The organism is Sporosarcina sp. E16_8, from assembly GCF_017347095.1.
Classification (GTDB): Bacteria; Bacillota; Bacilli; order Bacillales_A; family Planococcaceae; genus Sporosarcina.
In genome coordinates this window covers 1-42,562 of the sequence record NZ_JADPRZ010000029.1, presented here as the reverse complement: position 1 = coordinate 42,562, position 42,562 = coordinate 1, and the positions used below count along the sequence as shown (strand labels likewise).

Sequence of the window (42,562 nt, the reverse complement as noted above, 5' to 3'; positions counted from 1 at the left end):
TCCACGTCGCCATGGACACCCTTGCGTTAAGCTAACTGTTACTTCTACCTTCACAGTTCGGGACTTCCACCCTATAGATTACGCCCATGCTGGGCGCACAAAAAATACCAAGTGCCAATAATGGCACTTGGTATTTTTTAATCTCAATCGTTTGGAATTCTGTTGACAGACATTTTGTTTGTAGACAATTTTTTCTCCAACACAATTCTATGAATCCCCTCGTCATCCGTGAATGTTTCCATAACGTTGAATCCCTTTTTAATATTAAGTATAAGCATACTTCGCCACTTATTTCTCGTCTTTGTTTGAACAATTTGATAACCCGATTTAACTAAATAGCAATGTTGTTGATCCAGTAGCCTCGATGCTACTCCTTTTCCTCTGTACTCCTCATGAACTGCCCCGTACCAACTATAGTACTTATCCGAGTTAAGCTCGTAACCAATTTTATAACCGACCACCGTTGACTGATCTAAAGCTACATTTATTAAAACTTTAGGCTTTGACTTTATTTTCTCTACTAACATATTGGAACCTTTGAAAACACTTTCATGTAGTTGCAAAATCCCATCAACAATTTCATCTTCAGGAATCTTCAAAAACTGTTTATATCTCAGCATAACGAACCTTCCTCACCAACAATATGCAGTTCGTGCATTGGCCTTGTCATCGCTACGTATAGTAACTTTCGGTCAATTGGATGATTTCGGAATGGCTCGTCGAAAGCAGCAATAATGACCGCGTCGAATTCTAATCCTTTTGCTAAGTGACTTGGAACAATCAGCAGACAATTGTCGTTGATTCCAGATTGCTCTCCGACCAGGTGGACCGACATTCCAAACTCCTTCAGTAAAATAAAAATCGCTCTAGCCTCTTTCCTATTTTTGCAGATAAGTGCAACGGATTGATGGCCACGTTTGATAATTCCTTCATAAATACGTTGAATCTCGACAGCAACCAACTCATGCATCTCATAATACTCCGGTTCCCTTCCATGACGAACAACCGGTTCCACAAGTGGTAGATTTTCATCCATCTGGGCAAGTACTTGATTCGCCAAATTCATTATTTCAATTGTCGTTCGATAGCTTTTTTGAAGTGTCGTATACGTAGCCCTTGGAAACAGTGCCTTTATCGGTTCCCATGATGTTAATGATCTGTAACTATGAATTCCTTGGGCCAGATCCCCAACCATTGTAAACATATCCGTCTCTAGACCGTCTTGCATTGAAGCGAGCTGAAATTCGCTATAATCCTGAACTTCATCGATGAAAACAACCCTCATTTTCCATTCATCTGCAATGCCTCTCAGCTTTGTGTGCAAATAATAAAGAGCGGCTAAATCCTCAATTTCCCAAAACTCTTTTTTATGTGCCTCAAAAAAAACATTCCTTTCACTGTTAGACCACTCGTATGCAAATTCTGCTTGTAGTTCGCTACTTGTTAGCCAATCCCGATACAATTTCTTGACGTTGAACTTTTTGAATCTACGCATATAGGCTTGGGCAACCGTTTTCCCTACCTTTTCAATTGCAGGAAGTCTTTCGTCGCGCTCTTCCAAAATTCTTGTTAACTTCAGTTTCCGTCTTTCATCATCCCGTATGCCATATAACGCCTTATCAAGTGCAGCGTCATATTTTGTCGTCAGCATATCCATAAGTTGTTTCCGTTTTCGCTTAACGTCACTTTGAACAATAATTTTAATTCTATCCAGTCTATTCTCGACTGGCATATACGAAAACTCTTTCAAAAATAGCTGTTTCAACCGAGTAGCTTTTATGATCCGATATTTTTCAATAAAGATATCTTCAAATAGTTCAGCCATATCCAGTTCCAGCTTATGCACATAGCGTCGCATGATTTCCCGGTATTGAAGGCTTCCCTTCACGCGTGTTACAAAAAGCAAACTTGCATCTAGCGTGTCAGTTTCAGTCAGCTGTTCTAACTTGGCGTCTGAGTCTGTCAATTTTAATTTCAATCCCGTAGCACTTATGACGTATTCGCTATATGTCGTCTGACAGATACGTCCGACACCGAGTTCGGGAAGCACATCCGCAATATAATCCATAAACAATTTACTTGGTGCCAAAATCATCAATTTATCAGAAGGGAAATCTTCACCCATTGTATAGAGGAAATAGGAAATCCGGTGAAGGGCAATTGTTGTTTTTCCGCTTCCAGCCGCTCCTTGTACAATAATCGGTTGTTTCAAATTCGCACGGATGATCGCATTTTGTTCGGCCTGAATCGTCGACACAATTTCGGTCAGTCGTGTGTCTGCCTTGCCAGCAAGGGCTTCCTGGAGGAGTTCATCGTTCGTTGTAAGATCGACATCACGGATATCAAGAAGTTCACCTTCCTCAATTCGATACTGCCGTTTGGAATAGAGATGTCCTTCGAACTCCTCATCTCGCACTTTATAGGAAAGAGCACCAAGTCTTCCATCGTAATAAACATTTGCAACCGGCGAGCGCCAGTCGACGATAATCGGTTCCTGTGTTTCCCGGTGGAATAAAGATGTCTTGCCGATATAGAGTAGCTCATCCGCCTCCTCTTCCTTTCGAAAATGAATCCGGGCAAAATAGGGCTTCTGTTGAATGGCCTCTAGTCCCTCTTTTTGAGAACGGGCAATTTCAAAAAATCTGGCATTTGTCAAAATGTTGATATAACTTAAACTGGAATCCAAATAATCCAAGTCAGCCATCGACTGGCGAATCTGTTCTTGAGAGGATTTCACGTCGCGTCGTGATTCCTCCAACAGTTGTTGCATGTACTGTTTGGTGTAGTCAAGGCGCTGTAATTCAAAATCAAAGTCAGGATGTTTCCGAGACATACAGATCCTCCATTTGTCGTATTTTGCGTCCCGTGTGGCTGTATGGGAGATGTTGGGGATTTATAAACAGAATTGAATTTTACCACTTGCTAGAGACGGAATCAATATCATTTCGCATAATGGTATAAACATTCTGATAAATTTAAGCATTAATCAGGGATAGATACAAAGAACAAAAGCGCAGCGAATATTCAGCGGGATTTAAAGAAGATGACACCGGCACAATCCCGAGGTCATCTCCTAGCAAGTTGAACTATATCTGTTGAGCGTAGTCTCCAACGGATGCGCTTACTTGGGAAATCGAAGCGACAAGCGCTAAAAGTGTGACCCCTTCGTTCAACTAATATAATGGTTCTTTTTTATGTATCCGTATTACAGGGTACAGTTCATATCTGTAAAGTAAGGTGTTTTCCTATCAAGATCACTTCTCAAAACGAACAACCCATTGGTTATCCACTTGTTCAATGCCCGTCCCCATCCAACCGTCATACAGGTACTGTTGTTGTTGTTCAGTATCCGCCATCAAGACAAAGCAACTGTCCAAAGTATCCTGTTCTTTTAAAGGGCCTGTTAAATCTTTCATCAAAATATACCTGAGCAAATCACCATATTTCACTTTTAACGCCACAATTTGCATACCATGTGTAAACTTGTCTTTTAGACTGGCAATATTAAATGGTGCAACAGTTGTATAAATGTAGCGAAACTGCTGTTGATCGACTTCCTTCATTAGTACTTTCCCCAATAACACTTGCAAGCCATTGCCTTGGAAGTCCGGATCAACATTTGAGATTTCGGAATATAACACAAGCGGCCACTCATCTCTAGGCAGTCCCGCATCCTTCCCTAGATGCTCTTCATCAAGTTCCGGTTCAAGCATGGCCCGAAATGCAATCAGTTGTTCATTATAATAGGCACCAATCATGAGCCCTTTGCCGTTTAAAATAGTACTAAACTCTTCTTTAGTCAACGGCTGTAAAAAGGAACCCGTAGATAACGATTCAATCACTTTCCATTGAAGTGTAAGGATTTCATCCAGCTGAGCTGCTGTTAAGCGGACAATAGTAATTTCACACCCATTTTTCAGAAGATGCTGTTGCTTCATCCGATTACCTTCTCTGAGAACACAGTCAGTTCCAGCAACACTTGCTCATCAATGTCGATTCCTAATCCTGGCTTGTCACTCAAACGAATAAATGGAACGTCGTAATGTAAATTTCCAACGTCTTTGCTGAATTTAAGCGGACCTGTTAATTCCACACTTGTAATAATCTTTTTCGAAAAAGCTACATGGAATCCTGCTGCTGATCCGATAGATGACTCTACCATCGAACCTATCTGACACTCAATTCCCGCCATTTCCGCCATATGAGCAAGCTTGGTTGCCGGATAAATACCTCCGCACTTCATCAACTTGATGTTCACTTTATCAGCAGCACGCTTCGCAATGATTTCCTTCATATCACGCACGCCACGACAGCCCTCGTCAATCATCATTGGAGTGGAAGACTTAGATTTCACTTCGACCATACCGTCTATATCATCAGCACGTACAGGCTGCTCCAACCAATCGAGCGAACAATCCTGCAATTTTTGAAGACCTTGTAGTGTATTGGCGCTATTTTCCCACCCCTGGTTCACATCGACACGAATTGCGATCTCTTCGCCTACACGATCGCGTACCGCTTGAATGCGTAACACATCATCAGCCACATTGGTACCGACTTTCATTTTCATCGAACGGTATCCAGCGGCTACATGTTCTTCTGCTTCTCTAGCCATTGCTTCCGGAGCTGCAATGCTCAATACATGCGTAATCGGAAACTCTTCGTGGTACCTGCCTCCAAGAAGATTATAAACAGGTATTCCAAGTGCTTTTCCTGCGACATCATAGCACGCTATGTCAATTGCGGCTTTCGCCGTTGGAACGCCATAAATTTCAGCATCCATCAGTTCATGAATTCGCTCCATATTCATAGGATTTTCGCCTATTAACTTCGGTGCAAGGGTATTTTTCAAAATCTCGAAAGTGCCTTTCCAACTCTCGCCCGTTACATGTTCATCCGCAACACCTTCTCCATAGCCGACTATACCAGCATCCGTTGTGATTTTCACGATGATGGATGGCATGTAATCATAAGTCGCATAACTGATAACAAAGGGTTCATAAAGTGGTAAGTGAATCGCGAAAATTTCAATTTCAGCTATTTTCATATGTCAAAATCCTCTCTATTGGCAAACTCTACTTTTTATTGTATCATTGTCGTTAAATAGTCGCTAATCATTGGGGGTTCATCGTGAAAATTAAAATCGCAGTTATCGGATCAACTGATTTTTGCCATCGCACAGAACAACTTGTCGGCAATCGCAAAGATATTGAACTTAACTGGTATCGCTACGCCGAACCCAGTGAAGCACCTCGTCTACTGCAAAAGCTTAAACCGTGTGATGCCCTGTTGTTTTCAGGCTCACTCCCTTACTTTTATTCCCGGGAGGTACTTGATGCCTTACCGATTCCAGCCGTTTTCATGCAACAAGACGAAACAGCTGTAGCCATTACATTGCTTCAGTTAACTGCACAAAATCAGCAGGATTTGAGCCGCGTATCCATCGATGTACGTGAGCAAAGCTATATTGAACATGTGCTCAATGATTTGGGTCGATGTGTGGAACTACCTTTTGTTCACTTGATAAAAGATGATGAAAAAATCACTACCATAACGTCCTACCATCAGACTCTTTCTTTACAAGGTAAAACAGATATGGCGATTACAAGTGTCCATGCTGTTTTCGAACAGCTACAGCAGCACGACATTCCTGCGTGTAAGATGATCGACCCTGAAAGTACAATTCTTCGAAGTATTGAACAAGCAAAACAGCTAGCATTGTTACAAAAAAGTAATTCCGCCCAGATTGCAGTCGGAATTGTGAAAGTAATTTCTCCGGGACAAGACGTTGAAACGTCCATTGTTAAAATAGCGTCTATCATGCAGGCACGTTGGAGTGCCCAAGACGGGGATTTCACTCTGTACACTTCAATGGGAAATATCGAATCTGCTATAAAAAACAAGGAATTCCTATCTGTGTTTCAATCACTTGCTACTAAAGCCAAAATGGCATTTGGCTGTGGTGAATCAATCATTGACGCAACCGAAAACGCGAATTTCGCACTCAATCTTATACAGCAAAGTGATGGTCATTCTTTTTACATGCTAGATTCAAACAAAAGATTGCATGGTCCATACCCACAATCGGACGTAGCCGTTGAAATGAAAACCACTGAACCTGCCCTCGTGGAGATGGCAGAAAAAACGAAACTCAGCCCTGTAAATATTTCTAAATTGATGCAATACAGCCGGGTACGTCAAACGAAACAATTTACTGCAAATGACTTGGCATTATATTTAGACGTCTCACGAAGGACCGCTGAACGTACATTAAAAAAACTTGTCGACTATAAGTATGCAACAATCATTGGCGAAGAAATGACATATCGGCAAGGAAGACCCCGTGCTTTATATGAATTTAACTTTCGCCCTTATTTTTAAAAAGAATGGAAAGTTCACTTAATAGAAGTGGACTTTCCATTCTTTCATCGTCTAGACCCATGGGCCCACAAGCCGTGGGTCATACAGTGAGGGGGGATTGTTCTTCATCCCTCCTACTTGTCGAGGCTGAACAGGCACTTGCGTTTTTGTTATTAAGCCAAATTGACCTCTTTGTTCATTTTCTCTTCTGATAATTCATCTACTGCAAGTTTTTCCTTTTCTTGTTCAGTCAACTTTACAATCGTAAAGCCTGTTAAGGCATAAATAATGGATATCAATGGAACAGCCAAATTCAGTATGGCATATGGGCCGTATTGGACAACACTAACGCCCAATGTTCCAAAAATGAATACACCGCACGTATTCCATGGGATGAAAACAGAAGTCAACGTTCCACCGTCTTCTAGTGCACGCGATAAATTTTTCGAATGCAAACCCATATTCTGATACGCTTTACTAAACATCCGTGATGGCACAACAATTGAGATATATTGCTCTGAACAAGATGCATTTGTTAAGAAACAAGCCCCGATTGTCGAGATAATTAACGACGCGGAAGATTTAACAACTTTAAGTAGTTGGTTCATCAATGCCTGAAGCATCCCTGAAAACTCCAATATCCCACCGAATGTCATAGCAACAATCGTCATGGAGACTGTATACATCATCGAATCTAATCCGCCCCTGTTAAATAATTCATCCACCATTACATTTCCCGTGGCAATTGTAAACCCGCTTTGCAACGCCTCAATCCCTCCTATAAGAGAACCACCTTGTATAAATATTTGTGAAAGGAACCCTAGTACAATACCTACAACCAGTGCTGGAATTGCAGGTACTTTTAAGGCTACTAAAACAATGACTGCAAGTGGCACAACTAAAAGCCAAGGTGAAATAAGAAAGTTTTCTTGTAGTACTTTTGCCGTTTGTGCAATTTCAGCTACTTCAATATTGTTTTCAGCAAAACGCTTCCCTAAATATGCATAGGCGCCAAGGGCGATCGCTAGTCCAGGAATCGTCGTGTAAAACATGTGCTTGATATGATCAAACAAATCCGTCCCCGTTAACCCCGCTGCTAAATTCGTAGTATCTGAAAGCGGTGACATTTTATCCCCAAAGTAGGCTCCAGATATAATTGCTCCTGCAATCATGCCTGCTGGAATCCCCATACTTAAACCGATTCCCATTCCGGCTACGCCGATCGTTCCCATCGTCGACCATGAGCTACCGATTGCCAAAGATACAATTGAACAAATAAGACAAATTGTAACGAGAAACCAAGCGGGCGTAATGATTTGCAAACCATAGTAAATCATCGTGGCGACAATTCCTCCGCCCATCCATGCGCCAATTGTAAGCCCTACCAAAATAATGATAACGACAGCCGGAAGTGCCAAACGAATACCTTTATACATCATTTCCTCAATTTCTTTCCAAGTAAATCCTGCTCTCCACGCTACAATAGCAGCAGTCGACGTTCCAATTATCAATGGAATATGAGGGCCTTGTTCTAATTTAACAACCGTAAAGATCATGACAATAATCATGACGACTAAAGGCAGTAGTGCCATCCAAAAACCAATTTTTCTCTCTTTTTGTTGTTCCATCTATATTCCCCCAGAATGAAATATTTTCAAAATTATTAACTGTCGCTTAATAGTCGTTAATAAATATCTTAAGGGCTCTTTGAAACAATGTCAACAGTATTTCCACATTTATTGTAAGCGGTTTCAACCTTCCAGTAGTCTTATTCTAACTATTACTTTTTCAGGCCTGTATAGGTTGATAAAAAGTATCCTATTGAATTGGCTTAGGCTCCACCTTGTTAGGCATCTTCTCTCAGTTAATATAGGTATTCATTTGTTCAACTTATATAGTTGTTTATTCCCAAAAAAAGTATAGTGAAAAGGTAGCTGTTCTGATAATATGTAAGCAACTAAACACTATCAAGCTGACATGCATAAACTCTATCCGCTGTTGCACTCTCGTCTTTTAGCTCAGATAGTAACAGTCGAATGGATAATACTATTCCCCATTGAGAAATTTCAATGGGAAAGGTTTACTCTAGTTGGTTAATCAACAATCCTGCTATAAGGATTCATATTCTATAGGATGGGAGCCTGCATATGCATTCAAAGAAAAAGTATAAACGACATATCTCCCCTCCAGTGGTGATTGCCGGGAATTTCCTGCTGCTAATCCTTATCGGTACGCTACTTTTGAAATTGCCAATCGCGACTGAACATCCAATCTCTTGGATAGATGCGCTATTTACGGTAACGTCTGCAACGACGGTGACGGGGCTCATTGTATTCGACCCGAGCTCTACACTCACCTTATTCGGTGAAATTGTCCTAATGTCCCTAATTCAAGTTGGAGGAATCGGCTTGATGGTATTTGCTGTAGCGATACTTTTATTGCTTGGTCGCAAAGTTGGAATGCAGAACAGAATTTATCTACAAGAATCATTTAGTTTTCAAACGCTCGGAGGAATGGTCAAATTTGTTCGTCAGATTTTTCAGTTCGTTCTGATCGTTGAAGGGGTCGCCATTATTATCCTGTCGTTCTATTGGGTACCAACTTTCGGGTTGCAAGATGGAACTTATTACAGTACTTTCCATGTCATCTCAGCATTTAATAACGCTGGTTTTTCATTATTCCCTGATAACCTCTCTCAATTTGTTAGCGATCCGCTTGTTAATCTTGTTCTTTCCTCATTACTGATCATTGGAGGACTAGGGTTTGTAGTCGTGCTAGATCTTATTAAAAATAAGTCGTTCGTGCATTGGTCACTTCATACGAAGATGATGATTACCGGAACGATTGCATTAAATTGTGTGGCCACAGTGACAATCTTTGTTCTTGAGTTTAACAATGTGCATACAATTGCTGACTTTTCATTGGCCGATAAAGCACTGGCATCTTATTTCCAGGCGGTTTCACCTCGTACCGCCGGCTTTAACACAATCCCGACTGGAGACATGGAAGATGCTTCTTTGTTATTCACAATGTTCCTCATGTTCATTGGCGGAGGTAGTGCCTCAACTGCGTCGGGTATTAAATTGACCACATTTATGATTATTATCTTAGCAACCATTTCCTATTTTAGATCCATACGGGAACCTCATCTTTTTGGGAGGACAATCAGATTTGAAATCATCTTTCGATCGTTAGCAATTGCAGCGGTTAGTACTATGATCGTTTTTGGTTTTATATTTTTATTAACAATTACAGAAACCATCCCAGTATTTCCTCTGGCATTCGAAGTCTTTTCAGCATTCGGGACTGTTGGATTATCAATGGGGGTAACCGAGGACTTTAGTGCTATTGGAAGAGTGTTATTATGTGCGGTGATGTTTTTAGGTCGCATTGGTCCACTGACATTATTCTTTTTATTGTTGAAACCGAAAAAAGAGTCTTTCCGTTATCCTTATGATCAAGTCCAGTCTGGATGAGAAATACATGATTCAAAGTACAAAAATTTAGCCGTATAATCCTCCCTCTTTGACAAATACTATTTGCGAGGACATAAACACAAAAAAATCCTCTGCCAAATTAGCAAGGCAAGGAGGAATAATACGTGAAGTATTGGGGATTAAAAATAGGAATTGTTAGTGTTTTGTTTTTCTCAATCGCTTATGTTTCTTTTGCAACGGAGAAAGATAGGCCTTATTACGAAGATAAAGGCTATGTACTTTGGGATATCAACACTGAAGAGAAAATCATTGCGCTTACTTTTGACGATGGTCCGCACGCTATATATACACCACAAATTTTAGATGTACTTAATAAATATGATGCGAAGGCTACATTTTTTGTCATTGGCGAGCGCGCAAAGAAATTTCCTGCTATTATCCTCAGAGAACAAGATGAGGGCCATGAAATAGCCAATCATACGTATACCCACCCCTATACAAAAACTGCAGAAGTGCTAAAATCTGAATTAATAAAGACAAATGAGGTCATTTATGACATTACCGGTACTTATCCATCTTTGTATCGGCCCGTAGGTGGAAGTTATAATGATCGTATTATTAATATTGCCCTTGAGAATGGGTTTAGAGTAGTTATGTGGTCATGGCATCAAGATACAAAAGATTGGAAAAGACCAGGGGTATATAACATTGTAACAACGGTATTGTCAGGCGCTAAACCAGGTGATGTCGTTTTATTTCACGATGCGGGCGGTGATCGCTCCCAAACCGTGCAAGCACTCGAGGAAATTCTACCTGCACTTAAGAAGCAGGGATATGAATTCGTCACGATATCAGAACTTTGGAAAAGGAATGGTAGTCAAGTATCAAATCAAAAAGATAATTTAATGAAGTAAAGTTCCATAAAATCCATCCACGAAGAGCTTAGTGACGAATTCAATTATCCGTGTGTAAGTCTAAAAGAGCTGTAAATCACTGATGGTATGGAAACAGTCGAAATTTAGCTGAAATAATTTTTGGGGTAACTAATTGCGAGTGTTACCACATTTTTTACCTAAGTTACTCCTAAACGTTTCTTATAATCGCCATAGACACTAATTCACGCTGTATTTGTTATACTTCTCTATGTAGAAACTTTCATAGAGGGAGTGTTAGGTATGCAAATCATAAAAGGTAAAAACGCTATAATTACTGGTGCAGGCAGAGGTATCGGCCGCGCGACAGCCATTGCTTTTGCTCAAGAAGGCATCAATGTAGGGCTAATTGGAAAAACGGCTGCAAATCTTGAGAAGGTTGCAGAAGAACTTCGTGAATATGGAGTTGACGTAACAATGGCAACTGCCGATGTATCGGATAATGAATCGGTCATTGCCGCAGTCGAACATATCAAATCAGAGCTTGGCCCAATCGATATTCTCATTAACAATGCAGGCATCGGTAAATTCGGCAAATTCCTTGAACTTTCACCAGAAGAATTCAAAAATATAATCGATGTTAACTTGATGGGCGTCTATTACGTCACACGAGCTGTTCTACCTGAAATGATCGAAAGAGAATCAGGAGACATCATTAATATTTCCTCAACTGCTGGACAAAAAGGCGCGCCTGTGACTAGCGCATACAGTGCATCAAAATTCGGCGTTCTCGGACTTACAGAATCACTTATGCTTGAAGTGAGAAAGCATAATATCCGCGTCAGCGCATTGACACCAAGCACAGTCGCTACAGATTTGGCTTTCAGTGAAAACTTAACAGACGGCAATCCTGAAAAAGTAATGCAACCGGAAGATCTTGCAGAAGTAATGGTCGCCCAGTTGAAACTACACCCACGTATTCTTGTTAAGTCTGCTGGTTTATGGTCGACGAACCCTTAATAGGACTTCAACTGAAATTTCTTCACAACAAAAGGACCCTGAAAAGGTCCTTTTGTTGTGGAAATATGTGCTCTATTATATATGAATCCGGTAAAATCATCCCCTTTAAACTAAGGAATACCGTTTTCCTTAGTTTTTTAAACAGCTATTAGTTCCCTATGACTTGAGCAACCTTTTTTACTACATGGCTACTTCCACCTTTATCTTCTATACTTTCAATCATCATCGCCAGAATATAAGATGATTCTTCCGTTTGATAACCGACGAAGAATCCGTTTTCCTTGCCGCCTTTTTCCTGTGATGACTTTAACTCTGTAGTGCCTGTCTTCCCAGAAATTTTAGCAGAAGGGATATTTGCATCTTTGGCAGAGCCATTGACAACGACTTCACGTAAGTCTGTTCGAAGTATAGCAGCGTTCTCAGTTGAAATTAGTCCTTCTTTCCATATTTCACTTTTTGGTTCATCTTCGAATAATACCAACTTGAACATCTTTCCATCATTAATGATTGGGGCATAACTTGAAGCTAAGTGAGCGATGTTTATTAACATTTGACCTTGTCCATAGGAGGTATCAACAAGTTGTGCTTCTGTTCCAATCGTTCCATCATTCGATATTTGTGAAGTTCGGATTGGATAACTAAAGGGGATATCTTCTCCAAAACCGAATCTTTTTAGGCCTTCAGTTAAGGTGCCTTTTCCCATTTTTAGTGCTTCCATGGCAAAATAGATATTATCCGAGTAAGCCAGTGCTTTTTTCAAGTCAATTGGATTCGGTGGCGTATAAACCCTTGTGACCCCAAAATTACCCCATGACTCATCTTTCTTCCATCTCTTTCCTTCAATTGTACGGCCTATATTAGGATCAATTGTTCCCGCTTCTAATCCAATAGCTGCTGTAATCGGTTTTATCGCCGAGCCTGGCGCATATGTGGCTGCAAATCGGTTTAATAGTGGTTGTAAAGGATCTTCAGTCAATTCTTTATAACGCAATGGACTGACACCAATCATAAGTTCATTTGGATCGAAAGCAGGCGAACTTGTCAAAACAAGTGTTTCTCCAGTTTTGGGATCAACTGCTGCCGCTGTACCCGCTTCACCATTCATTGCATTAAATGTCTTCTGTTGAAGTTCAGCATCAATTGTTAACGTGACTGAATTACCATCTGCCGCAGTTTTCTCAGCTATCGTAATTCTCTCTGCTTTTTGCTTCGTTTTCTCAATATATATTCGTACCCCGTCCTGACCACGGAGCTGTTCTTCAAGAAGCTGTTCCAGCCCACGTTTACCGATAGAATCAGTTTCCCTATAGCCCTGAGTTTTAACTTTCTCTAATTCGTCAGCATTAATACGACTGATGTAGCCCGTAAGATGTGAAAGCGACTCGCCATATGGATATTCCCGCATTTCTACTTGTGTATAGGTAACGCCTGGAACTTCAATCATTTTTTCAACAATCAGCACTTGGCTGGATGCCACTTGTTTAATAGGAACAAATTGATCTGCCTTGACCCAACTTTGATTTAGTTGTTTGTTAATAAATTCTCGTGTTGTACTAAGTACTGTTGCGAGTTTTTCTACATCTTTTTCTTCATTGAATTTTTCTGGGACGATTCCTGCTTCGTACCCTTTTCCGTTTATAGCCAAAGGCAATCCATTGCGATCAAAGATTTCACCACGCTTTGAAGAAATAGTGGAAATGCCCACTTTATCTGCCATCGTTAAATCTGGCAGAATGAAAGATGGATCCCATTCAACAAACCAATTTTCATCTTCACCAGATTCACCATATGTCATCATCACTTTTTTCTCGAACTCCACTGGACCTGCAAGTGTTTCCATTGTAATGTGAACAGGAAACTCAGGTTGATCCTCAGATTCATACTTCTTATCTCCATCTGGCTTAGTAAAAACGACTTTTACATCCGTGATAGTCAAATCTTTATACAGTTTCGCCGTTCGGTCAATGTATTCAATTGAACCAAAAGCATCTTTTGAAGCTTCACTCACATATTCATCATACATTTTTGTAAACTCGGCATCGTTCCATAATTTGACGTAAGTTGAAAGCCTATCTTCGGGCGTCTCCTTCTTTGAACATGCCGCGAGTACAGTAATAACGATAATAAAGATACCGATGCTTCTCCATTTTTTCATAGGTATGACCCCTTTCACTTGTACTTTTCACTAAAAACCCCATTATTAAATGATTTAATTTAAGTACTTGTCCTTGGTTTCAAGGTGTTACTTTTCTTACTAATAACTGCCGATTATGTTATGACCGCCATTGAGCTCGTAGTAATCGCCATGGCTGCATTTATGACCGGCACGAAGCTTGTTATGACCGCCGCACGGTACTCACAAAAAAACCTACTCTTTTTCAAAGGTATCCTTTACCTAAAATAGAATTCTCTACTATCAGTACGTTTATTAATGCAGAAGGTTCCATTAATTCAAAATAAACATTCTAAATAACGTTTTCACGATATAGTATTCAATTTCACTGACTTATTTTCCAAACAAAAAAACACCACCAAAAGGCAGTGCTAATTCATGTACTACTATGATGTTAATTTAAGTATGTTTGTGGCCATACATCTATACTAACTCCAACAATTCACTCAATAATAAGGCGAAATCAGTATATAAACCAACACACCAGTGAAACTAACATACAGCCAAATCGGCATTGTCCAACGAGCAATTTTCTTATGACGCTCATTCTCCATATTCCATGCGCGTGCCACACTCGTCAATGCAAGCGGGACTATAGCTGCTGCAAGGATAATATGTGTGATTAAAATGAAGTAATAGAACCCAGCCATAAAGCCCTCTCCACCGTAGGGCGTGGATGGAGCCAGATAATGGTAAGCTACGTACGTAATTAGGAAGAGAAACGTTGTTACAAACGCTGCGTAAATAAAACGGCGATGAACAGTGATATTTCGTTTAAGAATAGCGATAAGAGCACATACCAGGAATACAAACGTAAAACTATTCAAAATTGCATTCGTCAAAGGCAAAATTGTTAGATCGAACGCATCAAAATCCTTAACTCCTCGCATTCCAGACAAGACGCCAATTGCGCCGATAAGTATAACAGAAAGTGCAATAATCCATGGTTTATAATTACGTTTTTTAAACGTTTTTGTAGACTGTTCATTTTTCATCATAAATGTCATTCACTCCATTACTAATTGAATAAAACGCTATCCTATAATTGTATAGCAAGAAGTAAATCAGTGCCTTATCAAAGAGTACTTTTTTGTGAACGAATACTGTATATGTTGAACACGTCTGTTGATTAGCCATTTATTTGCGTAAAATACTGGTGAAAAGGGCTTGATGACCTTCATTTTCACTGGACTATTTTCGGCCTGCTTACGGCTAACTATTCATGACAGATTTACTGAGGTGGCCTAGTGTGGCTAGAAGTGACTCCCTCACTTCTAGCCACACTTTTTCAATAATCTTGTTTCAAATAGTTGCCTGTCGCGTTCCTCCACTATTCAAGTGGAAAATGCAGTTATTTTGAAAAAAAAGAATAGATGACTTTCTATAGAGAGTGTAAGTGCCCGAAGATACAATTTCGGGCACTCTTGCACATTGTATAATGTGCTTCTTGCTAACTATTAGCAAAGATTATGCATGTAATCTTTTGATACCTTATAGAAAGTGACACTTCTTTAAAATAAAAAAAGAAAAACCATAGAGAAAGCATCAGCCGCCAAAATTGCATCTTTGGCGGCTTTTAACCAGGTAAGAAGCCAGCTATTCTTTCGTCCCAAAAAGTTTTAGCACTTTGTGTACTTATGCTTTCGGAGCAGTGAGGATGAATGACCACCATACGATTACGGAAAAAACTGTGTAGGTATGCGACAAAGTCGTATCCCTACACATCCAGACATCTCGGAAATCTTTAGAAGTCATTCAATCCAAAGCGATCCAAAAATGCAACTATACAAGTAGTGGGCATGGGGTGATCAAGATACTTTTTGGTTACCTTTGGTTAATCAACACATGTGATGTTGAAAAAATATATACACATATAAGCCTTGCGCCGTAGCTAATTCATTGGAATTCTTTATTCCACCCTATATAGTTGAATAGTCCGAATTCTGATATGCTAGTAACAGGTCATACTGTTGGAGCTGAACCCCTAATGAATTTAATCTTAATTATTTTACCGGTATTTATTATCTTCTCTATTGGCTACATTGGACAAAAATTTATAGGCTTTGATATTAAGTCTATTTCAACAGCAGCCCTTTATTTAATGTCGCCCTTCTTAGCGTTCCGGACATTCTATTCAAATGAATTGACGATGGACTATTTCTATATTGTGATATTTAGTCTACTCCTGACAACTATACTGCTACTTGTCGTGTGGATTACGGCCCTTAGTATGAAGGCAACACAGTCACAATTATCTGCAATGATTCTTGGCGGCGTATTTATGAATAGCGGGAACTACGGGGCACCAGTAGTCCTGTTTGCATTCGGAACCGTCGGATTTGACTATGCCGTCATTATGATGGTGTTTCAATCGTTACTCATGAATACTGTCGGTATCTTCTTTGCATCAATCGGTGGAGAAGAAAAATCTACACTACGCCAGTCAGCACAGCGAGTGATCCGCATGCCACTTATTTACGCCGCCTTTTTAGGAATCGTACTACAGCTAGTTTCAGCACCTATTCCAACCGCAATCATGGAAGCCATCAGTCTCGTTGCCGATGCATCCATTCCTACGGTGATGCTCGTACTCGGTATGCAGCTTGCGGCTATTTCGCGAAAAAGGGTTGCTTACCGTTATGTTTCTGCAGTCAGTACCATCAGAATGATAGCCTCTCCTTTGATTGCTGTTGGGATTTTGTATTTCATGCCGGTCAATGACCTTCTAAGAGCGGTCATTATTGTACAGGCATCCATGCCGGCAGCAGCGAATACAACGATGCTTGCCTTACAATTTGGGACGGAACCTGATCTTGTATCGTTTACAACATTTCTCACTACACTAATCAGTATTATCACCATTCCCGTCGTACTGTTCTTCCTAGGTGTTTAATTCTGACACGCAATTGGTATAACAGATTTGTCGTTCCCATCCGTATAACTTCCCCTTACAACGGTTAGATTGACAGTAGTCTACTTTAGATAAGGCCGGAAAGGATGACCGAGTTGACAATAATGCGCATAGTTTTACGAATCGCGATGATTTCTGCCCTACTATTGATTGTTGGTTGTAGCAATAAGAACCTAGTAACAGAATCTGATTCGCCAAAAGAGCCGCTTGGTGATACATACGGCTTCACCGCTTTTGATGTAGCAATTGATACTAAAGAGATTAAAGGAGCAGTCACCGCCAATTATGATGAAAAGCGTGATAAAACAGAGGCAACTTACGAAAACCAAATGGAAGATTTCTATTTGCATGGTGATAAAGCCATGGAAAAACTCAATAAAATATTCGAGGAACTTTCGCTTGAACCCGACATGGATGACGTAGATATCATCAAGCAGGCATCAGAGGCATTTGAAGTTATCGATTATGAAACGTTAAAATTGACAGTAAAGTTTAAAGGGCACGATAAAAAAGTTTTAATGATGACGAAGTAATCCCTGCAAAAAGATAGAAACGCCCCAATCAGCAAGTCGATTGAGGCGTTTTTTGTTGCAATCACTAATACTACTTTTGCACATTCACTCTTCTCTTATAAACAATCGTAATGACAATGGTAACGAGTAAAATCGCCTGGGCAATTATTGTCTCGGTAGTCGGATAAAAGCCAATACCATTTAGGATTGGCAACCCCTTCACCACAGTCATTGACACTACACTCGTCAATTGCAATGTATGCAAACTGACACCTATAATTTTAAAGGCCAATACGTAGATGAGTACTGTCGCGACCAGAAAGAAACGATGAACTGGAATCCGACCACTAATGCGCAGCAACAGAAAGGCAATAATGACTAAAATGATGATTGCGAGTACGATTCCGCTGATAAATTCAGCTGTTGGCATTTTCGGAGCAATACCAGCGTAAAAGACAATGGTTTCGGCTCCTTCTCTAAACACAGAAAGAAAACTGATGAAGGCCATCGCCCATACACTTTGTTTTGAGATTGCATTGCCTATCTGTTTCGAAATGTATTGATTCCACGAGATGACGGACGACTTACTGTGAAGCCAAATCCCAACACCAATCATTAGCACGGCCGCGGAAAGACCTATATATCCTTCCATCATTTCACGGCTTGTGCCGATGGTAAGCGATTGAAACAGTGTCGACATAAAAATCGCCGCAACTACACTGACAGTAATTCCGCCGAGCGCGCCGAGGTAAATCCATTTCTGCATGGCTTCTTGGCCAGATCTTTTTAGAAACGCAATAAGTCCAATTATAATAAGTAAAGCTTCCAGTCCCTCACGCAGCAATATGAGGGCCGAATCCCAGAAACTATACGTCGTATTTCCTTGTAGGAGAGCAATCTGCTGTTTAAAGTTGTCCAACTTAACGTTGATTTCCCTTTCATCGACTGACTGCTTTGACAGATCACTTACCAGAAGCGGAATTTCATTTTCTATTTCCGTATAGAGTTTAGCGTTTTTCGTTCGGATATCGCCTTCAACATTCGGCCAAATTGTGATGAATTCTTTTAGTGATTTAGCTGCTTCATCGAATTTTCGGTTCTTAATAGAACCTTTACTGTCATCCAATAAACCGATTAGCGTAGCCAGCGAGTAACCCTCGTTTTTTACCTTGACCTTTTCGCCGGAGACAAAGTTTTGAATTGCTATCGATAACGCATCAAATTGTTCAGTTAAAATTAGTATATCAGGCTTATCTTCCGCCAGTGAAATACGAATGAACGCTATTTGTGTTTCAATTTTTCCATAAGCGGCAATATCTTGCTCACGTACAGGCCGTTCGCTTTTTTTCCAGTCTTTGATGAATTTCTTTAGACCAGCTTCCATTGCTTCAGTATCACCTGAAAGTATTGCCTCTTGAAGCACTTTCAAGGAAGGTTGGATTGCTTTATCAAAAGCCTCCCTTTGCGCCTTTTCATCGACAGGGTTCTCTGCTTTTTCGAGTGTATGCAATGTTTTCGAGAGATTCGTTAACGCTTCGAGTCTGGTTTTCGAATTCTTCGCTTCAAATGCTAGTTGCAAAGCTTGATCGATTGCTTGAGATTTTACATTATCTGCTTCCGATAACTTTTGCCAATCCTCTTTGAAAGTGTCCAACGCTGCGATTGCGTCCGCATCATTTCCTTGTTTAGAACCCATAATGGCATCGCTGATTGAGATATACAATTCGCCGTATGATTCTGCAGCTTCAGCAGGCGTCGTTATCAGTGTAAAAAGAAGTAGTACTATGAAACTGATTTGACTACAATATGCTAAAAAGTGCTTCACCGATATAACTCCCTTTTTGAATACCAGGGAAGCATGCAAAGAGTCCGCTGCCTCGATGTGTAATGTATTCATTCAATTTATCTGAACGACCGAAGCGATTTTGTATCGTTATAAACTGCAACGGATTTTTTTGGAATGAAATGAAAAGTAATCCTGCATCGTATGCCCCTGTCTTATCAACAACCCCCGAGGCATAGCTGAATGCTCTTCTATGGATACGTTCGCCCGCTTCCCTTGCCAGGCGGGAGTGAGAATCCACCGGAATGACCGGATTGCCTTTTTCGTCTAAGCGATTCACTTCCAGATCATCCATTTCGTTCAATTTCCCAAGAGGTGCGCCACTATCTCGATGTCGTCCGAATACGTTTTCTTGCTCATGTAAGGCAGTGCGATCCCATGTTTCCAGATGCATTTGAATGCGACGAACAATTAAATACGTTCCATCCGTCAACCAATTTGCAGATCCACTAGGCTGGATCCAAACAACATTATTCATATCTTGATTGTTTTTCGAATTTGGATTGACGCTTCCATCTTTAAATGCAAACAAGTTACGTGGTGTCTGCTTCACTCCATTTTTCACTGGGATTGAGTTAAAGCCAGTTTGAGACCATGCTAATGAAACCTTTCCAGAAGCAGCGCGAATCAAATTGCGAACTGCATGAAACGCAACTTGCGGATCATCTGCGCACGCTTGTATACAGATGTCGCCGCCCGTATAAGATGGATTGAGCTGATCTTTCGAAAAATGCGGAAGGTCTTGTAGCTCTTTCGGCTTTTTACTGTTCAATCCCAAGCCTGATTTTTCAAAAAGCGAAGGTCCAACGCCAAAAGTTAATGTTAAATTCGATGCATCAAGACCTCGAGCTTCACCTGTATCTTTCGGTGGAACAAAACCATTTGCATCAGATTGCGAAATGGATTCGCCATTCATAAGACGGACTGCAAGAGGCGTCCACATTTTGAATAGCTCTTGCAATTCATTTTTAGATGTCACCAAGACGTTCAATGAAGCGAAGTAGACATGACTTTGAGTTTCCGTAGCAATTCCAGATTGATGCTTACCGTAAAACAACACTTTATTGGTAGCATTTACGTCATCTTCAGGAGCCGTCATTCCGAAAGTATTCAGAATGCTACCTAACCCCGAAACTCCAATCGCAATACCGACCGCACCAGCGCCTGTATATTTCAGCAGCTGTCTGCGTGATATTTTTTTGTCGAGTAATTTTTCTTGTTGTTGATCTGACATTCTACTCACTCCATAATAATGCCGATTTGACTTAATGGCTCGCCAAGTTGATTGACAGCCTCCGCTAACGCTTTAGTATCCTCTGTCGTTAACTGCTCATAGGATATATAATTACCACTGCCATCTTCATGTTTCGCTAATAGACTGTTCAAATCGGCAAATTTAGCCGTTAATGTTTCTACAAGACTTGTATCTTTTTGCTTGATTTTATCTTTTAGAATTTCAAAGATTTTCTCTGCACCTTCGACATTCGCTTTAAAATCATAGAGGTCAGTGTGGGAATAAATTTCTTCCTCTCCTGTAATTTTTGACGTCGATACCTCATTTAGAAGATCCACTGCACCCGTAATCATCAAATCCGGTGTTACTTCAACTGTTTCTACACGTGCTCTCAGTTCTTTCGCATCTTTTAATAATTGATCCGCTGTTCCTTCGTAACCTACTGTCGTATTTTCAACCCAAAGACCATATTCAATTTTATGATAGCCTGACCAATCTTCTTTGCCTTGCCCTTCTTCCTCCAAATCGGCAAGACGTGCGTCAATACGTGGATCTAAATCGCCAAAACTCTCCGCAATGGGTTCGGATCGTTCAAAATACATGCGGGCTTTCGGATAAATTGCTTTCGCATCATCAATGTCTCCATTTTTTACGGCTAGTACGAATTTTTCTGTTTCAATTAGAAAATAATCCATTTGTTCCATTGCGAATGCTTGATAAGCCTCCATTTCAGTTTGTAAATCAACCGTTTCTGGCTGTGTCTTTTCAGTATTAGCAGGGGCCGTGTCCTTGTCAGCATTACAAGCTGACATGATAACTCCACCTGATAGAAGTAATGCTAAAAGTGCTTTTGATTTCATCTTGAACCTTCTCTCTAGTTAATCGTCATCCTCTTATTAACAATGATAATCATTATCAGCGTATTGTCAATATATAATTCAAGTCTTTTAAGTGATTCAAATAGTGAGCAGGCGCTACATTCGCACTTTAAATTGCACAGTATTCATTATTCAAGTATAATGTAAGATTACCGGTTATATACTTTATTTTAATTCATCTTTAATTTCACAGTTTTCACAACAGAAATCATGGTATCATTGTATTTTGGATAGTTGAAATCATGGCTATTAATAAATCGAAAATCGTTTGTACACTATTAGGAGGTGTTTTATGTTTTCACCTGATTATGTTGAACAATCCAAAGTTAAAGCGCAGTTAGCAAATGCAATTACATTATTGAATTTAGGTTTTGGCGTTGTTGCTATCATTCTTATTATAAAAGGCTTAGGTCATATGAGTTTACTATTCATTTTCCTTGCTGCATTATTCGATCGTTTCGATGGAATGGTGGCAAGACATTATAATGCAGAATCACTCTTCGGCAAAGAGCTCGATTCATTATGCGATCTAGTTTCATTCGGTCTAGCGCCCGCATTATTAATTTACGAAGCAACACTCCATATGACCCCTTGGCTTGGAATCATCGCCACCATTTTTTATGTATTAGCTGGCGCAGTTCGTCTTGCCCGCTACAACTCATCTGAATTTGATGGTGCATTTTATGGTGTTCCGATTACAGCAGCGGGGGTTGTCATGACACTAAGCTTTTTCCTTGTTCCATATGTGGGACCATTATTTTTTGTTATATTAATGTTGATTATGTCAGTATTGATGATTAGCAACATCCGTATTGCAAAAGTGTAAATGAATCGTTCGGAGGATAAGATAAATGAAAAAAGCACTCTTTAAATCTTTTGTCGAGCTAACAGGGAATCCGGTTTCTTCTGCTCTTTTAAAATCATTTACAGGCTCACGATTTAGCCGGCCTTTCATTAAACCTTTCAGCAATGCTTATCGCATTAATAATGACGAAATGGAATACCCAATTTCACATTATAAAAGTCTACAAGCACTCTTTACTCGCCAGCTAAAAGATGGCATACGTCAAGTGGATCCTTCGCCGAACGCCATCACTTCACCAGTGGATGGCGTTGTAAGTGGATTTGGGAAAATAGCTACTGACCAATCTTTCCTGATAAAAGGCCATCAGTATAAGATAAATGAAATTATGGGTACCTCTGAAAAAGCAGCTGCTTATAAAGATGGCACATATTACATCTTTTATCTGTCACCAAGCCATTATCATCACTTCCACTATCCTGTAACGGGAGCATTGGTTTCACGTTACGCGCTTGGCGGTGTCTCTTACCCAGTGAATAGTTTAGGATTACGTCTTGGACAGAGCCCCTTCTCCACGAACCATCGCCTCATTTCAGAGGTAGTGACGGATTTCGGAAAAGTGGCCATTGTAAAAGTCGGTGCGTTAAATGTGAATAGTATTCAGCTCCTTAACTCTTCGAAAGAATGTGTTAAAGGTAATGATTTTGGATACTTCAGTTTCGGTTCTACAGTTATTCTATTTGTAGAAAATAACCCGAACTTCACTCCGACTGTTGAATTGAACAGTGAAGTGCAAGTGGGACAACCAGTCGGTAAGTGGAGTCATTAATAAGTAAAAAGCAATTCTTGATCAGATAAGACTGATCAAGAATTGCTTTTTTAAATGGAAAGATAGTATACGTTTTTTTCAACTTAGAATAGTGTCTAGCTACAGGCGCCAGCCGCTTGAGTCTAAGCAATCCTGCTAGGAAGGATTGAACTGCATCCTTCCCGGGCAAAGGGCGCCACGTCGTGCCTGCAAGGATGCAGGTATGCAGTTGTTGCGACATGAAGTCGCGATCTTAGACTGCCTTCCTTTTAACTTATGCCTGTCGCGGGCCTACAGGATGTAGGTCATGCAGCTTTTGCGACAGGACGTCGCGCACTTAAGCTGCGTTCCTTTTAGGCGCCTTCCGCTTTTCTTAGTGTCTAGCTACAGGCGCCAGCCGCTCGGGTCATAAGCAATCCTGCTATGTGGCAAAGGCCGCCACGTCGCAGGATCGACTTATGCCTGTCGCGTCTAGAAGGCGCCTTCCGCTTTTCAAATGGGCAGTTATTTATTCGCTATATGCACTTTCAATAACTTTCCTTTAACCGTTGTCGTTTTCATTTCATTTAATACGAGTTTGCCTTTACCGTTCAAAATGTCAATATACGTCACAGTGTCCTGTATTTTGATGATTCCAATGTCTTCTGCCGACACGCCTGCAATATTTGTAATTGTACCGACGAAGTCAACAGCACGTAGCTTTTTCTTTTTTCCGCCATTGAAATACAATTTAATAATATCTTTGTTCACTTGAACATTTTTGTTCTTTTTCAATTCAGGTAGACTTTCCAACTTTTCGGTAAATGCCCCCATTGCTACTACAACTGCCTGTTTCGATGGAGCATTGCGTTGTTGAATTTCAAATCCGATGTACGCTTCAATCTCATCAAGCAAGTGATTTTCATTAGGCGTGACGAAAGAAATTGCTTTCCCTCTCTTACCAGCCCGACCAGTTCTCCCTACTCTGTGCACATAGCTTTCAGTTTCCACAGGCAGGTCATAGTTAATTACGTGCGTAATGCTGTCGATATCAATACCACGTGCAGCAACATCTGTCGCAACCAAGTAGCGGAATTCACCTCGCTTGAACTCATCCATAACAGAGAAACGGTCTTCCTGCATCATACCGCCATGTAGCTTATCGCAAGTATAGTGTAGTTTTTCAAGCTGTTCAGTAACACTGTCCACCTGATCTTTAGTCCGGCAAAAAATAATACAGCTATCTGGATTTTCAACAACAGTCACATCGCGTAGCAGGTCAAATTTCTGCGGATCCCTTACGATAATGAGTGAGTGGTCAATTTGATCCGTCAGTGTCACAGTTGAAGCTATCTCAATATTTTTCGGGTTGTTCATGTATTTACTGCTTAGTTTGCCAATCTTTTCAGGAAGTGTTGCTGAGAACAGCATAGTCGTTCTGTTTTTCGGTAATTTATTAATAATCGATTCGACTTGGTCAATAAAGCCCATATTTAGCATTTCATCAGCTTCATCAAGTACGAGATATTTAATTTGGTCAAGCACAAGCGAACCTCGCTCAATATGATCGAATACACGCCCCGGTGTTCCCACAACTACGTGGCATTTTTGCTTCAGTTCTTCTTTCTGATAAGCATATGGGGATTTTCCGTAGACAGCAGCTGCCTTAATACGCTTAAAACGACCAATGTTTGTTATGTCTTCTTTGACCTGGTCTGCCAGTTCGCGTGTCGGTGTTAGGATTAGTGCTTGTGGTTTATTCTCGTCCCAGTTCACCATTTCACAGATAGGGATTCCAAAAGCCGCCGTCTTCCCGCTCCCCGTCTGTGATTTGACAACTAAATCGTTTTTAGTAAGTGCCGCGGGAATTACTTTCTCCTGCACTTCTGTAGGTGATGAATACCCAAGCCCGTCTAGCGCCCGTGTAATCTCCTTGCTTAAGTTATAATCTTGAAATGTCATTGTTAATCAGCCTCTCATTCTAAGTGTATTATCTCACAAACAGGGGCGATTCGTCAGTTAAGGAAGTCTTCTGACACTAATTTTAAGAGTGATATGCAAAAAAAACACGTCTGTTGATTGACCATTTTCTTGTATAAGGTACTGGTAAGATAGGCGCAATATTCTTCATTTGGACTAGTACGTTTCCCTAAAATGAAAAACCATAGAAAAGAAGTGAGCATTGAATATCACCCTCTGTAACTAGGCGGTATATCTCGCCAGTATAACGAACAAATCTTGCGAAGAAGTGACAAAGCGGTGTTAGAAGAACATTCCATTTGTTAAGTTCCGACTATATAGTGTTTGATTAAGTTGTTTTCTGGTTATTTTTAGTTAATCAACATATACAAAAAAAAGAAAGAAATCAGCCATTTTATACATGGCTGATTTCTTTCTAAAGATCCCTTACGCTATTCTTATTTTTTAATCGTAATAATGTTTTCTTCTTGCAATTCAACAGTACCTGACTTATTAATAACGACTGACTCACCCTCAAATAGATTAGTAAAGATAATCGGGGTAATAATTGAAGTCGCATGCTCCTTAATATAATCAATATCGAATTTCAACAAAGGCTGTCCTTTTTGAACACGATCTCCTTGTGCAACTAGAGCTTCGAAACCTTTACCATCTAGTTTAACCGTATCAATTCCAACATGAATTAAAATTTCTCTTCCTGAATCAGCTTGAATCCCTAATGCATGTTTTGTCGGGAAGAAAGTAACGATTGTTCCATCCACTGGTGAAACAACAGTACCTTCAGATGGCATAATCGCAAAACCATCGCCCATCATTTTTTCGGCGAACACTGCATCAGGTACTTCCGAAAGTGGCTTAATCTCACCTTGTATTGGTGATATAAACAGATCTGTCACTTGATTAGAAGTAACTTTACTTTCAGGTTGAATAGGTTGTTCGATCACCTCAGAACGAGGTCGTTTCCCACTGATTACATCTTGCATTTGACCTTTAATAATTTCAGATCGTGGGCCGAATATGGCTTGAATATTATTACCAACTTCAAGTACACCTGCCGCACCTAACTTTTTCAATTCTTTTTTATTTACGGCTTGAACATCAATAACAGATACACGAAGCCTTGTAATACAAGCATCTAACTGGCTGATATTCTTTTGACCGCCCATTGCTTCAAGAATATTGTAAGCAAGATCAGTGTTCCCCTTCGGACTCGTTTTCGCTTCTTCAGTATCATCATCGTCATCTGCTTCACGTCCCGGCGTCATTAGATTAAACTTACTAATCATAAAGCGGAACAAGAAGTAATAAATCACTGCAAAAACAAGGCCGAGTAATACGGCGATCCACCATGATTCTTTGCCCGGTAAAATACCGAAGAGGAAGAAGTCAATGGCTCCACCTGAGAAGGTGTAACCGATATGAACTTCCAAGAATGTCATTAATACAAATGATAATCCATCTAAAACAGCATGGAGTAAGAAAAGTATAGGCGACAGGAATAAGAATGAAAATTCAAGTGGCTCAGTTATCCCTGTTAAGAATGAGGTTAAAGCACCTGATGCTAATAGTCCTGCAACTAACTTTTTCTTTTCAGGTAGCGCTGCATGATACATCGCAAGCGCCGCCGCTGGTAAACCAAACATCATAATCGGGAATTCTCCACCCATGAAGTTACCAGCTGTAAGCTGTACACCATCTTTTAACTGTGCAAAGAAGATTGTCATATCACCGCGAACCACTGAACCAGCGGCCGTCGTATATGTACCAAATTCATACCAGAACGGCGCATGGAAAATATGGTGCAATCCAAACGGGATTAGCAAACGTTTGATAAATCCAAAGAAGAATACAGCGATATATGTACCTTCATCGAGTAACCAAAGTGATGCACTGTTCATTCCAGCTTGAACTGTCGGCCAAATAACGATTAGTAGCAACCCAGCTACGAAAGCCGCGCCAGCCGTAGCGATTGGAACGAACCGTTTCCCTGCAAAGAACCCAAGGAAGGAAGGCATTTCAATGTCATGAAACTTGTTGTAACAAAACGCAGCTATCAAACCTACGATAATCCCGCCGAAAACTCCGGTTTGTAACGTTGGAATTCCGAAAACAAGTGCATAGGCCGGATTATCAGCAAGCATGTCCGGTGTAATCCCGAGCCATGAACTCATCACTTGATTCAATACTAAGTAACCAACAAGTGCGGCAAGTGCTGCAGCACCATCTTTTGCTAACCCAATCGCAACACCAATTGCAAAGATGAGCGGTAAATTACCAAAAATAATTCCACCTGCGTCTTCCATGACAGTTGCTGTCAACTGGATCCAATCTGCAGACAAAAACGGCAGATAATTAAGCATTGTTTCTTGCTGTGCAGCATTACCTATACCAAGCAGCAAACCTGCTGCCGGAAGTAAAGCCACTGGAAGCATTAAAGCTTGGCCAACTTTTTGCAAAACGCCAAAAGTCTTTTTAAACATTTCAAAACCTCCTAAATAATTAATAAGCCATCGGGTTTTTCCAACTATATAGGTTGACATAAAGAATTCCATTGAATTCGCTACGGCACTCGGGGATGCCTCCATCGTTAGGGGGCATTCGCCTAGTTTAGTAGGTACTCGTTTGTTCAACATATATAAATACAAAAAGACATGAGAAAAAAGGAATTGAAATAAGCCCAAGAGTTGCCCCCCAAACTTTCATCAATCATCTTTTTACTCATGCCTGATCGAATCAGTAACACGTACGAAGATAATATTTTTATAAATTATGTCTGACGCCAATTGTATTACCCAATGACTTTATTTAATAATATTATCATAGTTATTAGAACCTTGCAAATAATATTATTTAACTCATAACAGGCCACTATTTTCATTCCATTTTTGCTTGAATCCGTTGGAGATGAAGTGTTAGGTAAACCGCTTCGGCCTCATAGATTTCTTTTTGTAATGTTTGTTGCATTACTTTAATCAGCTTCCAAGCTAAATTATAACAAATTGGATACTCCATTTTTAACAGTCTTGTAATTTTTTTCGGCTCTGCAATCTTTTCTCCACGTACCACCCGCTCAATTGTAAAACGAAGATGGCGGATCAACCGCATATAATCGATACTATTCTTATCAACGGCTACGTCAAGTTGTTCTTCGATCATTTTGACGAGCCGAATAATCAAATCTGAATTCGTCGTTAATTCACGCACATTTTTATTCACAAGAGCACTGTGAATATGTAAGGCAATGAAACCAATTTCCCCTTCAGGTAGCGCAACAGTTAACTGTTTATTAACCATTTCTGTCACTTCAGCAGCAATTTTATATTCATCAGGATAAAGTGCCTTTGTCTCCAGTAAAAAAGGATTCCGAATTACCATTCCCCGCCTCATCCGATTAACCGCAAAGAACAAATGGTCTGTCAGCGCTACGTGAATATGTTCATTCAACTGCATGCCAGCTCGCTCCCGAATAATTTCGACTGCAGAAATGAGTACTTTTAACGTCTTTTCATCAAGAGTGGAAATAAGTTGCTTGTACTGCTCCTGCTCTTCAGGATCATTCAATACAAACAATTTCTCAACTTTTTCTCGAATAATCGACTCTCCAGCTTTGTTATCAAAGCCGATGCCTCGACCAATTAAAACGACCTCATCTCCATTAACATCAGTTGCAATGAGAACATTATTATTCAATGCCTTCTTAATTAGATACGTTTTCATCCATCTATCCCCATTATCTTTTCTTGACTCTATTCTAGCACTAATCTCAATTGAATAGGTGCTTTTGACTCACTTAAAGAAAGATTCAAGTACTGAGCTATATAGTCGGCACTTAACACTCCTAACACCCCTTCTTCGCTTGGTAATGGCCTCATGCAATAAGCCCACCGGAAGGTCATTGATGAGGGATCGAACTGCATCCCTCCTCGATTTCAATGGCCGCGGCGCATGTAGGATACGGAGTGCAGCCTTCGCTAAATTTGCTCGTTATACCACCTAGTTAATTCTAAATAGGTAGTGCGTATATATACTCGCATTTCCACTTAATGGGATAAATTATTCTGATTCATCCTCAAAAACCTGTCGGCCAATTTGCCAAACGTCGTTCACTTTTGCTGCCATTTTTATTACATGCGTATTCGAGAGCCTGGCATAAAAACTTACGAGTGTCGCGTGGATCAATCACATCATCAATGTAATGCTCTGCTGCCGCCTTGTAAGGTGAACTATCAAAAGCCCATTTCTTCAATAGTTCTTCTCTTTCTCTTTTTGGATCATCTGCTCGTTCCAATTGCCGACCATAAACTACATTAATACCCACCTCAGGGCCAGTAAAGTTTATTTCTGCGGTTGGCCAGGCAACGACGAAATCTGCCCCCATCGTTGGGCCACACATATTGCCATAGGCAGCCCCAACACTCTTGCGAATGATGACGGATATTTTTGGTACAGTTGATTGTGCCAGGGCTTGATTCCATACCATGATTTTTGTTGGCATTTTCTCCTTTTCGGCTTGGTTACTGACACGGAAGCCCGGCGTATCATGCAAAAAGATAAGTGGAATATGAAAAGAATCACATAAGCAAATAAAATCAGTCGCTTTTTCACACTCTTCTGGACCAGCAGCCCCTGCATACTTATTTGGCTGATTCGCTATAATGCCGACTACTCTGCCATTTAAATGAGATAAAATCGTTAATAATGCTGGGCCATAGGTAGATTTATATTCGAAATAGTCCCCATCATCTACAAGTTCCTTCACTATTTCTTTCATATTATAAATACGATTAGACTCTTTTGGTAAAATGTCTAGTACATGATCCACCCGGCGTGATGGATCATCGTTCGTTACTCTTATAGGCGGCTCTTCTGAAGCATTGGACGGCATGTATTGGAAGAAATCCTTCATTTGATCGATACATGCTTCTACCGTTTCCCCGAATGCATCTACTTGGCCTGTATCTCGCGCATGAACTTCCCAACCACCCAGTTCCTCTTTTGAAATCTTTTGGCCTGTTGCCATTTCCAGCATGCGTGGGCCAGCAACCGCCATACACGTCCCCTTCAATTGAGTAACGAAATCTGAAGAAACCGCCATCCAAGTCGGTCCCCCAAAACTATCACCAAGAATACTTGTTATAGAAGGTACTTCCCGCCCAACCATGAGCATTTCTTGTGGGAACAACTTCGTACTGATACCGTCGGAACCCATTCCATCGGGCATTCGTAGGCCACCACCTTCACTCAGGTTAAACATTGGCATTCCACGCTTAATTGCGTATGCGAAAAGCCACTTCGACTTCCTTAAATGTACGGTTCCTTCCGTTCCCGCAAACACCGTTTTATCCCCCGCTTGAATAACGGCAGGACGGCCGTTTACTTTTCCAATGCCACCGATTAATCCATCACCCGCACTTTTATCTTCTGATCCAATGACATCGGAATGATTTAACATCCCAAGCTCCATGAAGGTACCTTCATCAACAAGTAATTCGATTCTTTCCCTTGCCGTATAATTACCGCTTTCACGTTGTAGATTTAATCTATCAATTCCGCCATTAAACTGGGCTTTTTGCTTTCTTTCTTCTAAATCTTTCACCGCCATATGAATTGTTTCTACAGCATTTTTCGTCATATATGACTCCTTTCAATCCTTGTTATCTTTTAGCAGTCTTCTTAAGACTTTCCCTGAACTTGTTGTAGGCAGTACGTCTATAAACTCTATTTCTCTTGGATATTTATAAGCAGCCATATTTTCTTTTGCCCATTCAATCATTTTCGATTCCTGTATATTGTTTTTGAAATCTGGTTTTAAGACAACGAAAGCTTTCACGCTTTCTCCTCTTTTTTCGTCAGGTACACCGATCACTACACTTTGTAAGATAGCGGGGTGACGGCTAAGCAATGCTTCTACATCTTCTGGAAAAACACTATACCCCGAACACTTAATCATTTCCTTTACACGTCCGAGATAATACAAATAGCCATCTTCATCTATTTTCCCGATATCCCCCGTGTAAACCCAACCATCCCGCAACGTTTCCGCTGTTGCCTCCGGATGATTTAAGTACCCTTTGAAAACACCCGGGTTCTTCAATATAATTTCTCCTTCATGCCCTATCGATAAGTCATCTCCTGTTAGTGGATCTATAATTCTTAACTCAGTTTCATAAGTTGGTATGCCACAACTGCCGAATTTGATTTTTTCTTGCGGCATGAATGTATCTCCTGTATGTGTTTCGCTCAACCCATAGGAGGCTTCAAACATAAGGCAGCCATCCGTAACTTCTTTCCATCTGGCTGCCAATGATTCAGTTACAGCAATTCCAAAACTAGTCGCCATATTTTTCCTGAGTGATGATATATCACTATTTCCGATAGTCGGTAAGCTTAAAATAGCGGCGTTCATGGCTGCTATACTATACCAAGTTGTCACTCGATATTTTTCGATCGCAGCAATTGTGATTTGCGGATCAAATCTTGTAAGTAATACCGTTTTACAACCGCTATACACGGGAATATTTACTCCCATAAGCATGCCCGCAATATGGCAGAGCGGCGCAACTGTCAACATGATATCAGTCGCTTTTAGTTGATTTGTATCAACATTTGCAGCAGTTTTAAATAATGCATTGCCATGCGTCAGCATTGCGGCTTTTGGTCTCCCAGATGTACCTGAAGTAAACGCCAATAATGCAACATCTTCCCATATATTAATCGATGGATATTCTTTTAATGGTTCCATCGTATTCAAAACTTCGAGAAAATCTATTGTATTTTCATGACGAATTTTCGGTAGGTTATATTCATTCGGAAACAATAGCGAAGGTTTCTCAGGTAGATAGTCAATGTAGTTGGTCGTTATTATAAACTCCAGTGTTGGCGTTTCATTGGCGACTTTTTCAATATGTCCATATAGCTCCTGACCTGCAATTACAGCTTTCACTCCACTTTCACTTATTAAATAAACAAGTTCGGCTTCTTTGTACATAGGATTTAAAGGAACAACAATGGCACCAATTCGCTGAATGGCATAATGACCAATTAAATACTGGGGACAGTTTTGCAAATACAGACCCATTCGATCTCCTTTTACAATTCCTTCTGTCTTAAAAAATTGGGCCAAGCGATCAATAGCTCCATTTAGTTCTTTCCAGGTAAGTTCATTACCGTAAAATTGATAGGCTACTTGATTTGGGGAATCTTCCGCATTACGTTTAACATATTCATGTAATGGAATTTCACCACAGCGATACGTTAACTCTCTAGAAACACCACTTGGCCAGCTCTTTTGTAAAACATCATTCAAATTCTTCACCATCCTATTCCTTTTAATAGACTCCAACTACCTATATATATTGAACATATGAATACATATGAAAAATAAGCGAAGGCGCCTACCAGAGGTAGCCGAAGCCCTAAGACAGATAGCGCAGCGGTTAGGCTTAGGGCGGGAGGCATCCTCTAGCGCCGAAGCGGATTTGAAGGGAATCTTTAACTCAACTACCGAATGATCAAGGCACCAAAACTAGTTTCCCCATCGTTTTTCTCCCCTGCATCAGTCGATGTACATCTGCCGCCTCTTCCAGTCTGTACGTGCCACCAATCGTCAATGTTAAATCACCGCTTTCAATATACCCGAGTAGTTCCTTAAAACTAGCTTGGTACATGTCATAATTATTCATGATTTGTGGCAAGAAAAATCCAATGACAGATTGATTGCGGCGCATTAATTCTCCAGCAAGTAATGGTGAAGATTCACCGCTTGCTGCACCAAAAACAACCACACGACCAAATGGGGCCAGGCATTTCAGCGTCTTTCGGAAAATATCGCCACCGACCATTTCAAGTGCTAGATCCGCCCCTTTACCGCCGGTAAGTTCGCGGACCTTTAATTCCCAACCTTCCTCTGTGTAATTTACAACATGATCGGCACCCATTTCTTTTGCATGCGCCAATTTTTCATCACTGCTTGCAGTAGCAATAATCTTGCCTGCACCGAAGATTTTTGCAAGTTGGACTGTAATTGCACCGACCCCGCCTGCTGCTGCATGAACGAGAACAGTTTCTCCTTTTTCAAGCCGTCCCATTGTCTTTAAAATATGGTAAGCCGTTTGTCCTTGCAAAGGTAGCGCGACAGCATCTACAAAATCAACACCGTCAGGAATAGGTGCGAGTGCCATCTCATGAAGATTGACATACTCCGCATAACCCGCCGATTCGATTAATGACACGACGCGCATACCAGGTTTATAACGTTTAACGTCTTTTCCTACTTCGGTAATAATGCCCGCAACTTCAGCTCCAGGCATGAACGGCAGCGGAGTCGGTACAACGTATTTCCCTTCACGACGTGCAATATCCGCATAATTCACACCAATTGCCTTCACTTCAACTAACACTTCTTGATCACCGACTGTTGGTGTAACGATATCTACTAGCTCCAACACGCCCGGACCTCCATACGCTTCAAATCGAATTGCTTTCATCTTCAAAATCCCCCTTTAAGATATATACTGCCCTGATTCATTAATGGCTTTCGCAATAGCCCTCTTCGTTTGGATCGTTCCTTCACGCGCCAGGTCACTCAATCGATTTGTCACATCAGCAACTGCTGTCTTGCGCTTCTCTCCTGTTGTGATGCCCACTATCAATTTACGAGTAATCATTTCAACTTCGAAAAGCGTATCGTCAATCAAGGCTTCTGTCAGTTGAATTTTAAGGACAGATTTCCCTTCACCCTTTTTCACAATTGATTTCTCAGTTCGCAGTACAGCAGATTCAGCTGCATATAGGGCAATTGCTATGTCTGCCAGTTTCAGTAACGTTTCTTGTTCATCAACAATACGGGATGCAAAAGCTTCATAAGCAAAGCCTATGGACAACAAAAACACATTGCGTATTGCACGGATTGCCTCTTTTTCACGAGCCAGAATGTCACCCGGTAATGTTGTTGATTGCTTCAGTTCCACAATTGCTTGCCCAACTAGCTTTTGGAGTGGGACCATTCCTTTCCCCACTTGTTGCAAAAGAGCCATTGGTATGAGCAATCTGTTGATTTCATTTGTGCCTTCGAAAATGCGGTTAATGCGCGAATCACGATACATTTGCTCTACCTTGTACTCTTTTATAAAGCCATAACCGCCATGAAGTTGAAGTGATTCATCAGCAACGTAATCCAAGGTTTCAGAACCATATACTTTGCAGATAGCGGTTTCTACAGCATACTCCCTCATTCTGTCTGCAATAAGCTTCGTGTCATCTGACTCGTCCAATTCACCTAGTGCACCTTCAAGATAGGAAGCAGTCCGGTATTGAAGGGACTCTGCTGCATAAATTCGGATGGCCATATCAGCGACTTTTTCTTCGGTAGCTGTAAATGAAGCAACCGTCTTGCCAAATTGTTGACGTTCATTCGTATAATCAATAGCTAATTTGAAGCTGAATTTTGCTGCTCCTGTACAGGCAGAACCGAGATTGAAGCGGCCTAGATTCAGTACGTTCAATGCGATATGATGTCCTTTTCCGATTTCACCTAATAAGTTTCCGACAGGCACTTCACAGTTGTCGAAAAACACGGCTGTCGTGGACGACCCTTTGATGCCCATCTTCTGTTCTTCTGGTCCGAGGGTTAAGCCTGGAAAGTCTTTTTCAACGATGAATGCCGTGAACTTTGCTCCATCTACTTTTGCATAGACAATGAATGTATCGGAAAATGAAGCATTTGTAATAAACATCTTCGTGCCATTCAATAAATAATGCGTTCCCTCTTCATTCAGTAGTGCTGTAGTCGATGCAGCTAGAGCATCCGACCCGGCAGAAGGTTCAGTTAGGCAATAAGCTCCAATAAATTCACCAGATGCAAGCTTTGGCAAATACCTTTCTTTTTGCCCCTGCGATCCGAAATAAGTAATCGGTAGCGTTGCGATACATGTGTGATTGGAATGCGCAACGCTATAACCGCCTGCAGCACCTATAATTTCTCCTACAAGCCCTTTCGTGACTTTATCGAGGCCAAGCCCACCGTATTTCTCGGGGATACTATGGGCAAGCAAACCCAATTCTCCTGCTTTTCTAAGAAGTGACCTAACAAGTGTAAAGTCCCCTCCCTCAATTTGTTCATTGTGAGGCCGCACTTCTTTTTCAATGAACTTCTTAGCCGTATCAGCAATCATATGGTGTTCTTCTGTAAAATCTTCTGGGGTAAAAATAGCTTCTGGTTGTGACGCGCTGTGTAAAAATGAAGTACCCCGATAGGTTAGTTGATCAGTAGTCAATCGCTTTATCCCCTTTCACAATCATATTCCCGTTGTCAAATTCAGGTACAACCTCAATCATTCCTCTACTAGCGGAATAAAGTATATCTTCCTCTAAATGCGCTTGCATAAGCATCTGACCTGTTAAAGATGTTTTGAGTATCGAAACGGAATTTTCTTTATTCCCCCTATAAAAATACAAGGCTGCTTTCGCAGAATCCGTCAGATCCCACGACTCATTTTGTTGGAGTAATTCATCAATGAAATAGCCTGCCCCGTAAAAGTCCTCTAGGGAAAACTGCTTCATGGTTCCGGCGCAGATTAAAATGACTGAATCATCCACATGTTCTATTGCTACTTTTTGTGCAACTGCTTGCCCATTTATAAGGGAGGCGGCGAATACCTTTTTGGCGTTCGCGACATGACGAATAGCGACGGTGCCATTCGTCGTCGAAAGGATGATGGTTTTTCCCTTAGCAACTTGTTTAAGTTTAGAGGGTAGCGGATCAACAAAACCTTCAATGGTTAATCCCTCAGATTCTCCGGCAATAATCACCGTCGTTTTTTCAAAACTCCCCGCTACTCTCAAGGCTTCCTCCCCGTTCATTACAGGGATAACTTCCTTTGCTCCGTGATGAAGCAGCGTGGCGATTGTCGTTGTCGCAAGTAAAACATCAAACACAACTGCCACTTTATCTTTATCAATCAACTCCGGCACAATAGCTTCTTTTTGAAGAATGACATGAAGCTTTGGTCTAGTTACAGTCATCATTTTGTCGTTCCAATCATCGCTTGCCTGATTAGTATCTCTACGAATTTATCCATATGGGCGAAGCGTACATCTGTCGTTTGTCCATTTTTATAGCGGTAATAGATTTGCTGACAAATGACAGCGAGCTTAAAATACGCAAAGGTACTATAATAATTAATGTTCGTCATATCCCGTCCACTTTTCTCCGCGTAACGCGCAATAAATTCTTCACGTGTAAAAAATCCTTTTTGAATCGTAATCGGTGGTTTACCAAGTCCATGCAGTAGCTGATCCGGATCATCTGCCTGCATCCAGTAACTTAGTGCCGCCCCGACATCTGCAAGAGGGTCTCCAACAGTCGTCATTTCCCAGTCAAACAATCCTGCCATCTCAGAATAATCAGGTGAAAATAGCGCATTATTTACTTTATAATCATAATGAATAATTGTTGGTTCAGCTGATGCAGGAAGATTTTTCTGCAACCATGAAGTTAGTGCTGCAACCTCCTCAATAGCAGATGTCTTCGCCTTTTCATAGCGTCCAATCCAGCCATGAACTTGTCTTTCCAAGAACCCATCCGGCTTGACCATCTCAACAAGTGCAGTTTTTTTGTAATCAATTGCGTGTAACTCCACAAGTTTATCGACCATAATTTCAGATACTTTTCTTCCTAATTCTTCAGTAGAATTCGTACCAATCGGAAAGACTGTATCAAGAACAATTCCATGCCGTCTTTCCATAACGAAAAATGGGCTACCTAAGATAGTTAGATCATCACAAAAGACAAGTGGTTTCGGTGCCGTTGGATAAACAGGATGAAGTGCAGATAATACACTGAATTCTCGTTCCATATCATGTGCTTTCGCAGCAACTGGACCAAGTGGTGGACGTCGAAGTACAGCTTGCCAAGTTCCAATTTCGAGTTCATAGGTTAAATTAGAATGGCCCGTTCCAAACTGCCGAATTCCAAGTTCACCTTCTGGTAAATCGGCACAATTCTCCCGAAGAAATCGCATGAGGACTTCTGCGTCCATTCCTTCTCCCTTTCGGACAGGTATGGTATCGTTGGTTGTTTTTGCCACATTAATCACTCCCTATTCTCTTGGATATAATTCACCCCTAATAGCCACGATTAATAGGAATAGAATCCTTGTCCCGTTTTACGTCCTAAATGACCTGCCTCTACTTTTTGCACAATACATGCAGCTGGCTTGCCTGCCTGATTTCCCGATTCCGCGAATTGCTGTTGCATGACAAAATTGACAACATCCGCGCCGGATAAATCAATAAGTTCAAACGGTCCCAATGGATGCCCAAGCGATTTTTTCACGATTAAATCTATATCTTTAAAATCAGCAATTCCATTTTCATAAAGGGCAATTGCTTCTTTATGAATAGCGCCTAATATACGGTTTGCGACAAAGCCGGAAATTTCCTTTCGAAGGATGATCCCCTCCTTGCCGATTTGTTTACAAACAGTCAACGCAGTTTGTGCTGTTTCTTCAGACGTTTCTTCGCTCATGACGATTTCCACACACTCCATTACGAGTGGCGGGAAGAAGAAATGTGCGTTACAAACCTTATCAGGACGTTCTGTTACTTCTGCAAGCAACGAGTTGACAATAGTCGAACTGTTAGTAGCTAAAATAGCATGTTTCGGTGTAAGACGGTCCAATTCCCTAAACAATTCCTGTTTACTAACTAGTTTTTCTACAATCGCTTCGATTACAAAATCTGCATCTTTCGCGGCTTCATCTAGACTATCCGTGAACGTGAGATTTTCAAAAGCAACTTCCTTGCTAGCAGCAGTTAACTTCCCACTTGCAACCCATTTATCCATACGCTTTTTCAAGCGCTTTTCTGCATCCTTCAGCGCTTCAACATTTACATCCTGCAATGAAGTTCTGTATCCTCCAAGCGCGCACAGCATAGCGATCTGATGCCCCATTTGTCCCGCTCCAACAACAAGAATATGCTTAATTTCATTCGAACTCATCATTCATTCCCCCTTCAATTCAATTCCGTGTAAGATGAAATTCATATACATAATCGCAAGTTCTTTTGACGATACATTACCTGTCGGGTCGAACCATTCATAACTCCAGTTTGTAACTCCCAGAATCGCAAAAGTAGTCATTTTAGGATCTAGATTTTCTCGAAACTCCTTCTTTTCGATCCCCTCCTTAATAATTTTCTCAATAGTGAGATGGAACATTCTTCGTTTATTTTTTATGACACTACTGTTTTCCTCTGATAAATGACGCATTTCCCTAAAGTAGACACGCACACTTGAACCTTGTGTCCGAATATCGTTAATCAGCAACCCAACAATTTCCGTAAGCTGATTTCGGCAGCTGTCATCGCTGTCTAAAACCTTCTTTTGTCTGGCTAATAAATCATCGATATAGCGAAGATGGATGTCCATAAGAAGCGTTTCTTTACTTGTAAAATAATAATAGAATGTCCCTTTCGTCACACTGAGCGAATCTACAATGTCCTGAACAGATGTGGAGCTAAAGCCTTTACGCTCAAAAAGTTGAATGCTTTGTCTTGTGAGTTCCTCTTTCATAACGTACTCATTCCACCGTCGACAAGCAGGATATCGCCTGTCACATAGTCAGATGCTTTCGAAGCCAAGAATAATGCGACGCCCTTTAAATCTTCTTCAGATCCTAAGCGGTTTAACGGTGTGGAATTCAAGATATACTCATGCCCTTGCTCAATTGTGGCTTTCGACATTTTGGTTGGGAAAAATCCGGGTGCAATCGCATTGACGTTAATGTTGTGCTGCCCCCATTTCGCCGCGAGATCTTTCGTAAATGTAATGACTGCCCCTTTACTAGTGTTGTAGCCGATGGTATCCATAAAGCTCGGATGCGTCCCGCCCAATCCAGCAACGGATGCTATATTAATGATTTTCCCGCTTCCTTGTTCAATCATGACTTTTCCAACTTCTTGACTCATCAAAAATGTGCCATTAACGTTTACGTCCATTACTTTTTTCCACGCTTCATACGGCATGTCAACAACAGTCGCACCCCATGTTGCCCCGCTATTATTGACGAGTATGTCTATCGTGCCAAAAACCTCCATCGTCTCTTCAACTACCCGTTTTACATCTTGCTGTTTCGTCACATCACACTCAAGCCCCATCGAACGAACACCTAGCGCTTCCAGTTCTTTACTCATTTCACTACAGGCTTCAACATTGCGCGAACAAAGCACAACGTTTGCACCTGCTTCCGCAAACCCTCTTGCAATTTGCGCACCAAGTCCTCTGCCTCCGCCTGTAACGATTGCTGTTTTCCCTGTTAGTTTAAAAAGGTCAAGTACGGTCATAATTAGTTCCCCTTTCCGTGAGCTGCATATTTTTTTAGTTCCAGTCGTGCGATTTGATTGCGATGTACTTCATCGGGTCCATCAGCGAGACGTAGCGTTCTTGAATTCGCCCACTGTGCCGCCAATGTATAGTCTCCGCTTACACCCGCTCCACCGAATGCCTGAATAGCGCGGTCGATTACACGCAGTGCCATATTCGGTGCTGTCACTTTAATCATCGCGATTTCTGCTCTCGCTTCTTTATTGCCTACCGTATCCATCATAAAAGCTGCTTTTAACGTCAAAAGGCGTGCCTGTTCGATATCAATGCGCGATTCTGCAATCCATTCCCGAACGACGCCTTGTTCCGCAATTGATTTCCCGAATGCAGAACGTTGTTGGACACGAATACACATTTCTTCAAGCGCACGTTCAGCAGCACCAATTAACCGCATGCAGTGATGAATTCGCCCAGGTCCTAGGCGTCCTTGAGCGATCGCGAATCCTTTCCCTTCAGCCCACAACATGTTTTCCACTGGCACACGAACATTGTCAAATGTGATTTCCGCATGTCCGTGTGGCGCATGATCATAGCCAAATACGGAAAGCATTCTCTCAATCTTGACTCCGGGTGTATCAAGTGGCACTAAAATCATCGACTGTTGCTCGTATTGCGCAGCATTAGGATCGTTCTTGCCCATGAAAATAGCCACTTTACAACGTGGATCTCCCGCTCCGGATGTCCACCATTTATGCCCATTTACTATATACGCGTCCCCGTCCCTACTAATGCTTGACTCAATGTTTGTTGCGTCACTTGAAGCGACATCCGGTTCAGTCATCGCAAAACATGAACGAATTTCGCCATCTAAAAGCGGTTCGAGCCATTGTTTTTTCTGCGCTTCCGTTCCATATCGCACAAGTACTTCCATATTCCCTGTATCAGGCGCGTTGCAGTTAAATATTTCTGGTCCAATTAGAGAACGGCCCATAATTTCGCATAGTGGTGCATATTCTATATTGGTAAGGCCTGCACCCAGTTCACTGTCAGGAAGAAACAAGTTCCATAGGCCTTTCTCGCGTGCCTTCGCTTTCAACTCTTCCATAATTGGCGGATTTTGTGCCCAGCGATTTTCTTGTGCATTTAACTGTTCGTCAAAAGTCTTTTCATTTGGATAAACAAATTCCTCCATAAATGCCGTCAACTTCTGTTGCAATTCAATTGTCTTTTCCGAGTATGAAAAATTCATGATCTATCTCCATCCTTTCATTCTATGAATAATATGTGTACTAACCGGTCGGTATGTTCAGAATATATCAACTAATCAATATGTTAATGCTTGCTAGTTCATTAATCAAGTAGATATATTTTGAATTAGAGGATTCCGTTAAATTCGCTACGGCGCTCGGGGATGCCTTCCGCCCTAAGCCAGATGAGATATCCTTTAACCTATATGGGATAAACTCTTGGCATTAACTGTATAATTTCTGCGAAGAACGCAGAAATTATACAAACCGAACTCTTCGTTGTTCGGTTGGCTACCCCTTTTAAGGCGCCTTCGCTTAGTCTATGTAGTATTTATTTGTTCAACATATATAGTTTTATAAAGCTAGGAAGAACAACATTAAAAAGGCGCCAGCTATGTAGATGCTGACGCCTTTCGATAAATCTATTCATACAAACGGCTACCATTCAAGATTTAAACATACCCAACCAACCTTTATATTTAAACAATGCCAACATAGATGTCCCTATTACAAGCATAACAATTAATACGATGATGTATCCATATCGCCAAGTAAGTTCCGGCATGAACTCGAAATTCATCCCGTACACACCCGCTATAAATGTCAGGGGAATGAATACGGACGATACAATCGTCAGTATCATCATAATACGGTTCATCTGATTCGAGTTAATCGATAATTGGCTGTCCCTAATATCGGTTGTTAGCTCCCGATTCGATTCAAGAATATCTCCAAGTCGCAGCAAATTATCATAGATATCACTAAAATAAGCTTGTTCATTCGCGGATAACTTTATCCGTTCCGAGTTTATTACCCTATGTAGAAGTTCATGCATCGGCAAGATTGTTCGCCTTAATCGCAATAAATTGCTACGGACTTCAAATACAGAGTCCATTGATAAATGAACCGTTGACGGCGAAAGCATGTCTTCAATATCATCCAGATGATCTTCTATTTTATAAAGTACCGGGAAATAATCATCGACGACTTTATCCATGATCTGATGCGCAACGAAAACATGTCCCTTCTTCCATTTCCCTGGATTCTGAATAATCTTTTCCCTCGCATTTTCTAGCCCCTGAACCGTCGTGTAATGAAAAGTTATGACATAGTTTTTTCCGAGATACAGATTTATCTCTTCAGCTTTTATCGTTTCATGATTTATGGCATGCAATACAAAGAACGCATAGTCATCATAATAATCCAATTTCGGTCGTTGAAGACGGTTCAAACAATCTTCAATAGTAAGAGGATGAAATTGAAAAAATGAATGCAACAAAGAAGACTCTTCTTCATCTGGCTGTTCAAAATCCACCCAGTACCATTTGAATTGACGAGTATGTATGTCTTCTAGCGGGAAATCATACATTAATTTGTTCTCTTCTGTGAGTCCCATCGTTCGGATCAAACGAACACCTTCTTTCTAACTCCACAAATCCTGTTGAAAAGCAGTAAATATAATTGCATAAATAATTCCATTGAATTCACTACAATGCTAAGGGATGCCTTCGCTCGATTTATATAGTATACAAAAGAAAATCATTAACCGCATTGTTCGCACTCTAATTATCCTAGTATGAATACCCACAAGTTATCCCAAACTCTATGTAGAACTTTAACCATTCTCAACAGGGGAGGCGTTACTATTCAAGAACTAAGAGTTACATTTACTGCTTGCAAAATACTAACTATCGCTGGGATTCTTCTTTTACTTTTAACCGTTGCGGATTCATTCTTCACCGATTTCGGCATCCAAAACCAGTATATCACTGAAGCGAATCCATTAATGGCGTTCATCTACGACACAAGCATTTGGGGATTTTACACGCTTAAAATCAGTTTGCCCTGTGTTTTACTCTATTTACTGACAAAGATTGAACCAAAAAGGTATCTAAAACTATTAATCGGATCCGCAATTCTACTTTACAGTGTCGTTCTAGTTCAGCATATTTATTGGTTATCATTGGTCCTATAGAATAAATCACCCAAAAACAAACACCACTCATTCGACTGGAGGCCGCTGAAAAAGTCCTCTATCAAAGTTGTGACTGAAAGTTTCCATTGAAACCACTTCGGCGCTTGCGGATGCCTCCCGCCATAAGCCAGGCAGAAAACCACTGCCAGTCTTATGGCTTCGGCTACCGCTGTAAGGCGCCTTCGCTGGATCTACTTTCGTATTTTAC

The 42,562-nt window shown here is 40.9% G+C and carries 33 protein-coding genes; 9 read left to right on the top strand and 24 right to left on the bottom strand.

Translation table 11 applies throughout. From position 1 onward, the window contains the following. Window positions 1-143: 143 nt before the first annotated feature. The 4 genes from I2484_RS14780 to I2484_RS14765 form a co-directional block, all read right to left on the bottom strand. Complete coding sequence (locus I2484_RS14780; protein ID WP_207151810.1) at window positions 144-620, bottom strand: GNAT family N-acetyltransferase; 477 nt, start codon at window positions 618-620, stop codon at window positions 144-146. Beyond that, window positions 614-2,833: an RNA polymerase recycling motor HelD gene (helD, locus tag I2484_RS14775; protein ID WP_207151809.1), complete on the bottom strand. Its 2,220-nt coding sequence runs from the start codon at window positions 2,831-2,833 to the stop codon at window positions 614-616. The genes I2484_RS14780 and helD overlap by 7 nt, the downstream gene beginning before the upstream one ends. Before the next feature lie 421 nt (window positions 2,834-3,254). Continuing rightward, window positions 3,255-3,938 (bottom strand): GNAT family protein, encoded by a 684-nt coding sequence (locus tag I2484_RS14770; protein WP_207151808.1) that lies wholly within the window; start codon window positions 3,936-3,938, stop codon window positions 3,255-3,257. Beyond that, window positions 3,935-5,047 (bottom strand): mandelate racemase/muconate lactonizing enzyme family protein, encoded by a 1,113-nt coding sequence (locus I2484_RS14765; RefSeq protein ID WP_207151807.1) that lies wholly within the window; start codon window positions 5,045-5,047, stop codon window positions 3,935-3,937. The genes I2484_RS14770 and I2484_RS14765 overlap by 4 nt, the downstream gene beginning before the upstream one ends. 83 nt (window positions 5,048-5,130) lie before the next feature. On the opposite strand from I2484_RS14765, the gene I2484_RS21865 reads away from it, so the two are divergent. Then, window positions 5,131-6,381, top strand: coding sequence for an HTH domain-containing protein (locus tag I2484_RS21865; RefSeq protein WP_207151806.1), 1,251 nt, complete (start codon window positions 5,131-5,133; stop codon window positions 6,379-6,381). Between the two features lie 152 nt (window positions 6,382-6,533). Here I2484_RS21865 and nhaC read toward each other — a convergent pair whose 3' ends face one another. Further along, window positions 6,534-7,988 carry a Na+/H+ antiporter NhaC gene (nhaC, locus tag I2484_RS14755; protein ID WP_207151805.1) on the bottom strand — a complete coding sequence of 485 codons (1,455 nt, stop codon included), beginning with the start codon at window positions 7,986-7,988 and terminating at the stop codon, window positions 6,534-6,536. A 519-nt stretch (window positions 7,989-8,507) separates the two neighbouring features. Between nhaC and I2484_RS14750 the strand changes: the two genes are divergently transcribed. The 3 genes from I2484_RS14750 (at window position 8,508) to I2484_RS14740 (ending at window position 11,689) form a co-directional block, all read left to right on the top strand. Further along, complete coding sequence (locus I2484_RS14750) at window positions 8,508-9,836, top strand: TrkH family potassium uptake protein (RefSeq protein ID WP_207151804.1); 1,329 nt, start codon at window positions 8,508-8,510, stop codon at window positions 9,834-9,836. A gap of 125 nt (window positions 9,837-9,961) precedes the next feature. Beyond that, window positions 9,962-10,711 carry a polysaccharide deacetylase family protein gene (locus tag I2484_RS14745; RefSeq protein WP_207151803.1) on the top strand — a complete coding sequence of 250 codons (750 nt, stop codon included), beginning with the start codon at window positions 9,962-9,964 and terminating at the stop codon, window positions 10,709-10,711. Window positions 10,712-10,972: 261 nt separating this feature from the next. Continuing rightward, window positions 10,973-11,689: a 3-ketoacyl-ACP reductase gene (locus tag I2484_RS14740; protein WP_207151802.1), complete on the top strand. Its 717-nt coding sequence runs from the start codon at window positions 10,973-10,975 to the stop codon at window positions 11,687-11,689. A 148-nt stretch (window positions 11,690-11,837) separates the two neighbouring features. Here I2484_RS14740 and I2484_RS14735 read toward each other — a convergent pair whose 3' ends face one another. Together I2484_RS14735 and I2484_RS14730 are read right to left on the bottom strand one after the other, a co-directional pair. Continuing rightward, window positions 11,838-13,844 carry a penicillin-binding transpeptidase domain-containing protein gene (locus tag I2484_RS14735; RefSeq protein WP_207151801.1) on the bottom strand — a complete coding sequence of 669 codons (2,007 nt, stop codon included), beginning with the start codon at window positions 13,842-13,844 and terminating at the stop codon, window positions 11,838-11,840. Window positions 13,845-14,308: 464 nt separating this feature from the next. Further along, window positions 14,309-14,857, bottom strand: coding sequence for a DUF420 domain-containing protein (locus I2484_RS14730; protein ID WP_481886413.1), 549 nt, complete (start codon window positions 14,855-14,857; stop codon window positions 14,309-14,311). Window positions 14,858-15,849: 992 nt separating this feature from the next. Between I2484_RS14730 and I2484_RS14725 the strand changes: the two genes are divergently transcribed. Together I2484_RS14725 and I2484_RS14720 are read left to right on the top strand one after the other, a co-directional pair. Then, window positions 15,850-16,755 carry an AEC family transporter gene (locus I2484_RS14725; protein WP_207151799.1) on the top strand — a complete coding sequence of 302 codons (906 nt, stop codon included), beginning with the start codon at window positions 15,850-15,852 and terminating at the stop codon, window positions 16,753-16,755. 122 nt (window positions 16,756-16,877) lie between these two features. Then, window positions 16,878-17,306 (top strand): YusW family protein, encoded by a 429-nt coding sequence (locus tag I2484_RS14720; RefSeq protein WP_255551462.1) that lies wholly within the window; start codon window positions 16,878-16,880, stop codon window positions 17,304-17,306. A gap of 70 nt (window positions 17,307-17,376) precedes the next feature. Here the strand turns inward: I2484_RS14720 and I2484_RS14715 are convergent, their stop codons facing one another. Genes I2484_RS14715 through efeO form a run of 3 tightly spaced genes read right to left on the bottom strand, consistent with a single transcriptional unit; the run spans window position 17,377 to window position 21,222 of the window. Next, entirely contained in the window at window positions 17,377-19,110 is a 1,734-nt protein-coding gene (locus I2484_RS14715) for an FTR1 family iron permease (protein ID WP_346014197.1), read from the bottom strand. Further along, on the bottom strand, window positions 19,085-20,362 hold the full coding sequence (efeB, locus tag I2484_RS14710) for an iron uptake transporter deferrochelatase/peroxidase subunit (protein WP_207151796.1): 1,278 nt from the start codon (window positions 20,360-20,362) through the stop codon (window positions 19,085-19,087). The genes I2484_RS14715 and efeB overlap by 26 nt, the downstream gene beginning before the upstream one ends. Window positions 20,363-20,367: 5 nt before the next feature. After that, a complete protein-coding gene (efeO, locus tag I2484_RS14705) occupies window positions 20,368-21,222 on the bottom strand; it encodes an iron uptake system protein EfeO (RefSeq protein WP_207151795.1) in 855 nt (284 codons plus the stop codon). 310 nt (window positions 21,223-21,532) lie between these two features. On the opposite strand from efeO, the gene pssA reads away from it, so the two are divergent. Beyond that, a complete protein-coding gene (pssA, locus tag I2484_RS14700) occupies window positions 21,533-22,066 on the top strand; it encodes a CDP-diacylglycerol--serine O-phosphatidyltransferase (RefSeq protein WP_207151794.1) in 534 nt (177 codons plus the stop codon). Between the two features lie 25 nt (window positions 22,067-22,091). Continuing rightward, window positions 22,092-22,871: a phosphatidylserine decarboxylase gene (locus I2484_RS14695; protein WP_207151793.1), complete on the top strand. Its 780-nt coding sequence runs from the start codon at window positions 22,092-22,094 to the stop codon at window positions 22,869-22,871. Between the two features lie 483 nt (window positions 22,872-23,354). Here I2484_RS14695 and I2484_RS14690 read toward each other — a convergent pair whose 3' ends face one another. The 14 genes from I2484_RS14690 to corA all read right to left on the bottom strand — a co-directional run bounded on the left by I2484_RS14690 (window position 23,355) and on the right by corA (window position 41,787). Further along, window positions 23,355-24,791, bottom strand: coding sequence for a DEAD/DEAH box helicase (locus tag I2484_RS14690; protein ID WP_207151792.1), 1,437 nt, complete (start codon window positions 24,789-24,791; stop codon window positions 23,355-23,357). A 455-nt stretch (window positions 24,792-25,246) separates the two neighbouring features. Beyond that, complete coding sequence (gene ptsG / locus I2484_RS14685; protein ID WP_207151791.1) at window positions 25,247-27,289, bottom strand: glucose-specific PTS transporter subunit IIBC; 2,043 nt, start codon at window positions 27,287-27,289, stop codon at window positions 25,247-25,249. A 394-nt stretch (window positions 27,290-27,683) separates the two neighbouring features. After that, window positions 27,684-28,526, bottom strand: coding sequence for a glucose PTS transporter transcription antiterminator GlcT (gene glcT, locus I2484_RS14680; protein ID WP_207151790.1), 843 nt, complete (start codon window positions 28,524-28,526; stop codon window positions 27,684-27,686). Between the two features lie 352 nt (window positions 28,527-28,878). Beyond that, window positions 28,879-30,441, bottom strand: coding sequence for an acyl-CoA carboxylase subunit beta (locus tag I2484_RS14675; RefSeq protein WP_255551460.1), 1,563 nt, complete (start codon window positions 30,439-30,441; stop codon window positions 28,879-28,881). 12 nt (window positions 30,442-30,453) lie between these two features. Then, complete coding sequence (locus I2484_RS14670) at window positions 30,454-32,124, bottom strand: AMP-binding protein (RefSeq protein ID WP_346014198.1); 1,671 nt, start codon at window positions 32,122-32,124, stop codon at window positions 30,454-30,456. 196 nt (window positions 32,125-32,320) lie between these two features. Next, window positions 32,321-33,295 (bottom strand): quinone oxidoreductase family protein, encoded by a 975-nt coding sequence (locus I2484_RS14665; protein ID WP_207151788.1) that lies wholly within the window; start codon window positions 33,293-33,295, stop codon window positions 32,321-32,323. 15 nt (window positions 33,296-33,310) lie between these two features. Next, the gene (locus I2484_RS14660) at window positions 33,311-35,083 is read right to left on the bottom strand and encodes an acyl-CoA dehydrogenase family protein (protein WP_255551459.1); all 1,773 of its coding nucleotides are present in this window, start codon (window positions 35,081-35,083) and stop codon (window positions 33,311-33,313) included. Then, a complete protein-coding gene (locus I2484_RS14655; protein WP_207151787.1) occupies window positions 35,073-35,834 on the bottom strand; it encodes a 2-phosphosulfolactate phosphatase in 762 nt (253 codons plus the stop codon). The genes I2484_RS14660 and I2484_RS14655 overlap by 11 nt, the downstream gene beginning before the upstream one ends. After that, entirely contained in the window at window positions 35,831-36,847 is a 1,017-nt protein-coding gene (locus I2484_RS14650) for a phosphotransferase family protein (protein WP_207151811.1), read from the bottom strand. The genes I2484_RS14655 and I2484_RS14650 overlap by 4 nt, the downstream gene beginning before the upstream one ends. Window positions 36,848-36,945: 98 nt before the next feature. Beyond that, complete coding sequence (locus I2484_RS14645) at window positions 36,946-37,809, bottom strand: 3-hydroxyacyl-CoA dehydrogenase family protein (RefSeq protein WP_207151786.1); 864 nt, start codon at window positions 37,807-37,809, stop codon at window positions 36,946-36,948. A 3-nt stretch (window positions 37,810-37,812) separates the two neighbouring features. Next, a complete protein-coding gene (locus I2484_RS14640; RefSeq protein ID WP_207151785.1) occupies window positions 37,813-38,382 on the bottom strand; it encodes a TetR/AcrR family transcriptional regulator in 570 nt (189 codons plus the stop codon). Next, on the bottom strand, window positions 38,379-39,152 hold the full coding sequence (locus tag I2484_RS14635) for an SDR family oxidoreductase (protein ID WP_207151784.1): 774 nt from the start codon (window positions 39,150-39,152) through the stop codon (window positions 38,379-38,381). The genes I2484_RS14640 and I2484_RS14635 overlap by 4 nt, the downstream gene beginning before the upstream one ends. Window positions 39,153-39,154: 2 nt before the next feature. Beyond that, window positions 39,155-40,381 carry an acyl-CoA dehydrogenase gene (locus I2484_RS14630; RefSeq protein WP_207151783.1) on the bottom strand — a complete coding sequence of 409 codons (1,227 nt, stop codon included), beginning with the start codon at window positions 40,379-40,381 and terminating at the stop codon, window positions 39,155-39,157. Window positions 40,382-40,824: 443 nt separating this feature from the next. Then, complete coding sequence (gene corA / locus I2484_RS14625) at window positions 40,825-41,787, bottom strand: magnesium/cobalt transporter CorA (RefSeq protein WP_207151782.1); 963 nt, start codon at window positions 41,785-41,787, stop codon at window positions 40,825-40,827. A gap of 168 nt (window positions 41,788-41,955) precedes the next feature. Between corA and I2484_RS22025 the strand changes: the two genes are divergently transcribed. Then, a complete protein-coding gene (locus tag I2484_RS22025) occupies window positions 41,956-42,354 on the top strand; it encodes a DUF5658 family protein (protein WP_481886412.1) in 399 nt (132 codons plus the stop codon). Window positions 42,355-42,562: the final 208 nt, after the last annotated feature.

Coding starts and splice junctions, on each gene's coding strand:
- I2484_RS14780 (WP_207151810.1), bottom strand. CDS start 620: ATGCTGAGATATAAACAGTTTTTGAAGATTCCTGAAGATGAAATTGTT.
- efeO (WP_207151795.1), bottom strand. CDS start 21,222: ATGAAATCAAAAGCACTTTTAGCATTACTTCTATCAGGTGGAGTTATC.
- I2484_RS14640 (WP_207151785.1), bottom strand. CDS start 38,382: ATGAAAGAGGAACTCACAAGACAAAGCATTCAACTTTTTGAGCGTAAA.
- pssA (WP_207151794.1), top strand. CDS start 21,533: ATGTTTTCACCTGATTATGTTGAACAATCCAAAGTTAAAGCGCAGTTA.
- I2484_RS14720 (WP_255551462.1), top strand. CDS start 16,878: ATGCGCATAGTTTTACGAATCGCGATGATTTCTGCCCTACTATTGATT.
- I2484_RS14750 (WP_207151804.1), top strand. CDS start 8,508: ATGCATTCAAAGAAAAAGTATAAACGACATATCTCCCCTCCAGTGGTG.
- efeB (WP_207151796.1), bottom strand. CDS start 20,362: ATGTCAGATCAACAACAAGAAAAATTACTCGACAAAAAAATATCACGC.
- helD (WP_207151809.1), bottom strand. CDS start 2,833: ATGTCTCGGAAACATCCTGACTTTGATTTTGAATTACAGCGCCTTGAC.
- I2484_RS22025 (WP_481886412.1), top strand. CDS start 41,956: ATGAATACCCACAAGTTATCCCAAACTCTATGTAGAACTTTAACCATT.
- I2484_RS14645 (WP_207151786.1), bottom strand. CDS start 37,809: ATGAGTTCGAATGAAATTAAGCATATTCTTGTTGTTGGAGCGGGACAA.
- I2484_RS14675 (WP_255551460.1), bottom strand. CDS start 30,441: ATGACGAAAAATGCTGTAGAAACAATTCATATGGCGGTGAAAGATTTA.
- I2484_RS14770 (WP_207151808.1), bottom strand. CDS start 3,938: ATGAAGCAACAGCATCTTCTGAAAAATGGGTGTGAAATTACTATTGTC.
- I2484_RS14730 (WP_481886413.1), bottom strand. CDS start 14,857: ATGAAAAATGAACAGTCTACAAAAACGTTTAAAAAACGTAATTATAAA.
- I2484_RS14630 (WP_207151783.1), bottom strand. CDS start 40,381: ATGAATTTTTCATACTCGGAAAAGACAATTGAATTGCAACAGAAGTTG.
- I2484_RS14725 (WP_207151799.1), top strand. CDS start 15,850: ATGAATTTAATCTTAATTATTTTACCGGTATTTATTATCTTCTCTATT.
- ptsG (WP_207151791.1), bottom strand. CDS start 27,289: ATGTTTAAAAAGACTTTTGGCGTTTTGCAAAAAGTTGGCCAAGCTTTA.
- I2484_RS14655 (WP_207151787.1), bottom strand. CDS start 35,834: ATGATGACTGTAACTAGACCAAAGCTTCATGTCATTCTTCAAAAAGAA.
- I2484_RS14740 (WP_207151802.1), top strand. CDS start 10,973: ATGCAAATCATAAAAGGTAAAAACGCTATAATTACTGGTGCAGGCAGA.
- glcT (WP_207151790.1), bottom strand. CDS start 28,526: ATGAAAACGTATCTAATTAAGAAGGCATTGAATAATAATGTTCTCATT.
- I2484_RS14695 (WP_207151793.1), top strand. CDS start 22,092: ATGAAAAAAGCACTCTTTAAATCTTTTGTCGAGCTAACAGGGAATCCG.
- I2484_RS14635 (WP_207151784.1), bottom strand. CDS start 39,152: ATGACCGTACTTGACCTTTTTAAACTAACAGGGAAAACAGCAATCGTT.
- I2484_RS14665 (WP_207151788.1), bottom strand. CDS start 33,295: ATGAAAGCAATTCGATTTGAAGCGTATGGAGGTCCGGGCGTGTTGGAG.
- I2484_RS14690 (WP_207151792.1), bottom strand. CDS start 24,791: ATGACATTTCAAGATTATAACTTAAGCAAGGAGATTACACGGGCGCTA.
- I2484_RS14735 (WP_207151801.1), bottom strand. CDS start 13,844: ATGAAAAAATGGAGAAGCATCGGTATCTTTATTATCGTTATTACTGTA.
- I2484_RS14765 (WP_207151807.1), bottom strand. CDS start 5,047: ATGAAAATAGCTGAAATTGAAATTTTCGCGATTCACTTACCACTTTAT.
- I2484_RS14650 (WP_207151811.1), bottom strand. CDS start 36,847: ATGGACGCAGAAGTCCTCATGCGATTTCTTCGGGAGAATTGTGCCGAT.
- nhaC (WP_207151805.1), bottom strand. CDS start 7,988: ATGGAACAACAAAAAGAGAGAAAAATTGGTTTTTGGATGGCACTACTG.